Origin of the sequence: Nocardia sp. CA-128927 (assembly GCF_050955855.1) — a bacterium.
Taxonomy (GTDB): domain Bacteria; phylum Actinomycetota; class Actinomycetes; order Mycobacteriales; family Mycobacteriaceae; genus Nocardia.
The window spans coordinates 2,575,406-2,631,064 of the sequence record NZ_CP192087.1 but is presented as its reverse complement, the minus strand read 5'-3'; the positions used below and the strand labels follow the sequence as shown (position 1 = coordinate 2,631,064).

56 protein-coding genes and 1 pseudogene (2 of these 57 only partly in view) are annotated in these 55,659 nt (G+C 66.1%); 30 read left to right on the top strand and 27 right to left on the bottom strand.

What is annotated here, in order from left to right:
* A protein-coding gene (locus tag ACQPW1_RS12490; RefSeq protein WP_433662880.1) for a glycerol-3-phosphate dehydrogenase/oxidase crosses the window boundary here: on the top strand, positions 1–1,167 show its 3' portion. Its footprint begins 384 nt before the window's first position; 1,167 of the gene's 1,551 nt are visible here — the last part of the coding sequence; its start codon lies off the left edge, out of view; its stop codon occupies positions 1,165–1,167.
* Here ACQPW1_RS12490 and ACQPW1_RS12485 read toward each other — a convergent pair.
* Together ACQPW1_RS12485 and ACQPW1_RS12480 are read right to left on the bottom strand one after the other, a co-directional pair.
* Positions 1,164–1,718 carry a GNAT family N-acetyltransferase gene (locus tag ACQPW1_RS12485; RefSeq protein WP_433662879.1) on the bottom strand — a complete coding sequence of 185 codons (555 nt, stop codon included), beginning with the start codon at positions 1,716–1,718 and terminating at the stop codon, positions 1,164–1,166. The two genes, ACQPW1_RS12490 and ACQPW1_RS12485, sit on opposite strands and share 4 nt — an antisense overlap.
* A gap of 8 nt (positions 1,719–1,726) precedes the next feature.
* The gene (locus ACQPW1_RS12480) at positions 1,727–2,398 is read right to left on the bottom strand and encodes a TetR/AcrR family transcriptional regulator (RefSeq protein ID WP_433662878.1); all 672 of its coding nucleotides are present in this window, start codon (positions 2,396–2,398) and stop codon (positions 1,727–1,729) included.
* 133 nt (positions 2,399–2,531) lie between these two features.
* Here ACQPW1_RS12480 and ACQPW1_RS12475 point away from each other — a divergent pair, with 133 nt between their 5' ends.
* Together ACQPW1_RS12475 and ACQPW1_RS12470 are read left to right on the top strand one after the other, a co-directional pair.
* Positions 2,532–3,947, top strand: a complete 1,416-nt coding sequence (locus ACQPW1_RS12475; RefSeq protein ID WP_433662877.1) for a DHA2 family efflux MFS transporter permease subunit — start codon at positions 2,532–2,534, stop codon at positions 3,945–3,947.
* A 59-nt stretch (positions 3,948–4,006) separates the two neighbouring features.
* Positions 4,007–4,843, top strand: a complete 837-nt coding sequence (locus tag ACQPW1_RS12470; RefSeq protein WP_433662876.1) for an NAD(P)H-binding protein — start codon at positions 4,007–4,009, stop codon at positions 4,841–4,843.
* 90 nt (positions 4,844–4,933) lie between these two features.
* On the opposite strand, the gene ACQPW1_RS12465 is transcribed toward ACQPW1_RS12470, so the two are convergent.
* Positions 4,934–5,287, bottom strand: a complete 354-nt coding sequence (locus ACQPW1_RS12465; RefSeq protein ID WP_433662875.1) for a VOC family protein — start codon at positions 5,285–5,287, stop codon at positions 4,934–4,936.
* Positions 5,284–5,604: a hypothetical protein gene (locus tag ACQPW1_RS12460; protein ID WP_433662874.1), complete on the bottom strand. Its 321-nt coding sequence runs from the start codon at positions 5,602–5,604 to the stop codon at positions 5,284–5,286. Before ACQPW1_RS12460 ends, ACQPW1_RS12465 begins: the two co-directional genes overlap by 4 nt.
* 224 nt (positions 5,605–5,828) lie before the next feature.
* On the opposite strand from ACQPW1_RS12460, the gene ACQPW1_RS12455 reads away from it, so the two are divergent.
* Together ACQPW1_RS12455 and ACQPW1_RS12450 are read left to right on the top strand one after the other, a co-directional pair.
* Entirely contained in the window at positions 5,829–6,461 is a 633-nt protein-coding gene (locus ACQPW1_RS12455; protein ID WP_433662873.1) for a winged helix-turn-helix transcriptional regulator, read from the top strand.
* Between the two features lie 262 nt (positions 6,462–6,723).
* Entirely contained in the window at positions 6,724–8,310 is a 1,587-nt protein-coding gene (locus ACQPW1_RS12450) for an FHA domain-containing protein (RefSeq protein WP_433662872.1), read from the top strand.
* A gap of 436 nt (positions 8,311–8,746) precedes the next feature.
* Here the strand turns inward: ACQPW1_RS12450 and ACQPW1_RS12445 are convergent, their stop codons facing one another.
* The 4 genes and pseudogenes from ACQPW1_RS12445 to ACQPW1_RS12430 form a co-directional block, all read right to left on the bottom strand.
* On the bottom strand, positions 8,747–9,547 hold the full coding sequence (locus ACQPW1_RS12445) for a hypothetical protein (protein WP_433665605.1): 801 nt from the start codon (positions 9,545–9,547) through the stop codon (positions 8,747–8,749).
* Positions 9,548–11,041: 1,494 nt separating this feature from the next.
* Positions 11,042–11,551 (bottom strand): annotated as a pseudogene (locus ACQPW1_RS12440) (serine/threonine-protein kinase); the annotation flags it as partial.
* Between the two features lie 80 nt (positions 11,552–11,631).
* Entirely contained in the window at positions 11,632–12,465 is an 834-nt protein-coding gene (locus ACQPW1_RS12435) for a hypothetical protein (RefSeq protein WP_433662871.1), read from the bottom strand.
* Positions 12,462–12,896, bottom strand: a complete 435-nt coding sequence (locus ACQPW1_RS12430) for a hypothetical protein (RefSeq protein WP_433662870.1) — start codon at positions 12,894–12,896, stop codon at positions 12,462–12,464. Before ACQPW1_RS12430 ends, ACQPW1_RS12435 begins: the two co-directional genes overlap by 4 nt.
* 1,054 nt (positions 12,897–13,950) lie before the next feature.
* Here ACQPW1_RS12430 and ACQPW1_RS12425 point away from each other — a divergent pair.
* The 3 genes from ACQPW1_RS12425 (at position 13,951) to ACQPW1_RS12415 (ending at position 17,690) form a co-directional block, all read left to right on the top strand.
* Positions 13,951–16,248 carry an FdhF/YdeP family oxidoreductase gene (locus tag ACQPW1_RS12425; RefSeq protein WP_433662869.1) on the top strand — a complete coding sequence of 766 codons (2,298 nt, stop codon included), beginning with the start codon at positions 13,951–13,953 and terminating at the stop codon, positions 16,246–16,248.
* Positions 16,241–17,080, top strand: a complete 840-nt coding sequence (fdhD, locus tag ACQPW1_RS12420) for a formate dehydrogenase accessory sulfurtransferase FdhD (protein WP_433662868.1) — start codon at positions 16,241–16,243, stop codon at positions 17,078–17,080. The genes ACQPW1_RS12425 and fdhD overlap by 8 nt, the downstream gene beginning before the upstream one ends.
* Before the next feature lie 79 nt (positions 17,081–17,159).
* Entirely contained in the window at positions 17,160–17,690 is a 531-nt protein-coding gene (locus tag ACQPW1_RS12415) for a hypothetical protein (RefSeq protein WP_433662867.1), read from the top strand.
* A 202-nt stretch (positions 17,691–17,892) separates the two neighbouring features.
* On the opposite strand, the gene mihF is transcribed toward ACQPW1_RS12415, so the two are convergent.
* A complete protein-coding gene (gene mihF / locus ACQPW1_RS12410; protein WP_029895202.1) occupies positions 17,893–18,207 on the bottom strand; it encodes an integration host factor, actinobacterial type in 315 nt (104 codons plus the stop codon).
* Between the two features lie 529 nt (positions 18,208–18,736).
* On the opposite strand from mihF, the gene ACQPW1_RS12405 reads away from it, so the two are divergent.
* The 6 genes from ACQPW1_RS12405 (at position 18,737) to ACQPW1_RS12380 (ending at position 23,499) form a co-directional block, all read left to right on the top strand.
* Positions 18,737–19,114, top strand: a complete 378-nt coding sequence (locus tag ACQPW1_RS12405) for a nuclear transport factor 2 family protein (RefSeq protein WP_433662866.1) — start codon at positions 18,737–18,739, stop codon at positions 19,112–19,114.
* Positions 19,115–19,305: 191 nt separating this feature from the next.
* Positions 19,306–20,121 carry a hypothetical protein gene (locus ACQPW1_RS12400; RefSeq protein WP_433662865.1) on the top strand — a complete coding sequence of 272 codons (816 nt, stop codon included), beginning with the start codon at positions 19,306–19,308 and terminating at the stop codon, positions 20,119–20,121.
* 288 nt (positions 20,122–20,409) lie between these two features.
* Positions 20,410–21,018: a DUF3558 domain-containing protein gene (locus ACQPW1_RS12395; protein WP_433662864.1), complete on the top strand. Its 609-nt coding sequence runs from the start codon at positions 20,410–20,412 to the stop codon at positions 21,016–21,018.
* Between the two features lie 2 nt (positions 21,019–21,020).
* Positions 21,021–21,410, top strand: coding sequence for a hypothetical protein (locus ACQPW1_RS12390; RefSeq protein ID WP_433662863.1), 390 nt, complete (start codon positions 21,021–21,023; stop codon positions 21,408–21,410).
* Positions 21,407–22,717, top strand: a complete 1,311-nt coding sequence (locus ACQPW1_RS12385) for a hypothetical protein (RefSeq protein ID WP_433662862.1) — start codon at positions 21,407–21,409, stop codon at positions 22,715–22,717. Before ACQPW1_RS12390 ends, ACQPW1_RS12385 begins: the two co-directional genes overlap by 4 nt.
* A 2-nt stretch (positions 22,718–22,719) precedes the next feature.
* Positions 22,720–23,499 carry an ESX secretion-associated protein EspG gene (locus tag ACQPW1_RS12380; protein WP_433662861.1) on the top strand — a complete coding sequence of 260 codons (780 nt, stop codon included), beginning with the start codon at positions 22,720–22,722 and terminating at the stop codon, positions 23,497–23,499.
* 3 nt (positions 23,500–23,502) lie between these two features.
* Here ACQPW1_RS12380 and ACQPW1_RS12375 read toward each other — a convergent pair whose 3' ends face one another.
* A complete protein-coding gene (locus tag ACQPW1_RS12375) occupies positions 23,503–23,934 on the bottom strand; it encodes a hypothetical protein (RefSeq protein WP_433662860.1) in 432 nt (143 codons plus the stop codon).
* Between the two features lie 74 nt (positions 23,935–24,008).
* Between ACQPW1_RS12375 and ACQPW1_RS12370 the strand changes: the two genes are divergently transcribed.
* The 3 genes from ACQPW1_RS12370 to ACQPW1_RS12360 are packed head-to-tail and all read left to right on the top strand — an operon-like array spanning position 24,009 to position 26,043.
* A complete protein-coding gene (locus ACQPW1_RS12370; protein ID WP_433662859.1) occupies positions 24,009–24,311 on the top strand; it encodes a hypothetical protein in 303 nt (100 codons plus the stop codon).
* Entirely contained in the window at positions 24,308–25,489 is a 1,182-nt protein-coding gene (locus ACQPW1_RS12365) for a WXG100 family type VII secretion target (RefSeq protein WP_433662858.1), read from the top strand. Before ACQPW1_RS12370 ends, ACQPW1_RS12365 begins: the two co-directional genes overlap by 4 nt.
* Before the next feature lie 44 nt (positions 25,490–25,533).
* Positions 25,534–26,043, top strand: a complete 510-nt coding sequence (locus ACQPW1_RS12360) for a hypothetical protein (RefSeq protein ID WP_433662857.1) — start codon at positions 25,534–25,536, stop codon at positions 26,041–26,043.
* A gap of 35 nt (positions 26,044–26,078) precedes the next feature.
* On the opposite strand, the gene ACQPW1_RS12355 is transcribed toward ACQPW1_RS12360, so the two are convergent.
* Together ACQPW1_RS12355 and ACQPW1_RS12350 are read right to left on the bottom strand one after the other, a co-directional pair.
* A complete protein-coding gene (locus ACQPW1_RS12355; RefSeq protein ID WP_433662856.1) occupies positions 26,079–26,525 on the bottom strand; it encodes a DUF4254 domain-containing protein in 447 nt (148 codons plus the stop codon).
* Entirely contained in the window at positions 26,519–26,980 is a 462-nt protein-coding gene (locus ACQPW1_RS12350; RefSeq protein WP_433662855.1) for a DNA-directed RNA polymerase subunit beta, read from the bottom strand. The genes ACQPW1_RS12355 and ACQPW1_RS12350 overlap by 7 nt, the downstream gene beginning before the upstream one ends.
* Before the next feature lie 244 nt (positions 26,981–27,224).
* On the opposite strand from ACQPW1_RS12350, the gene ACQPW1_RS12345 reads away from it, so the two are divergent.
* From ACQPW1_RS12345 to ACQPW1_RS12330, 4 genes are all read left to right on the top strand, one after another.
* On the top strand, positions 27,225–28,109 hold the full coding sequence (locus ACQPW1_RS12345) for a helix-turn-helix domain-containing protein (protein WP_433662854.1): 885 nt from the start codon (positions 27,225–27,227) through the stop codon (positions 28,107–28,109).
* Positions 28,106–28,312, top strand: coding sequence for a DUF397 domain-containing protein (locus ACQPW1_RS12340; RefSeq protein ID WP_433662853.1), 207 nt, complete (start codon positions 28,106–28,108; stop codon positions 28,310–28,312). Before ACQPW1_RS12345 ends, ACQPW1_RS12340 begins: the two co-directional genes overlap by 4 nt.
* A 291-nt stretch (positions 28,313–28,603) precedes the next feature.
* Positions 28,604–30,088, top strand: a complete 1,485-nt coding sequence (locus ACQPW1_RS12335; RefSeq protein WP_433662852.1) for an HNH endonuclease signature motif containing protein — start codon at positions 28,604–28,606, stop codon at positions 30,086–30,088.
* Positions 30,089–30,108: 20 nt separating this feature from the next.
* Positions 30,109–31,002, top strand: coding sequence for an aminoglycoside adenylyltransferase domain-containing protein (locus tag ACQPW1_RS12330; RefSeq protein ID WP_433662851.1), 894 nt, complete (start codon positions 30,109–30,111; stop codon positions 31,000–31,002).
* A gap of 31 nt (positions 31,003–31,033) precedes the next feature.
* On the opposite strand, the gene ACQPW1_RS12325 is transcribed toward ACQPW1_RS12330, so the two are convergent.
* A complete protein-coding gene (locus ACQPW1_RS12325; protein WP_433662850.1) occupies positions 31,034–31,756 on the bottom strand; it encodes a GNAT family N-acetyltransferase in 723 nt (240 codons plus the stop codon).
* Positions 31,757–31,773: 17 nt separating this feature from the next.
* A complete protein-coding gene (locus ACQPW1_RS12320) occupies positions 31,774–31,968 on the bottom strand; it encodes a hypothetical protein (protein ID WP_433662849.1) in 195 nt (64 codons plus the stop codon).
* A 233-nt stretch (positions 31,969–32,201) separates the two neighbouring features.
* On the opposite strand from ACQPW1_RS12320, the gene ACQPW1_RS12315 reads away from it, so the two are divergent.
* Positions 32,202–33,917 (top strand): alpha/beta fold hydrolase, encoded by a 1,716-nt coding sequence (locus tag ACQPW1_RS12315; RefSeq protein ID WP_433662848.1) that lies wholly within the window; start codon positions 32,202–32,204, stop codon positions 33,915–33,917.
* A gap of 262 nt (positions 33,918–34,179) precedes the next feature.
* On the opposite strand, the gene ACQPW1_RS12310 is transcribed toward ACQPW1_RS12315, so the two are convergent.
* Together ACQPW1_RS12310 and ACQPW1_RS12305 are read right to left on the bottom strand one after the other, a co-directional pair.
* Positions 34,180–34,770, bottom strand: coding sequence for a DinB family protein (locus tag ACQPW1_RS12310; RefSeq protein WP_433662847.1), 591 nt, complete (start codon positions 34,768–34,770; stop codon positions 34,180–34,182).
* 50 nt (positions 34,771–34,820) lie between these two features.
* Positions 34,821–35,099, bottom strand: a complete 279-nt coding sequence (locus ACQPW1_RS12305) for a hypothetical protein (RefSeq protein ID WP_433665604.1) — start codon at positions 35,097–35,099, stop codon at positions 34,821–34,823.
* On the opposite strand from ACQPW1_RS12305, the gene ACQPW1_RS12300 reads away from it, so the two are divergent.
* Positions 35,019–35,198 carry an Lrp/AsnC ligand binding domain-containing protein gene (locus tag ACQPW1_RS12300; RefSeq protein ID WP_433665215.1) on the top strand — a complete coding sequence of 60 codons (180 nt, stop codon included), beginning with the start codon at positions 35,019–35,021 and terminating at the stop codon, positions 35,196–35,198. The two genes, ACQPW1_RS12305 and ACQPW1_RS12300, sit on opposite strands and share 81 nt — an antisense overlap.
* A gap of 3 nt (positions 35,199–35,201) precedes the next feature.
* On the opposite strand, the gene ACQPW1_RS12295 is transcribed toward ACQPW1_RS12300, so the two are convergent.
* The 7 genes from ACQPW1_RS12295 to ACQPW1_RS12265 form a co-directional block, all read right to left on the bottom strand.
* Positions 35,202–35,357, bottom strand: coding sequence for a ribosomal protein L7/L12 (locus ACQPW1_RS12295; protein WP_433662846.1), 156 nt, complete (start codon positions 35,355–35,357; stop codon positions 35,202–35,204).
* 60 nt (positions 35,358–35,417) lie between these two features.
* Positions 35,418–35,807, bottom strand: coding sequence for an STAS domain-containing protein (locus tag ACQPW1_RS12290; protein ID WP_433662845.1), 390 nt, complete (start codon positions 35,805–35,807; stop codon positions 35,418–35,420).
* A gap of 306 nt (positions 35,808–36,113) precedes the next feature.
* On the bottom strand, positions 36,114–37,394 hold the full coding sequence (gene clpX / locus ACQPW1_RS12285; RefSeq protein WP_150403131.1) for an ATP-dependent Clp protease ATP-binding subunit ClpX: 1,281 nt from the start codon (positions 37,392–37,394) through the stop codon (positions 36,114–36,116).
* 448 nt (positions 37,395–37,842) lie between these two features.
* Positions 37,843–38,514 carry an ATP-dependent Clp protease proteolytic subunit gene (locus ACQPW1_RS12280; protein ID WP_357383138.1) on the bottom strand — a complete coding sequence of 224 codons (672 nt, stop codon included), beginning with the start codon at positions 38,512–38,514 and terminating at the stop codon, positions 37,843–37,845.
* Positions 38,515–38,581: 67 nt separating this feature from the next.
* Entirely contained in the window at positions 38,582–39,172 is a 591-nt protein-coding gene (locus ACQPW1_RS12275) for an ATP-dependent Clp protease proteolytic subunit (RefSeq protein ID WP_433662844.1), read from the bottom strand.
* 203 nt (positions 39,173–39,375) lie between these two features.
* A complete protein-coding gene (gene tig / locus ACQPW1_RS12270; RefSeq protein ID WP_433662843.1) occupies positions 39,376–40,788 on the bottom strand; it encodes a trigger factor in 1,413 nt (470 codons plus the stop codon).
* A gap of 169 nt (positions 40,789–40,957) precedes the next feature.
* Positions 40,958–41,542, bottom strand: a complete 585-nt coding sequence (locus ACQPW1_RS12265) for an FKBP-type peptidyl-prolyl cis-trans isomerase (RefSeq protein WP_433662842.1) — start codon at positions 41,540–41,542, stop codon at positions 40,958–40,960.
* 111 nt (positions 41,543–41,653) lie between these two features.
* On the opposite strand from ACQPW1_RS12265, the gene ACQPW1_RS12260 reads away from it, so the two are divergent.
* From ACQPW1_RS12260 to ACQPW1_RS12240, 5 genes are all read left to right on the top strand, one after another.
* The gene (locus ACQPW1_RS12260; RefSeq protein ID WP_433662841.1) at positions 41,654–44,119 is read left to right on the top strand and encodes a phosphoketolase family protein; all 2,466 of its coding nucleotides are present in this window, start codon (positions 41,654–41,656) and stop codon (positions 44,117–44,119) included.
* Between the two features lie 161 nt (positions 44,120–44,280).
* Complete coding sequence (locus ACQPW1_RS12255; RefSeq protein WP_433662840.1) at positions 44,281–45,180, top strand: glycosyltransferase; 900 nt, start codon at positions 44,281–44,283, stop codon at positions 45,178–45,180.
* A gap of 92 nt (positions 45,181–45,272) precedes the next feature.
* On the top strand, positions 45,273–46,934 hold the full coding sequence (locus ACQPW1_RS12250; protein ID WP_433662839.1) for a 3' terminal RNA ribose 2'-O-methyltransferase Hen1: 1,662 nt from the start codon (positions 45,273–45,275) through the stop codon (positions 46,932–46,934).
* Positions 46,934–49,528, top strand: coding sequence for a polynucleotide kinase-phosphatase (locus ACQPW1_RS12245; RefSeq protein ID WP_433662838.1), 2,595 nt, complete (start codon positions 46,934–46,936; stop codon positions 49,526–49,528). The genes ACQPW1_RS12250 and ACQPW1_RS12245 overlap by 1 nt, the downstream gene beginning before the upstream one ends.
* Before the next feature lie 195 nt (positions 49,529–49,723).
* A complete protein-coding gene (locus tag ACQPW1_RS12240; protein ID WP_433662837.1) occupies positions 49,724–50,959 on the top strand; it encodes a serine hydrolase domain-containing protein in 1,236 nt (411 codons plus the stop codon).
* A 3-nt stretch (positions 50,960–50,962) separates the two neighbouring features.
* Here ACQPW1_RS12240 and ACQPW1_RS12235 read toward each other — a convergent pair whose 3' ends face one another.
* Complete coding sequence (locus tag ACQPW1_RS12235) at positions 50,963–51,358, bottom strand: DUF1801 domain-containing protein (protein ID WP_433662836.1); 396 nt, start codon at positions 51,356–51,358, stop codon at positions 50,963–50,965.
* A gap of 68 nt (positions 51,359–51,426) precedes the next feature.
* On the opposite strand from ACQPW1_RS12235, the gene ACQPW1_RS12230 reads away from it, so the two are divergent.
* Positions 51,427–52,071, top strand: coding sequence for a TetR/AcrR family transcriptional regulator (locus ACQPW1_RS12230; protein ID WP_433662835.1), 645 nt, complete (start codon positions 51,427–51,429; stop codon positions 52,069–52,071).
* Here ACQPW1_RS12230 and ACQPW1_RS12225 read toward each other — a convergent pair.
* Both ACQPW1_RS12225 and ACQPW1_RS12220 read right to left on the bottom strand, forming a co-directional pair.
* Positions 52,058–53,491, bottom strand: a complete 1,434-nt coding sequence (locus tag ACQPW1_RS12225) for an MFS transporter (RefSeq protein ID WP_433662834.1) — start codon at positions 53,489–53,491, stop codon at positions 52,058–52,060. The two genes, ACQPW1_RS12230 and ACQPW1_RS12225, sit on opposite strands and share 14 nt — an antisense overlap.
* A 63-nt stretch (positions 53,492–53,554) precedes the next feature.
* Positions 53,555–54,325: a trans-aconitate 2-methyltransferase gene (locus ACQPW1_RS12220; RefSeq protein WP_433662833.1), complete on the bottom strand. Its 771-nt coding sequence runs from the start codon at positions 54,323–54,325 to the stop codon at positions 53,555–53,557.
* A 342-nt stretch (positions 54,326–54,667) separates the two neighbouring features.
* Between ACQPW1_RS12220 and hspQ the strand changes: the two genes are divergently transcribed.
* The gene (gene hspQ / locus ACQPW1_RS12215; protein WP_433662832.1) at positions 54,668–54,895 is read left to right on the top strand and encodes a heat shock protein HspQ; all 228 of its coding nucleotides are present in this window, start codon (positions 54,668–54,670) and stop codon (positions 54,893–54,895) included.
* A 150-nt stretch (positions 54,896–55,045) separates the two neighbouring features.
* On the opposite strand, the gene ltrA is transcribed toward hspQ, so the two are convergent.
* Positions 55,046–55,659, bottom strand: the final stretch of a protein-coding gene (gene ltrA / locus ACQPW1_RS12210; protein ID WP_433655162.1) for a group II intron reverse transcriptase/maturase. 664 nt of this gene lie beyond the right edge of the window; the window shows 614 of its 1,278 coding nt (coding positions 665–1,278); its start codon lies beyond the right edge, outside the window — the gene reads right to left on this strand; its stop codon occupies positions 55,046–55,048.

The window sequence follows — 55,659 nt, the reverse complement described above, 5'->3', positions numbered from 1 at the left end:
GCACTGGTGCGGGTGGGATTCCTGGCGGGTGATGCGCTGCGCCGCGGCGCGGGTACCCCGGCCGCCATCCTGCCCCGTTCTCGCCGGGTCGCGGCCGCCGAAGCGCTGCGGCTCGCGCCGACCGTGCGCCGCGACGGGTTGCGTGGCGGGCTTCAGTCGTGGGACGGACAGCTCGTCGACGATGCACGTCTGGTCGTCGCGTTGGCGCGCACCGCCGCCGCACAGAGCGCGACTGTGCTGACCCGCGTGGAAGCCCTTGACGTAACCGGCAATTCGGCCAAACTACGGGACACCCTGACCGGCGAGACCATGACCCTGCACGCCCGCGCCGTAGTCAACGCCACCGGCGTGTGGGCCGACGAGGTCGATCCCAGCATCGAGCTACGCCCGAGTCGCGGCACCCACCTGGTGTTCGACGCCGAGTCATTCGGCGGCCTCACCGCCTCGTTGACCGTCCCAGTGCCCGGCAGCACCAGCCGTTTCGTCTTCGCCTTCCCCGCCGCGCACGGCCGCGTGTACCTCGGCCTGACCGACGAGGACGCCCCCGGACCCGTCCCGGACGAGCCGAAACCCACCGAATCCGAAATCGACTTCCTGCTCGATACCATCAACACCGCGCTACGCGAACCGTTGACCCGCAACGACATTCGCGGCACCTACGCGGGCCTGCGCCCGCTACTGAAGACCGCCGACGACAGCACCGCCGACATCTCCCGCAAACACGCGGTCCTGCACTCCCCCACCGGCGTCATCACCATCGTCGGCGGCAAACTCACCACCTACCGCCAGATGGCCGAGGACGTCATCGACGCCGCCGTCACCCGCGCCGGACTCACCGCGGGCGCGTGCCGCACCAAGCGACTTCCGTTGGTGGGCGCGGTTTCCGGCGCCGCCTGCGATTGCATCGACGCACCGCCGGTCCTGATCGACCGTTACGGCAGCGAAGCGGCCATCGTTCTCGCCGCCGCGCAACACAATCCGGCCCTCGCCCAACCGGTGGCACCCGGAATCGACGTCACCGCAGCGGAATTCCAGTTCGCGGTCACCCACGAGGCCGCCCTCGACGCCGACGATCTCCTCGATCGCCGCACCCGCATCGGCTTGATCGCCGAAGACCGCGCGGCCGCCACTCCGGCCGCGGTGGCCGCATTGGCACCCGCCACTTAGGTTTCCGAGACGGTCCCGTCGAACGACCACGAATCGAGATCGGCGCTCATGGAGGCGCGCGGCCAGTCGTCCAGGCCGTGTGCCGCCTCCGCCGCGCGGATCGCGTGCAGGCCCGGCGTCTGCTCCTCGTCGGTCAGGTAGCGGAAACCGAGGCGCTCGTAGTACGGACCGTTCCAGGCGACATCGATGAACGTGGTGAGGGTAATCGACTGCATCCCATGGTCTTTCGCCCAGAACACGGCATGGTCGATCAGTTGCTTACCGATGCGTTTGCCCCGGTAGCCGGGATGCACCGACACCTGGTCGATGTGGGCGTCGCCGTCGACAACGCCGAGCACCAGGTAGCCGATCGGCTGGTCGCCGTCGTCGGCCCACACCCAGGCACGCCCGGCGCGCTGGAACTCACGTAACGTCTCCAGCGAGGGCGGCTCATCCTCCGCCACGGCGGTCATACCGATATCGGCGAACGGTTTACCCGCCGCGATCTCGATCTCCTGCAGGGCTGGCAAATCGACCTCGGTCGCCGGTCGGATCACGGACACCCTACGCATCTTAGAGTTCAGGTGACCGGCGTGGCGAGAATGCCCTCGATAAGCACGCGTAGCGCCCATTTTCCGCGTGCGTCCCCGTCACCGGTCATGAGAGTTTCCCGCATCGCCACGATCATCGGATAACGATCGGCGGGCAGCTCGGCGAAACGCTGAGCGACCTCGGCGAGGTGCACCTCGGCGCGCATGCCTTTGGTGTTGTAGGCGCTCTGTTCGGCGGCGGCCGCGGTGATGTGCAGGAACAGCAGGTCGACGGCCCACGAGTTGGTGAGCTCGGCCACCCCGCCCTCGGCGAACAAGGCCAGCATCCGATCCATCAGCAAGAGCGTGTTCGGCGCGGTCGGAATCGAACCGAGTGCGACCAACGCCAGCCCCTCGTGCCGACCCATCACCTCGACCGCCGCCTCCACCAGCGTGAACAGTCGCTCCCGCCAGGTGCCGCCGGTCGGTTCGTCGAGCGTGCCGAGCACGTGGTCGAGCATGGCGGCCATCAGGTCGTCGCGGTTGGCGAGGTAGACGTAGAGCGAGGCCGCGCCGGTATCGAGCTCCTGCGCGACGCGGCGCATGGTCAGCGCGGCGAGGCCGTCCTCGTCGAGGATGCGCAGACCGGTTTCGATGATCACGTCTCGACTCAGTGGAGCCTTCGCCGGGCGGGCGCGGCGGCTGACGGGCGCTGTGTTCATGATGTCCAGCATACGCGCTCAACGAACACCGTTTGACACGAACGTCGTTCGTCTCGTATCGTTCCATCAAACGAACAGCGTTCGTAACGATCGAAGTTCGATCGTATCTTCTCCACCTCGAAGGAGGTGCCCCTTGACCACCATCACGCACTCCACCCCGGCGAATCCCCAGATCAACAGCCGGATGTGGGCCGTACTCGCCGTGATCCTCGCGGCCGACATCCTCGACCTGCTCGACTCGACGATCACCAACATCGCCGCCCCGACCATCGCCGCCGATCTGCTCGGCGGCCAGTCGCTGATCCAGTGGCTCGGCGCGAGTTACGCCCTCGCGCTCGGCGTGCTGCTGGTCGTCGGCGGTCGGCTCGGTGACCGCTTCGGCAAGCGTCGCCTCTTTCTGATTGGCCTGGCCGGGTTCACCGTCGCGTCGGTCGCCTGCGGACTGGCCTTCGATCCGACCTCGATCATCGCCGCCCGGCTGGTTCAGGGCGCGTTCGGTGCGCTGCTCATTCCGCAGGGTTTCGGCATCCTCACCGCCGTCTTCCCACGCGAACAGCTCGGCAAGGCGTTCAGCGTGTTCGGTCCCGCGCTCGGCTTGTCCGCGGTCGGCGGCCCGATCCTCGCCGGTTTCCTGATCGACGCCGATCTGTTCGGATTCGGTTGGCGCGCCATGTTTTTGATAAACATCGTGCTCGGTGGTGCCGCGTTCGCCGCCGCCTACCGCTTGCTGCCGTCCGATAGCGGCGACCGCAGCGTCTCCATCGACGGGCTCGGTGCCGCGCTGCTCGGTGCCGCCATGTTCGGTGCGCTGTTCGGCCTCATCGACGGCTCCGCACATGGCTGGACCGTTGTGCCGCTCGGCTATCTCGCCGCCGGTCTGGTCTGCTTCGGCTTGTTCGCCCGGCGCCAGCTGACCGCCGCCGATCCGCTGATCCGGCCGACGCTGTTCAAGAACCGTGGCTTCACCTCGGGATTGCTGCTCGGTCTCGTGTACTTCGCCGCGATCTCCGGCCTGCTGTACGTGTTGTCGCTGTTCCTACAGGCCGGACTCGGCTACACCCCGACCGGTGCCGCGCTCGGTCTCGCTCCCCTCGCCGTCGGCATCGTGATCTCCTCGATCGCGGCCCATCAGTTCATCGCCCGGCTCGGTCGCAACCTGATCCTGATCGGCCTGCTGATCACCCTGGTCGGCACCGGCCTGCTGCTCGTGCTCGCCGTGACCGCCGGAACGTCCGTCGCCCCATGGGCACTGGCCGTGCCGATCCTGATTCTCGGCCTCGGCATGGGCACCTGCTTCGGCACCATCTACCAGGTCACCATCGGCGATATCGAGCAGAACGAAACCGGCAGTGCCAGTGGATCACTCACCGCCGTGCAACAGCTCGCCAACGCTGTCGGCGCGGCTGCCGTCACGACGGTGTACTTCCACTCCGTCGGCTCCGGTCAGGTGCACGCGCTCACCGTCAGCCTGATCCTCGTCGCTGCGATCACCCTCGCGAGTTGCGCCCTGGTCCGCTTGCTGCCACGCAATGCGCCCGCCGAGCACTGACCGGTGCTACTGCCTTCCGTGATCAACTACACCAATTCACCACTCACCAAGGACTTCTCATGATCCTCATCACCGGAGGCCGCGGCGCGGTCGCCATCCAGCTGCTCACCCTGCTACGCGCCGACGGACTCGACGTCCGCGTCGGCTCCGGCCGCCCCGAAGAACTACAGCTTCCCGCCGGTGTCCCGGCCGTCGCCTGCGATCTCAAGGATCCGAGCACCTTCCCCGCCGCCCTCGCCGGTGTCACCTCCGTCTTCTTGTATGCGGAAGCCGCCGCGATCAACGAATTCGTCTCCGCCGCAACCGAAGCCGGTGTCGAGCACATCGTGCTGCTGTCCTCGTCCTCGGTGCTCGATCCCGACGCCGCCGCCAACCCGGTCGCGAAGTCGCACCTCGACGCCGAGCTCGGGCTCGCCGACGCCCCGATGACGGTCAGCGTGCTGCGTCCGGGCGCCTTCGCGGGCAATGCCCGCAGCTGGGCCTGGGCGATCAAGGCGGGCCGCCCGATCAACCTCCCCTACCCGAACGCCTACGCCGACCCGATCCACGAAATCGACGTCGCCGCAGCCGCATTCGCCCTGCTCACCGCGCCGGAACATCGCGGTGAGCAGCACACCCTGACCGGTCCCGAGACCCTCACCTTCACCGAGCAGATCGATCTCGTCGCCGAAATCACCGGCCGCACAATCGCCGTCGACCAGGTCACGCCCGAAGCCTGGAAGCAGCAGATGGCCGACTACATGCCCGCAAACTACGCCGACGGCCTGCTCGACTACTGGCGTCGCTGCGACGGCGTCCCGACCGAGATCACCGACACCATTACCACTCTCACCGGCCGTCCTCCTCGCACTTTCACCAGCTGGCTCGAGGAGAACGCCGCCGAATTCACCAGCTGAACGCAGGTTCGCGAACTGATTCGTTTGCCGGCCGCACCCCTTCCAGGCTGTGCGGCTGGCAAAAACGTTGCGCAGCAGTGGATGCCAGGCTCACGGATGCTGTTTGAACTGGATGATCTGAAGATAGTTTCCGTCGGGGTCGGCGAACGTCGCGAAGCGGCCTGCCGCGCGGTCCTCGGCGGGAGCGATCCACTCCACGCCCGCCGACAGCAGCCGTTCCTCGATCTCGTCGAAGTTGTCGACGTGGAAGTCGAGGATCATCCGGGCCGGCTCGCTGGTTTTCGAGCCGACGTCGTCCCGCTGATCGATGACCAGCAGAAACCCTCCGAGATCAATCGCCCCTTCGCCCTTGTGATCTGGTGCGAGTGCCTTGCGGTACCAGTCGCGCAACACAGCGGGCTGGGTGGTGCCGAGCAGAATGCTGCCGGGTTTCGGGGTGGTCATCGACCGATCTCCTTGTCGTTTGCGGCGGATGCCGACTTGACCTCTACGAGAACCACATTCACTTCGCCCGCCAGCAATTCCCAGGCGTGCTCGAACGCGGTTTCTTGCCAGACGACCGCACCGGGGTTCAGGTCGATGATCTGCGTCGTCCCGTCTCCGAAGGTCACTTTCTGTCGCCCGGAACCGAGGTTGACCACGACCATCGGCTGGTGCGCGTGCATCGCGCTTTTCCAACCGTGCGAGGCGCGGGCCTGGATCACCCGGACGTGTTCGTTCTCGAAGAGGACTTGATGCGCATCGGGATCCACGATCGCCACGTGCTGGGGCTGTTCCGAAAGCGAAGTACTCATTGCAGGTTCCTGTCTACGTGAGCCACCAACCAGGCGACTGCTAAACTCTAACCTCATGGAGTTGTTAAAAACAACTACTATTGGTTTCAGATTCAGACAGCGCGAGCTCTATGTGGCGCAGGGGAGCAACGGGAAGGGGTTGTGAAAAGCAACTACTATGAGTTTCAGCGTGGACGAAGGAGCGAGAAACCATGCCGACCAGCCGTAGTTATCGGGATTCCTGCGGGATCGCCCGCGCGCTCGACGTTGTCGGGGAGCGTTGGGCGCTGCTGGTCGTCCGCGAGCTGCTCTTGGTGCCGCAACGCTTCTCCGAACTGCGGCACGCGCTGCCACACGCCAGCTCGAACCTGCTTGCCGATCGACTTCGCGAACTCGAACAGCACGGGGTGATCAGCCGCCGGAAACTGGCGTCGACGACAGGCCCACAGGTCTACGAGCTGACCGACTGGGGGCGGAAACTGGAACCGATCGTCCGAGCTCTGGGCGATTGGGGGATCGATGCCCCAAGCCCACCGGAGCCAACCGCACTCAGCGCCACCTCGGTGCTGATCCTTCTGCAAGGTGCCGATCGTCCCGACCAGGCGGAGCCGCTCGTTTGTCGCCTCGATCTCAACGGGTCTGTCTGGACCGTCTCCGTAAACGCCGGAAAGCTCGAGGTGCAGAGCGGCGAACCTGCCACGGCCGACATCTCGCTTCGGACGGACCCCAAGACACTCGGCGGCTTGTTGGCCGATCCGGCGTTGCTCGACGCCGCGCTCGCCGACGGGAGCGTGGCTCTTGTGGGCGACCGTCGGGCCCTCAACCGGCTGCTATACGGGAGCTGAGGGCGAGACGGTCGCCACAGTTGCGGACCAGGCCGAATAGCCCGAACGCTACATCTCCACCGCCGATAGCTGACGGATCCTGCATTGGGGGAACGACCAGAATCCTGGCGGCACTTTCGAATTCGGTGGCCAATCGTTTCGGCACCGCCTGCGCAACTGCGTATAGCTGTGGGTCCCGGCTGCCTGACTTGGCACCGATACGCCCGGCGAACACGTTCTATGCTGGCTTCGAATGTCGGTAGCGCCGGAAAGGAGGGCGCAGGTGCGCAGCAAACCATCCACCGTTGGTATCGCGCAGGGTGCAGGCCTTGTCGCGCGCTTCGGTGGCGTCGTCGTCTATCTGGCTGGTGAAACCGCCTCCACGGACCGGATTCTCGGCACCATCGAGACGGTCGCCGAGGCAGAACATCCGGGAGCGGCGCTGGCTCAGCGGCTGGCCGCCGTGGTTTTCGGCAACGCGTCCGAGTTGTCACCGTTCGGTGTGGTGGCACCGACCGACGACGGCACCCTGATCCTGCTGCGCGGGCCGGTATTCGCCGAGATCAACGGCGCGGAGGGAACCCGGCGGCTCGACGGAGCACGCGCGTTCACCTGGGTCGATGAGATCGTGCGCGAACCACTGCGCCGGATCACCGTCGGCACCGATACCGGATCAACGCTGAAGGCATTACCGCGCACTGATCTGCGTGCGGGTGTGGTTCCCGGGGGAGGCTTCGTCCTGCAGGTTGCCGTTCGGCGCGCGGGCAAAGCTGCCAAGAGTTCCACGGCATCCCGAACGTCCGCCTCCGCGCCGAGTTCCACGACGCCGCGCCCGTCCGCTGCCACGTCGAGTTCCGCTACGCCACGCCCGTCCGCTGCCACGTCGAGTTCCGTATCACCCCGTCTGTCCGCCACATCAGCATCCGAACCCGCGCCGACGGTAGCCGCAGGGTTCGCCGCGACCCCCGAACCCACCGGCGCCGATGAGGCCGTCGAAGCCCCGGCCGCCCCCGGGTCCGATACCCGTGACTCCGCGGCGTCAGCGACATCCGGTACCCGGAACTCCGCAGCGTCGGCCACATCCAACACCCGGAACTCCGGGGCGTCGGCCACATCCGGTACCCGGAACTCTCCGGCGTCAGCCACATCCGACACCCCGAATCCCGCGACCGCCGCCACATCCGACTCCCCGACGCCCGCGACCACTGCCTCTACCGATGCCCCCACGTCTGCGGCGTCAGCCACGTCATCAACCGCCCTCGGATCGTCCGCGGCCCGGTCCTCCTCATCTCCCTCCGCACCGTCGGCAACCCGATCCGCCGCAGCCGCATCATCCACCACGATCAAACCGTCGGAATCAGCACGGCCACGAGCACGACCGCGCCCTCCGATCGGCAACCGCCCCGCGGCGGACCGGCAACTCGCCTGGTCCCAAACCCACCAGCCCGAACCCATTGCGCTGCACAAGACCTCGGCCACCCGCACGGTCCGTCCCGCCGCCGAACACGACCAGGCCGCAGGCACCCTCGTCCTCGAAAACGGCACCGCCTACCCCCTCGACCGCCCGTACGTCATCGGCCGCGGCCCCCAAACCGACGACGCCGTGCGCACCGCCACCGCCGCCCCCATCGTCATCCAACGCGACCGCCACGTCTCCCGAGTGCACGCCTACGTCTCAGTCAACCGAGGCAAAGTCTTCGTCCGCGACGCCACCGCCACCTCCGGCACCTTCATAGCCCCACCCGGCACCGACCAATGGACCCGAATCGGCACCTCCCCCACCGAACTCCGCCCCGGTTGGAGCGTCCGAATCAGCGAACGAGTACTCACCTACCGCTGCCAACCCGACCCCGACCACCGCGAGGCCTGACCCGAACCGTAGTCGTCGCGCCACCCAGCACAGGGATCACCGAACGGTCGCCATCCCTTAAAGAGGTTGCCCGAGAATACGATCCGGCGACCATCACGCCAGCACCCCAACCAGACGGCGCATACCCGCCACCATCCACCGAACGGGACACGGTGGCGGCGACACGCTGATTTCCGCGCCACCATGTCCCGGTCGGCGCCCAGGTCCGGTGGCGGGCGCCGTACCGTCGGCTCGGCACCTGGGTCTGACCGTGGCGGGCGTCTTGCCGTCAGCGGGGCGCCGAGGGCTGACAGCAGCAAGCGAGCTAGGTGCCAGCCGATCGCCGTCGACTGCGGCCACCATGCCATCGGCGCGGCACTCAGGTCCAGCGGCGGCGGGCGCAGCCAAGTGCCAGCCGTCGCCATCGACTCCCGCCACCATGCCGTCAGCGGGACGCTCAGGTCTGGCGACGGCGGGTGCGGCGGAGGTAGCGGTGGCGCTTGCCGATTCGGCGGGCGCCGAGCGATGCGGACAGGCCCGCGGCGAAGGCGAGAGCGGCGGAGCCTGCGGTGGTGATCACGGTGGGTGGGTGGCCGAGCAGGATCCAGGCGGCGCCGACCAGAGCTGCGGCGAGGAGGGCTGCGCTCATTGCCAGGCCGATGGTGTTAGCGAATCCGCCTCGCCCCCTGCGTAACCGGCGCATGTTCGACTCTAGGTAGGCCAGGGAGAAGAGAGCGAGGAGGACGACGGCTGCTGTGGTCGCTGTGGTTGTCGGGGGCTGGATGGTGCGGAATTCGACTCGCTCGGTGGCGATTTCGCTGCCGTTTCGGAGCAGTACGAGTTCGCCGGTGAGAGTTCCCGCCATCACGTATCGATTCACCGGTGCGGGGAGAGTGGCGCCTTGATCGCCCGGCACGAATGGAACGGTCTCGCCGCCGAGTGGCACACCGAGGACCGTCACCTTCAGCGAAGCGGCATCCGCATCGATCCCATTGACACGCAACGGAATCGGCTTCGTCAGATCAATCTGCACGGGCGTCGTGGCCGGATCGACACCACCGAGAGTCACCGTCCCGGCTGTCAGATCGCCGTCGATCGATGGCTCGCCCAACCCCAACACGGCAAGCACCACCGCCGCCACCGCGAGGACAGCAGCCACCGCAAACGGCACCCGCGGCGACTCGAAACTGACAACCTCCTGAATCGGCACCAGATCTCGCCGATCGATCTCGACCAGCCGTGCCCCAGCCGCTGGCATCGCCTGCAACGGCCGCACCCGCGTCCCGCGGAAGGGCATCGCGCCGGGCCCGCGGGGTCGCGGCCCAGCTGGAGGTCGCGGCTCAGCCGAGGGTGAAATCCCAGCCGAGGGTGAAGTCCCAGCCGGAGGCGAAATCCCAGCCGGAGGCCGAGTCCCAGCCGGAGGTTGCACACCGCCCCTGGGCCCAGTCCCGACCGGCGCCTGCCGCTCAGCAGGAGGACGAGCCCCACCCGTAGGCGGCGCTCCACCAGAAGGCCGAGCCCCTGACGCTGGACGACCACCATCCGCCGGTCGCAAACCCGCCGGAGGCTGCCGTCCAGCCGGATGCCACGGCACCGTCGGCGGAGCATCCCCCAACGAAGGCGGCGGCCCGGTTGTCGACCACGGCGTGCTCCCGAGCGCAGGCCCGAACGGCGGTGCCGTCTCCTCGCCTTCGCCCGACGCTGCGGCAGATCCAGATCCACCAGCAGGGAACCACGGCGTAGTGGGCGGCGCAGCACTGAGTGGCTGGTCCACCGAAGGTGCCGCCGCCTCCGTTGTTCCACCGGGAGCCGAGTGTCCATGCGGGGATGGCAGTTCCAGCGATCCGCTGCCTTCAACAGGAAGCGACGGCGCATCCTTTTCTGGCGATACGCTCGGACTCCTAGGCGATGTCTCCGACGCAGAGGATAAGGTCTCTTGCTCCGACGATCCGATGTGCCTCGACGAGACCTGTTCCCCCGCAGGCGCGCCGTGCACTGGCGATCGGGGCGGGCTCACCTGCTCCGGCGAACCCTGTGGGCCCACTCGCTCCCAGGACGTGCCCCGCGCCGGACGTAGGCCCTCCTGCTCCGGCGATGCGTCCGGCACCAGCGACCCGGGCGGGCCCGCTCCCTCCGCAGATTTGCTCGACGCTGGCGATCGAGCCCCTGGCTCCGCGGGTGCGCCGGGTGATACGAATCCAGGTGGAAACCTCTGATCTCTCGGACCGCTGGGCGTCACCGGCCGAAACGGTGGCGGGGTTCGGTAAGCGTTCGGTGGAGCACTTCCGCTGGGGGACAACAATGTTCCGGCCGAGGTGTACGGGGGGGCACCCGGGTGTAACCCAGGTGTGACCGGCGCGCTCGGGTGCTGTCCGGGAGTGACCGGCGTTCGAAGGTAGCCGACGGGACCGCGGTTCGACGGACGCCCGCTGCCGGTCGCGGCCGCGACGATGGTGTCCGCGCCAATCACCGGAATTCCAACGGGCGCAAGCCAATCCTCGCCCCAGCAGTAGGCGGCGGGCTGAGCGAGGGCAATGCCGAAGGACTCGGCGGTGTCGAATCGTTGGGCGGGGTCGGTTGCCAGGCCGCGCATCACTACGGCGGCAATCGGTTCGGGTACGCCAGGTGCGACCTCTCCGAGTGGGATCGGCTCGTCGAATGCATGCGCGAAGAGCATTGCCAGCGGGCCGTCACCCGGCGGGAACGGCAACACTCCCGAGAGCAACTGGTAGAGCATCGTTGCCAGTGCGTAGACATCGGTGGCAGGTGAAAGTTGTTGTCCTCGTGCTTGCTCCGGCGCGATGTAGGACGGCGTCCCGATGATGTCGCCCGCCTTGGTCACCAATGTCTCGTCCCCGCCGACGATCTTGGCGATGCCGAAGTCGGTGAGCTTGATCGCCCCGCCCGCCGCGAACATCAGGTTCGCCGGTTTCACGTCGCGGTGTAGCACCCGATGTCGGTGCGCGGCTTCCAATCCGGCCGCGCAGGACAGTGCGATCGCGACGGCGGTGGCGAAATCGTATCCCTCCGTGGCGAATCGCTGGCCCACCGTGCCGCCGGGCAGGTACTCCATCACCAGCAGGCAGAGCTCGCCGTGCTCCAGGTAGTCGAAAACCCGCACCACATGCGGGTGATCGATGGCCGCGAGCACCCGCGCCTCCGCGACGAACCGGCGGCGAATCTGATCGTCGTGCACGAACTGCGGCGGTATCTGCTTGATCGCCACCGGTCGGCCCAGCCTGCGGTGCGTGGCCGCGAGCACAACACCGCATCCGCCCCGACCGAGTTCGGGGCCGATGTCGTAGGCGGGCAAGGCAGCTCGGACCAGCTCGCCCTGCTCGGTCACGGGGTCGGCCCTTCGGCCGGGAAGCGATAGGTGTCGGCCTCGGCGATATCGTCCGAGTCGTCGTCAAGCTCCTCGTCCTCATCCGGCTCCGGCGTCGGCGACGCATAACCGAGCAGAAAGGCGACGGACGCAGTAACTCCCGCGAACGCCAGCCACAAACTGGTGTCCGGCACCCACCACCGCGCCACCGATGCCGTGAACGCGAACACCAGCCCGATCCCGAGCCCCGGCGCGAGCAAGCGCAACCCGCGCTGCCACCGATTGGCCGAAAGCCGATGCCGCGCAATGGCCAACGCGGCGTCCGCGATGCCGAGCGCGGTGAGCACGGCGATCGCGATCCCGAACAGTCCGTACACCGACCACAGCGACCCGCGCACATCGGTGGTCACCGGTATCGCGGCCACCGCGTCGCCGCTCTCGCCATAGACCGCGAGCTCGCCGCCGATCAACCCGGTCGCCTGCCCCGCCAGCCCACGCAGTTCCAGCCGATACCGCAGCGACTCGGATTTGCCTGGCGCAACTGTCAATTCGACGGCGGTGGAGTAGGAGAAGAAACTCAGACCGAGCACGTGCCCCGCGAGATCGACATGCCGGATCTCCACCGGGTCGCTCGTCTTGTTGGTCAACTCGATCGCGATCCGAATCGTGCTGTCCGGCTCGAGCCGCAACGGCTTACCCCCCGACGTCCCCGCGATATCGTGCCCATCGATGTTCGCGGACATGTCGACCCCGTCGGGTCGCGCCCCCGCCTGCGCCGCCGTCCACCCCAGCACGATCAGCAGCAGCACCGGCCAGACAGCACGCCGAATGCCTTGGGAACTACCGCTCATTCGCCCCTCCGCGCAGGTAAGTGCGAAATGAGGCGATGGCCGTAGTACCACCCACCGAGTAAGAGGAAGAACAGAATCACGGTCATCGTGGACGTACCCGCCCCGATACTGCCGACCAGCACCACATCCAACGGCGCGACCAACGTGCGCCCGCATTTCGCCGTCACCTGATGCCTGCCGACATCCACCGCCCCGGTGATGAGCGGCACCTCGAACGCCCCATCCACGCCCGCAACCGTCTTACCGACGGCGACATCCCCGATCGAGACATCGACCGGCGCCAGCGGATCACACCCGTGACCACTGGCGGTAAATCCAGCGCCGGGACCCACCGCTGACGGCGTGAGATCCAATGCGGCGGGCGCCAATCGAGGCGGTGCAGGCGGCGGCAGCGGTGCCGGAGCAGGCGGCGCAACCGCAGGCGTCTGCACCGGATTCCTAGGTGGCACAACAACTTCCGGCGGCCAGACCGGCGGAGGCGGCGGAATCACCTCTTCCAGCGGCGGCGGCACCTCATCGGGCGGAGTCGTCGACGTGTCGGGTGGCGTTGTGGTCGTCGTAGGTGGACTCGTACTAGGTGGGGTCGTGACAGGGGGCGTAGTGGTAGGCGGAGTCGTAACATCCGGCGTCTTCGGATCACTTGACGGCGGGTCCCGCGGACAAGTCGGCTCGTCCGACCCACCACAAGGCTGACGTGGCCGAACAGGCCCATCATGTGTCCCGGTGTCGTCCTGCGGTGGCGGAGGAGGCGGCGGTTGCTGCACCGGAACGGGCGAAACCGGCCCATCATGCGTCCCACCACCATCCTGCGGCGGCAGTGTCGGACTGCCCGGCTGCCGCACCGGAACTACACGCCCATCAGGCGTCTCGCTTCCGTCCGGCGTTCCGCCATCAGGTGGTTGTGAAGCAGCCCAGGGCCGCGCGCGTATCGACCCATCATGAGTGTCGGCGCCTCCCAGCCCACCACCCTGCTGCGGCTCCACAATCGCAGTAGCCGGTCCCACCGCCCCCGGATCCCCACCCGCAGGCACCCCCGGAAACCCAACCAGCACAACCCCACACAGAATCCCCACACCCCCGACGAGCACCCGACTCGCGCACCTCTGCCCCACCTGCCGACGCCCTGCGCCGGCACGCGCAGCAACTGGTGCCAGCGTCCCCATCGGCCATGCTCTCGCTAGGCGTACCGCCGCCGTCGCTCCGACCCTGCGCGGTTCGATGACGGACTCCGTACGACCGCGCCTATCGTGCGTGCGATCCCTAGCATCGTAATGCCTTGTGCGCCAACGCGGAGCCAACTCCGGCGAGCCCACCTGCGGGGTTATCCCCCCAGCTAGCGGCCATGGGTGATCTGGGGACGCGCGCCGATGCCGTACGCCCATTAAGGTCAGCGCGTGTTCCACACCCGTACCGTCCTGAGTGCATACCATCGAAGTAGCTGGTCCCCTGCCCGACTCAGACAGCGCGAAGAGGACAATACGAACTATGCACCGTAATGGGCCGACCGAGGATATCGACGAGTCCGCGCTAAGCGTGACCGCGCCGAAAGAGCAGGCCGCGGGTGTCACCGCGGTCGCGGTGTCACTGAAGCGCGCGGTCGACGAGATGGGCGTGATCCGCACCGCCCGCACCCTCGCTCGGGTCAATCAGGTGCACGGCTTCGACTGTCCCGGTTGTGCCTGGCCGGAACCGACCGGTCATCGCCGACCGGCCGAGTTCTGCGAGAACGGCGCGAAAGCGGTCGCCGAGGAGGCGACGCTGCGCACGGTCACGCCGGAGTTCTTCGCTGCCCATTCGATCGACGAGCTCGCGGACAAGTCGGGCTACTGGCTCGGCCAGCAGGGCAGGCTGACGCACCCGATGGTGCTGCGCCCCGGCGACACCCACTACTCCCCCATCGCCTGGGACGACGCCTACCGTTTGGTCGCAGATCACTTGGGCGCCTTGACATCTCCCGACGAGGCCGTCTTCTACACCTCCGGCCGCACCAGCAACGAGACCGCGTTCCTCTACCAGCTGCTGGTCCGCAGTTACGGCACGAACAACCTGCCGGACTGCTCCAACATGTGCCACGAGTCCTCGGGCGCCGCGCTGACCAGCTCGATCGGCATCGGCAAGGGTTCGGTCTCGATCGACGACTTCGCCGCCGCCGACCTGATCATCGTCGCTGGTCAGAACCCGGGCACCAACCATCCGCGGATGCTGAGCGCGCTGGCCGACGCCAAGACCAAGGGCGCGAAGATCATCGCGATCAACCCGCTGCCCGAGACCGGCCTGCTCGGCTTCCGCGATCCGCAGACCGTCAAGGGTTTCACCACCGGCGTCTCCATCGCAGACGAGTTCCTGCAGATCCGCCTCGGCGGCGACATGGCGTTGTTCCAGGCCCTCGGCAGGCTGCTGTTCGAGGCCGAGGATCGCGCACCAGGCACCGTGGTGGACCAGGACTTCGTCGACGCGCACTGCGCCGGTTTCGCCGAGTACGAAAAGCAGGTCCGCGCGGTCGATTTCGAGACCGTACTGGAAGCGACGGGCCTGACACAGCTCGAACTCGACCGCACCGCAAAGCAATTGGCCGAATCGAAGAACATCATCATCTGCTGGGCCATGGGCCTCACCCAGCAGGCGCACGGCGTCGCCACCATCGAGGAGGCGACGAACCTGCTGCTGCTGCGCGGCATGATCGGCAAGCCGGGCGCTGGCGTCTGCCCGGTGCGCGGCCATTCGAACGTGCAGGGCGACCGCACCATGGGCATCTGGGAGAAGATGCCCGACGCGTTCCTCGATGCACTGGACCAGGAATTCGGCATCCAGAGCCCGCGCAAGCACGGCTACGACACGGTCGACGCCATCCGCGCCATGCGGGACGGCCGCGCGGCGGTGTTCTTCGGCATGGGCGGCAACTTCGTCTCGGCCACCCCGGACACCGCGGTAACCGAGGCCGCACTGCGCAATTGCGCACTGACCGTGCAGGTTTCCACCAAACTCAACCGCAGCCACGTCGTGCACGGCAAGACCGCGCTGATCCTGCCCACCCTCGGCCGCACCGATCAGGATCTGCGCGACGGCCTGAAACAGCAGGTGTCGGTGGAGGATTCGATGTCGATGGTGCACCTGTCCACCGGCAGGCTGAAGCCGGTGAGCAAGCACCTGCACAGCGAGGTCGCCATCGTCTGCGATCTCGCGCTGACTCTGTTCGGCGCGGATCACCCCGTCCCGTGGGCGCGCTTCCGGCGCGACTACGACACCATCCGCGACGCGATCTCCCGAGTAGTGCCCGGCTGCACCGACTACAACAAACGAGTCCGCGCCCGCAACGGCTTCGTCCTACCGCACCCACCCCGGGACAGCCGCGAATTCCGCACCAGCACAGGCAAAGCCAACTTCGCGGTGAACGAGCTCACCTGGACCCAGGTCCCCGAGGGCAGGCTGATTCTGCAGACGCTACGCAGCCACGACCAGTACAACACCACCATCTACGGCCTCGACGACCGTTACCGCGGCGTGCACGGCGGCCGCAAAGTGGTGCTGGTGCACCCCGACGACATCACCGCGCTCGGCTTCGCGGAAGACGATCTCGTCGACGTGATCTCGGAATGGACCGACGGAACCGAGCGCAGCGTCAAGGGTTTCCGGCTCATCGCCTACCCGACCCCGCGCGGCAACGCGGCGGCCTACTACCCCGAGACGAATCCGCTTGTCCCACTGGACCATGTCGCGGCCCGGTCGAATACACCCGTGTCCAAGTCGGTGACCATCAGACTCGAGCGGGCCAACCATGAGTAGAGTCACCGCCCGCCGCAGAATGCGCCGGATCTCGCCGACGGGTGAGATCCAGCGCCCCGACACCCTGGCCGTCGAAGAGCCACTGGAGATCCGGATCGGCGGCGAATCACTCACCGTCACCATGCGCACCCCGGGCAACGATGTTGACCTGGTGCACGGATTCCTGTTGAGCGAGGGCATGATCGGCGTCGCCGAGGAGATCATGGCGGCCCGCTACTGCGCGGGCACCGACGAGGACGGCAGGCAAACCTACAACGTCCTCGACCTCACGCTGCGCAACCCGGTCCAGACGCGGCCCCGCAACTTCCTCACCACCGGGGCCTGCGGGTTATGCGGCAAGACCGCCCTCGACGAGGTCCGCACTCTCTCGAAGTACCCGATCACCGAGGCCGGGCCGGTGGTGGACACGCAGGTGCTGTCGGGCATGCCGGATACCTTGCGCAGCAAGCAAATCCTCTTCGAAGCAACCGGCGGCCTGCACGCGGCTGGCCTGTTCACCGCCGACGGCACGGCGCTCGCGGTGCGCGAGGACATCGGCCGACACAACGCCGTGGACAAGGTGATCGGCTGGGCGCTGCGGGAAAACCTGGTTCCGGCAAGCGATCTGGTGCTCATCGTCAGCGGCCGCGCCTCGTTCGAGCTGGTGCAGAAGGCGGCGATGGCGGGCATCGCGATGCTCGGCGCTGTCTCGGCACCCAGTTCGCTCGCGGTCGACCTCGCGGCCGAGACCGGTCTCACCCTCGCCGCTTTCCTGCGCGGCGACACGATGAACGTCTACACCCATCCGGATCGGATCGTCGCCACGCCGAACGCGACTTCGATGCTGGCCTGATCACCTCTTGCCCGGACCGGATGTCCGATTTACCGTGACAGCACGTAATCGGAGCAGTTCGGCGGGAACGGAGAGACCGATGCGGTTTTCGGTGGAGGGCACGCAAGAGGGGTTACGCGTGCGGATGCGGTTCGAACAGCACCGTCGCCGCCTGCTGATCACCCGAATCGCCTTGGCGGTCTTGGCCGTTCAGGGCGCGATCGTCGGACTGTGGGCGACCATCGCGCCGCACTCCTGGTACACCAGCTTTCCCGGCTTCGGCATGCACTGGATCGCCGTCGACGGCCCCTACAACCACCACCTCGCGGGCGACGTCGGCGCGTTCTTCCTGGCGCTCACCGCGGTGACCATCGCAGCCCTCGTCCTCAACAGCACCGCCGCGGCGCGCATCGCGGGCATCGGCTGGCTGGTCTTCAGCCTGCCGCACTTCGTCTACCACGCCTTCCACCAGCCCATGGAGATGAGCGGCATCAGTTTCGCCTTCAGTCTGATCGCCGCCGCCCTGCTGATCGCCCTCGGTCTCGCCTGCGTCCTGCTGCCCCCACGCGGCGACATCCCCATGTCGGACCCGGCGCCGTTCAACGTCAAGTTCCCGCGTCGCCGACGCTGAGCAACCCTTTGCCATTAGCCCGTACCCCACCGACGCCAACGCCCCACAGCCCGTCTAGGCGCTGTGGGGCGTTTGCACTGTCTGTGCGGCTGGGGGCTGAGCTACGTGGTCAGGACCGCGAGCAGGCGGTCCTTCGCGAGGCAAAGCCGCGCCACCGACGTGAGGTTTCGTTCCCCGGTTAGATCAACCGCGAACTAGCTGGTCAGTCCTTCAGGGCGTCGAGCAGCGCCGCACGCTGACGTGCGCCGAGCCCGCCGATCCGACGATCCTCCGGGATCTCCGCCTGATCCATCAACTTGGCGGCCTTCACCGGTCCGACACCTGGCAGAGCCTTGATCACCGCGGCGACCTTGGTCTTCTTGACCAGCTCATCAGAGTCGGCCTTCTTCAGCAGGTCGGCGACCGAAACCTTGCCCGCCTTCACCTTGCCGATCAGTTCGGAGCGCGCCTTGCGGACCGCTGCCGCTTTGGCCAACGCTTCAGTGCGCTGCTCCGCGGTCATGGTAGGCAGTGCCATGTCTCCTCCGCTTCCACTCGTCACTCGAACATCTGGTTGACCGGACCGAGTAAACAGCACTCCACCGGCAGCGCAAGGCCGACACACCGGGACCGGTACGGCGGAGTTAGCGATGAGTTTCCTGGCTCGTGGCCGACGAAAGCAGTAATCAGCCGGCAAAACGGACGAAAACAGCCGCCGTTCCGCAGGACGGACCGCCGGTAACACCTCGCCCGGTAGAAGCGACAGAATCTACGAAAGCATCAGCGCGGGATAAAGGTTCAACGGCGAACCACGGGGGATCAATGACGATCCCCGGTACCGGGCGCGATCGGGATTGCCGGTCGTCACCGTGTCCCATCACGCGGGTGCCGACAACAGCACAGCGACTGCGGGGGCAAACCAACTTTCGGGGGGATTCCCAACGACCCGAGCCCTATCGAAGGCCGTGGACAGCGCAACGACAGCGCGGAACCGATCCTTGACCGCCCCCGCCGCTGTGCTGCTACGCTGCCGAACTAGAACACGTTCCAATTCGGCAGGAGTTCCGATGGCCAAGCAGATCCGCGATGTGGTCGAGCAGTACGTCAAGCTGGTCGGCTCCGGCCCGACCGAGGCCATCGTCGAGCTCTACGCACCCGACGCGACCGTCGAAGATCCGATCGGCACGCCGGCCCGCAACGGGCACGCCGCCATCCGGGAGTTCTACGACGTGATCGCCGCACTCGACCGGACCACCGAACTGCGACCGGAGACCGTGCGCGTCGGCGGCAACGAGGCGGCCTTCATGTTCACCATCGTCACCCGCGTCGCCGGACAACGCTTCACCCTATCGCCCATCGATGTGATGGAATTCGACGACGAAGGCAAGATCACGCGCATGCGCGCCTACTGGAGCCAGGAAGACATGGCCATCGAGCCCGAGTGACTCGCCGGGGTTTTCGGCGCAGATAACGCTCGAGCGTGTCCTCGGCGCGCGGAATCGACTATGAAGAGTAGGTGTCGATGCCACCTGTCCGCTACCCTCGCAGCGAGCTACTACCCAGCTCCCGGTGATCGGGCAGCCCGGCATCTCCCGATTTGTCGAGTTCCGTTCAGCCCATCCACTTTTGGAGCAGCATGCCCGAGGAACACCCCTTCGACGAAGTCGCGCAGTTGGCAAGGCGGGTCGAGCGGGCCCGCGGTCGACTGGCCTACCAGTTCGATCCCGCGCTGACCGAGGCATTGGCCGAGGACGAGCTGGAAGCCGAACGTGAACTGGCCGAGCGCATCCGCACCCAGGACCGCGGGCAGCGCTGGAAGTACGCCGAGGCCGTCTCCAACGCCGCCGACCGCGCCAGGCAGACCAAAGAGGCCATCGAGAAGGCCGACATCCGCGACCTGCTGATGGCGCGCAAAGCCATTGCCGCACAGCGCCGCGAGTCCAGCCCACACGCTCAGCTCGCCTCGCTCTACCGGCATCGCGCCTGGTCGTTGCGCGCGCTGGCGGGCGTGGTGATCGCAGGCATGCTGTGGTCGGCGGTCAACGTGCAGCACAACATCGCACCGGACGGCATCACCGATCCGCTGTACTGGTTCAGCTACCTCGTCGAGGCGATGATCAGTGTCTGTCTGGTGATCATCATGATCGGCACCACCAAGCTTGCCGAGTGGGGTGTGCTGAACAGCCGGACCCAGGTCGTCGCCGCCGAGGTCGTATTGCTCGCGCTGACCATCGGGTTGAACACCTACCCGCATGTGCGGGACGCGCGGTGGTTCGACGCGGGTGTGCACGCGGTGGCGCCGATGATGATCGGTGTTGCGCTGCTGACGCACAATGCGGCGAGTGCGCGGTACAGCCAGGCGATTACCCGGGCCACCGAGCACATTCGGGAGAACCCCGATCGGCAGCGGCCGACGTTCGACAGCACGTTGCTCGGGGCGCAGCGCGGGTGATCTTCGGGAGTTGACGAACTCCTGCCGGGACGTGTGCGGGAGCTCGATTCGCTGTGCCGGTGCGACGTCCGGTGAGGCTTAATCTCGTGAGTGCCCGCTGAGGCCGATCTGGCCGGCACTCGCGGGTCGCAACGTGAACCGCCGAGCGGCCAAGAAAAGCGCACGCGTTGTTCACGTGTTGTTGCGGGCCAGGAGTGGTCGGCGGTACGGTTTGCCCGGGTAACGGGGGTGGGCACCGGGACGCATTCACCTCTGATGGATTTCGGACACCGGCGGTTAGGGGAACGGATGACCAGCAGGGGTGGCAAGCTGCGCGGTATCGCCCTGGTAGTGGGTGTTGTGTTGGTGTTCGCGGGGTGTGGGAAGACGACGGATGGGGCGCCTACGACGACTGGGGGGCCGAGTGCGACTGGGGCGACGAGTGCGAAGCCGTCGGGGTCGAAGGATCCTGATGCGGCCATCTGGGACCCGTGTACCGCGTTGCCGGATGATGCGTTGCGATCCGACGGGCTCAACCCCGAGACGAAGAACAAAGACGTTGCAGGAGTCGACCCCACTGGTTGGAAGGTCTGTGGCTGGCGCTCCTCCGCGCGTTGGTACGACCTGTCAGTGATGTCGTCGATCGTTCCGCTGCAGCAGTTCCAGCAACGGAGCGACTTCGAGGGGTTCACGCAGCTGACCGTCGCAGGCCATCCAGCGTTGCGCTACACAAACGTTGGTGATGACAAGCATCTCGACTGCGGTGTCGCCGTGGACGTGCAGCAGGGGGCAGCTCACGGTTCGGTTCTCTTCGCTGTCACAACGCGACTATCGGTTGGCCGGCTCGGCGAGCCCTGCGATGAGGCGCTTCGCCACGCCACCGATCTAGCCAAGTTTCTGCCCAAGGGAGGGAGCTGACCGTGGCTGCTGGAGGTACAGAGGAATGGCAGAGGCTGCTGGACTCGGCGAATGCTGGCGAGTTGCAGCTGAGTCCTGATATCGGTAAAGACCTGGACGCCAAGTGCCAGACCTATCTGGACGACCTGGATGACATTCGCACTTCGACTTACCGGGTCCGGACGGTCGCCGGCTTCGGAACCATGCCATCCGGTCCAATCCTGGAACACAAGTTCCAACAGAAGGCGAACGGTGGGGACAGCTCGATCGACGCATCGATCCAAACCCACATCGAAGAAGTCCAATTGATGCGCCAAGTCTTCGCCAAGGCCATCGCGAACTACCAAGCGGTCGACGAATCCAACAGTCAGAAGATCGCGGCCATCGACGTCCCTGGGGAGGGTGGCTCATGAGCCAGGACGACTATCAAGCCCGGATCATCGCCGCTCAGCAGCAGTGGAACGACGATCGCACCGCCATCTACTCGCACCTCAGCAAGCTGACTCAGAACTTGGAGCAGGGCTACGACCCGCCGTCGATCACCAACCCCGGCGAGGATCTTTTCGTAATCGAGACCGGCACGCTGCAGGATCTGACCAGCAAGGTCGAAGCGATGAAACCGGGCCAAGCGTGGGACGCCTCGCAGATGTGGCAGAACGTCAGTGCCACATTCAGGGAGAAGTCGCACACGTTCGGCGACGCGATCAAAGCGACAGTCGCCAGCGGCTGGAAGGGCCAGGCCGCGAATCAGGCGGTCCAGTCGGTCGGACGCTACGTCGATCAATCGCAACAGCTGACACTCGCCACCGAGCTCATCTCGGTGAAGCTCAACGAGCTCTACACAGGCCTGCATCAAACGCAGGCCCTCATGCCGCGCGCCAGCGACAGCAGCCCTGATCTCCGCGGAAAGACGCTGCCCAGCGAGGGTGTACTTAAGGTCGACGACCACAACCAAACTGAGGCAACGGCAGAGGCTCGGCGAGTGCTCCGCACCGTGTACTGGCAGGTCGCGAACCAGACCGACAACGGTGTCCCGGTTGTGCCGAATAGCCCGACCCTGGTGAGCAATCCGGATCAACCGGCAACTCCCCCATCACCTTCATCGGTTCCCCCGACTTCCTCCGGCGCAGGCGATCAACCGAAGCAGGACAACCCGACGTCAACCGACGAGAAGACCGGTGACAAGTCCGGCGATCCGAAGAACGACCAGAACTCGACCACCCAACCGGCCAGCGACAAACCGCAGACCACCCCCTCCAGCACGACACCCCAATCCACCACTCAGGCAACCAATCCCACGTCGACACCGAGCACCACCGCAGCCAACACGACGAACCAGAGCACCCCTGTCACCACAACACCGGTGACTCCGGTACCCAGCCGCAGCACCACCCCGGGCAGCCCGACGACAACTCGCTCACCTGGCACCCCCGGAAGTCCCGGCACCCCAAGCACTCCCGGCACTCCTGCCCCCGGCCGCAGCATCCCCGGCGGCCCGCAACAGCCGGGAACCGCCACCCCGCTGGCCGCCCGCACGGGCACGAGCTCCGGAACTACTGGTCGCCCCGGAATGAGTGGCATGCCGATGGGTGGTGGCGCAGGTAAGAAGGACGACGAGGAAAACACCCACCAGACCAAGGATTACCTGATCCGCGACTGGTCCGAGGAACTCCTAGGCACCCCGAAGAAAGCCGTACCCCCGGTGATCGGGGAAGACTGAGCGTGCGCAGTTGGAGATTCACCGGCCAGGAGTTCGACATCCTCTGGTCGGCGTACGGTCGTGACCGCCTGCCCTACCCACTCGCATTCCGACCGACGACAGCGGTCGATTGGGATGACCTTGTGCGGCAACGAGAGTCAGCGGTTCAGGGACTACTCGGCCAGTATTCGGAGAACCTGGAACTCGCCTTGACGACGCTGCTGGAGCCCGAAACACGCGTCGAGTCCAAGGGTTTCGGCGGCTCGGGTCTCGCCGCGGTGTTCCGATTCCACGGTGCGGTCCGAAATGGCTCCGGCGCCACCCTAATCCAGTTGCCCGGCACCACCGAAGACACCGGTGGCGACGTGATCATGGGCTTGTGCGCGCCGAGCGAGGTGGCTGCCGCGGCGGTGGCCGCGCTGCCGAAAGCGCAGGCAGGCACCCACCCTGCGGTCAGCTTCCGCCGGGACGAGATCGCCGCCGACCGTCAGCGCTACAGCCGCCGCGCGGACGAGCTCAGCATCAACGATCAACTCAACCGCATGTTCAAGCGCGACCGCACCGCTGTCGGAGAAATCACCGTATTCCCCGGCCCCGCAATAGATTCCAGGCCGACCACAGACGGCCGCGGCTTCCTATGGACTGATTACGCCAACGACGGCCGCTACTACATCAAATCCGGCGACCCCATCGTCGCCACTCCTATGAGCCCCACCTCGATGACCAACGAAATAGCCCGCCTCCTCGACCTCACCCGCCGCTACTACCGCATGGAAACCGAGCAAACCAAAGCCACGTGGTGAATGTCAGCGGAAGAACGATTGGTTGCGACGCTCGTTCAACTCGATCAGTTCCTCTTCGGTCAGCTCGGGCTCAACTCGCGCCGCCGGTTGCGGATCGGCTTTCGGCGCCGTCGGATATGGCCGCTCGGAAGCGATCTCGATGGTCTCTATCGCCGCGGCGATCCGCGGATCCGCGTTGAGGTCGGCGATGCGCTCACGCACATTGTCGCGCGCTTGTACGAGCGCCTCCCGGACCAACTGTGTGATCAGGTTGCCGAGTTCGGCTCCATACGGCGTGACGCTGTCATCGATCCGCACCGCCTCCACGGACCCATCCGCAAGCACCTCAACGGCGACGCCGTAGCGCCCGACGGTGGCTCGATCGGTCATCAACGCCCGACGCACGGCATCCAGCTGACCCGTAATCGGGTCGACCCCACCGAAACTCGGCTTCATCTCGAGTTCACTCCCCCTTGGTCCAGCACGACCGTGCTAGCGTATCAACGCATTTCTGGGGGAGAGGAATCCGAATGACCGAACTGTTTGTCGAGCAAGCTGCGGTCGAGGGCATGATCGGGGTGCTGAACCAGTCGCAACAAGCACTCGCGGCAATACCGACCAGCAGCTTCATCGCGGCCATCGAGTCGGCGCTGCCAGGCTCCGGGCTGGGCAATACCTACATGAAGGCCGGCTGGCGCGCCGGGGCAAGTATGCGCGGCGTCAACGGGCAGTTGAAGGAAATCGCCGACAAGGCGGGCGTCAGCATCGTCGAGTACAACAATCGCGATCAGCAGCGCGCCGACAACCTCAAACAACTCGACGGCCCGCGATGAGTTCGCTACCACCGACGAAGACGCAGATCCGCAGTTGGAACACCGCACCGCTGCAAGACCAGGCCCTGGAATGGGGCCGGGGCGTCCCGACCATCACCGAACAGCATTCCGCCATTTCCCGGCAGCTCGCCGATTCCCCCGCCTTCTGGCGCGGCGACGCCGGAGACGCCATGCGCGTCAAAGGCGACGAAGCCAAAACGTCGCTGTCCAAGGTCTCGGAGGCATTCGAGAAGGCGGGGACGGCCACCGCCCAGATCGCGCAGACGCTCGGTTTCGCGAAATCGACCGCGGTGAACGCAATAGCCAAGGCCGAAGACGAGAAGTTCATCGTCGGCGAGGACGGCACCGTCGGCTACTCCGCAGATTTCCTGAACTGGGTGGCGGCCGAGAACCACCTCACGTGGATGGCCGCGCAATCCGTGCTGTACAAAGTGGCGAAACAGCATGAGACAGACATCAAGAAGGCATTGCGGGAGGCCGGTGACGCCGCCGAATCCGCCCGTCAGGCGATGGACAAGGTCTTCGCCGATGTACCGATCCCACCCGATGCCGAACTCGACCGCATTCTGAATACGTATCAGGCCGAGGCGGATCCGGGCGGCATGGTGATGTGGCCCGATGGTGCGCTCAAGGCGGCCATGGAGGTCAAGACGCTCGGCGATTTCGAACCGCAATCGATCACCGTTGCCGAGGCCAAGATGCTCGATCAGCTCAGCCTTGCCGAGAAGATCCAGTTCTACAACATCAAGAACGACGCCGAGGCCACGGCAAAAGAGGTCTTTCCCGGCGAACAGGACGACCACGCCGATGCCTTCCGGCACACCTACTGGAACGCGCGGATGACCCAAGAGTTCGGCGAGGATTGGACTAAGGAATACACCTCGAAACACGAAGGCAGACCGGACAATGCGGCGGTGCGTGAGGCCATGGACTTGTATAACAACGAAGTCGGCCGCAACATCGGCCTCGCCAATCCGAATGCCAGCGAAGCGGAGTTGCGCGGACTGGTTCAGGACGCTGTCAAAGACGGCAAGACCGTGGTGATCGACCAGGACGAGCACCTGAACTGGACTAACAAGGTCCAGCCGGGAAACACCGTGAACTCCGGATCGTTCGACGAGCATCCGTTCTTCCTGCCGGGGACCCCGGTGCCGGACAATCGCCCACAGCCGAAGTAATACCCGCGCCCATCTGTCGACGACATCGGAGAAACGTACTGATCATGAACAGCACTGTTGCTCGGCGGGCGCTCGCCGCGTTCGGTCTCGCCACCCTCGTCGCCCTTACCAGTGGTTGCGACAATCTGCCGTTCATCGGCGACAAGGTCGCCGTGGAGGACGAAAATCCGGCCCTGGCAGCGGAATTCCATCGCATAATCGAATCGAAAGGTACCGCGCGGCTCGGTGACGTCATCGCAAAGGGCGGCATTCCGGAAGGTTCGTGGGACCGCATGTACTCCTTCGATTCGCCGAACAACGAAAAGGAGCTCAACCGCGCGCTCGGGACCTCAGGTCTCGACTGGGCTCGGCTTCCGGAAGACTCCGAGCAGACAACGCAGGTCTTCGTCCGCAACGGAAAGGTCGTGCGCGCCTTCAACGACCAGAGGCCGCGGTACGGCGTCCGCAACGGAAAGTACGCGACGCCCGATTCCACCGTGCGTGTGGTCGAAAAGCAGCGAGGGTACCCCGCCAACGACGTCGTCTCGGTGTTGGAGATAGACGAATTCTCATAGCCTCATGTCATGAACGCCGAGGACATGGCGCTGCACTATGGTCCGCCGGGCAGTCTCCTGCGCCCGGCGCATACTTCGGTGGCCAAATCGTCGTAACCAACGGCTAATTCGGCGAGTTGCTCCCAGGCGTCACCTAGTTCCCACTGGGATGCGCTGGCCAAGGCCGCGAATGCGCAGGCGGTGAATTGGCCGAGGCGGTCGATCACGGCGCCGATAGTCTCGGTGTGGATGTGGGCAGCACCGTGTGAGGGTGGCAGTTGCAGGGTGATCCAGCGGTCTATGTCGCGCACCAAACCTGCACGCCGCGAGTCGATGTCATCGATATACCGGCGGTCGTCGATGGTGTCCCTGGCCGCGCACAACCGTTGCTCGTGCAGGTCGGTCAGCTCGCGCGCGAGCCGCAGGAGTAGGTGGTCTGCCGCCAGTTCTCCCCGACATGCTTGCAGCAGTTCATGTTTCGGGGGAAACGGATCAGTCAGCACTGCGGTCCTCGCGCGGTGCAGGAGCGCAGTGCGGTGAGGACGATCAGGCCGGAGGGGCGAAAGGTGTCGCGCGGGGCAACTATCCAGTGCCGGTGACCGGTCCGGGTGTCGCTGGGTGCGGGCAATGCGATCTCGGCTCCGTGCGGGACGAGGGTGACGTTGAGGCGGAACAGTTCCGCGAACAGGGTCATGTCGTTCGGCAGGTCGGGACGGCAGAGGAAGGTCCAGCGGCTGGACCTGAGGTGAGAAATGATGGGACCGAGGGTGATTCGGTTGTGCAGCATGTCGTCACGAACGCGCTGACCGAGCGGCGCGGGCATGGTGATCGCGCCGACAATGCCTGCTCGCACGACGATTCGGCCGACCTCCGGGTGAATGCCCGCGGGTAGGCCGCAGGTGCGCCGGTAGTAGGCGCAGCGCTCGGTGGGTGTGTCCGCGAACGTCAGGTTGTCCATGAGAAGCCTCGACTCGATCGCCGGTTCTAGGGTGCGCCCGGCTGACATCGAAGCTGCTAGGTTTGCGGTGGACTCCCTGCCGCTTCACCGGGCGCACGTCAACAAAACACCTGTCAGGGTGGTGATGTGTGCGGCTTCGGGCGGCCCGAATCAAGTCCCCCGAATCCCCAGCAAACCTCCCGTGGCAGTTGCCATGATCTACCCGATGCGGGTCGAACGGCCCGCCCGAAGTGGGGAGGACTTCATGCCGGACACCGGATCTACCCTGCCGCGAAGGCAACTCGGCCGGTATCTGACGGAATGGCGCAGTCGCGCGGGGATGAGTCAGCAGAAAGCCGCCGAGCTGCTGGAGATGGGTTCGAGCAGTTTGCAACGCCTGGAGCGTGGGCAGAACAGCCGCATCAAGGTGCGCGATATCCAGGCCGCGTGTGATCTGTACGGGGTGCCGAGCGAGTTGGTGGATGCGCTGGTCGGGCTGGCCCGGCAGGCAAGCGTCAAGAGTTGGTGGCACGAGTACGGCGACCTCATACCGAAAGACTTCGATGTCTTCGTGGGCCTCGAATCGGCCGCGGTCGAGTTGCGCTCGTACCATCCCGAACTGGTACCCGGACAGTTCCAGACCCCGGATTACCTGCGCGCCCTTGCAGAACTTCGATTCCCTGAAGCCGCTGCGGCGGAGCATGACCGGTGGATCCAACTGAAGATGCAGCGGCAAAACATCGTGACGCGCAAGGCCAACCCCACCGCTGTCCAGGCAGTGATCGGCGAGGCAGCACTGCACCGTATCTCCGGCAGCCCGAGAACCATGGCCGCGCAGCTCAAATGGCTGGCCGACGTCAGCACCCGGCCGAATGTCACAATCCAGGTACTGCCCTTCGGCGCTGGGTTCCCTGTCGGGGCATACATCGGCCCGTTCGTCATCTTGAACTTCGGGATGACAGCGGCAAACGAGCCCGTGGAGCCGACGGTGATCTTCATCGAAGGTAGCTCGATCGGCAACCTCTACCTCGAAAAACCGGACGACGTCAAACGCTACGATGAGTTGTACGAGGGCATCCGTCAGGCCGCGTTGGATGCCACAGCCAGCAGGAATCTGTTCCGGCAGGTAGCAAGGGAGTATCTAGCGTGACCGTCGACCTAACCGGCGCTGAATGGTTCAAGAGCAGCCGCAGCAATCCCGACGGCGATTGCGTAGAGGTCGCGTTCCTCGCCGACGGCATGGTCGGAGTCCGAGACTCCAAGAACCCCAACGGTTCCGCACTGGCCTTCACCCCAAGCGAGTGGGACGCCTTCACCACCGGAGTGGTCGACGGAAAGTTCAACCGCCCGTAGTCCTGAACCATCACTCCGGTGAACAGCCCTCGGATCGCTTCGTGAGATATCCGAGGGCTCTTGGCTGTTCGTGGCCCGCTGCCAGGTCGATTTCCGGCGCGTCGATCGATGTCGCGAGGCGTCCGCACATACCTTGATCGACGTTGCTCAGCGCCTGACCCCAGAGTCGACTGCACTGCCTGCACCGAAGTTGCCCAGAGTGCAGATGACTTCACAGACCTTTTGATAGCAAACTTCAATAGAACCTGAAAACTACTGGCCACGGCTGCTTTTCGCGGATACAATTCGAACATGCCTTCGAGTAGCTCGACCGTCGCCGATCCATCGGTAGAGGCCGCGCTTTGCACACTCGAGGCTGGACTCCGCCAACTCGCAAAGGTCCGCACCGACGCCCTGTCGAACCGGGATCGACTGAGGATGATGCAGCGGTTGGAGATCGTTGTACGTGCGGTCCCGGGGCTGAGTTTGGAACTCGTCGCACAGCTGCGCGAACAGTGGTCGGCCAACGACTTCGCTACCGGTAGCCTGATCGACACCCTCGCCGACGGGCTGCGGGTCAGTCCCGCCGAAGCCAGGGCCCGCTGGCGCGCCGCCGACGACCTCGCGCACCGCACCGGATTGGATGGCGAAGTACTCGACCCGATGATGCCCGCCACCGCTGCCGCCCAGCGCGATGGCGTGATCGGCGGAGCACACGTGAAGGTGCTGCGCGACTTCATCGGGCATCTGCCGTCCTGCTTGGACACCGTCACCCGCGATCAGGCTGAGGCCGAATTGGCCGGGCACGCAAGGGTACTGCGACCCGACCAGTTGAAGAAGGTCGCCGACCGGTTGGATGCGATCCTGAATCCTGACGGAGTATTCAGCCCCAGCGACCGTGCACGGCGCCGCAACTTCACCATGGGCCGCCAAGGCCCAGACCTGATGAGCAAGTGCACTCTCGTCGCCGACCCGGAATTGCGTACGTACTTGGAGGCGGTGTTCGCCAAGTACGCCAAGCCCGGCGTCTGCAACCCCGAAGACTCGACGCCTCATGTCGACGACGAGCCCAATGCCGAAGCGGTAGAACATGATTTCCGCACCACCGGTCAGCGCCAGCACGACGCGGTCAAGGCGGTGTTCCGGGCGATGCTGGCTTCCGGCGAGCTCGGCCAACACCGCGGATTGCCCGTATCGGTCATCGTGTCCATGACATTGAACGAGCTCGAAGACGCCGTCGTCGACGTGCAGCAGACCCCGCGACACCGCGAGCTGTGCGCATACGGACCACCCGTCGTCACCGGCGGCGGCAGCCTCCTGCCAATCCACGACGCGATCCGCATGGCCGCCCACGCCCACCACTACCTGGCCCTGTTCGACCACCGCAGCGGCCGCCCCCTGTACCTCGGCCGCAGTAAGCGAATCGCCTCAGCAGACCAGCGAATCATCCTGCATGCCAAAGACATCGGCTGCACCTATCCCGGCTGCGCCAAACCCGGCTACCTCTGCCAAACCCACCACCGCACCGAATGGTCCGGCGGCGGCACCACCGACGCCGACCAACTGACCTTCGTGTGCGAACCCCACCACCGCTTAGCAGGAACCACCTCCAATGCCTGGACCACCGCCCCCACCTCACCAAAACACTCCAGCCCTGGCCGCACCCAATGGATCCCGCCTGCCCACATCGACCCCCACCGAACACCCCGGCTGAACCACTACCACCACCCGGGCGAATACCTCATGCCCCGAGGCGAACACGCCATCAGATCCGCCGGACCAACCGTCGATGTATGACTCCCATGCGCGGAAGACGCATGGATAACGTCAGCTTCAGCCGGTACGGTTCGGAACGATTCCGGCAGACTTGGCTCCATGTCGCTTCCCTCGTCGTCGAAGACACGGTCGAGTCCTATCTGGCCTCGGTCGATGCCGAGGCTCCCGGCTTGATCGAAGGTCTGCTGTATCTGGAAGGATCGTTGGCACTCAACGACTTCCGCCCTCGCGCCAGTGACATCGACTTCGTCGCGATCACCGCCGCACCACCCGACACCACGGAGCTGAGCGCGCTCGAACGAGTACATACTCGACTCCGCGAACGGCAACGCCGCCCATTCTTCGACGGGATTTACCTGACCTGGAACGATCTCGCGGCAGGCCCGCAAGCTACGTCCGGACGGCCAACCAGCCACGAGGGGAAACTAGTGAACCCCGATGGCGGCCAGCACAATCCGGTCACCTGGCATACTCTTGCCCACCACGGCGTCACCTTGCGCGGACCGGCCGCCGCCGACCTCGACATCTGGACCGACCCCACCGCACTGGCCGCTTGGCAGAACACCAACCTCGATGAGTACTGGGCACGCGGACTGACAGATGCTGCCCGCCTGTTCAGCAAATTCGGGCTCGTCCTGCTCACCGATTACGGCACCGTCTGGACCGTCACGGGCGTCGCACGACTCCACTACACCATCGCCACCGGCGACATCACCTCGAAAGACGGCGCAGGCCGCCACGCCCTACAGTCCTTCCCCGACCGCTGGCACCGCATCATCAACGAAGCACTACGGCTGCGCCGCAACGACTCTCGCCGCTCCCTCTACCGCAATCCACTCACCCGCCGCCGCGACATCCTCGCCTTCGGCCACATGGTGATCGCCGACGCCCACCGCATCTTCGAAACCCAACCCAAGCCGCCACTCACCGAGTGACGAACGCCTTCAAGACCTTTCAGCCGAACCTTCAGCTCAACCTGATACTGAGCTGGGTGCCCAGTTCACGGAAGCCCAGCGCGCGGGCGACTCGTCTGGACTGCGGCGAACGGGCGCGCCACTGGGCAAGCAGTCCGGCCTCGAGTGCGTGGGCCACCGCCGCGGACGCTGCTATCCGGGCCAACCCCTGACCACGCCGGTCCGGTGCGGTCAGCACGGAGAGGTGGGCGGTTCGACTCGGCCAGGTCCGGTATCCGGCGGCCGCGATCACCTGTCCATCGTCCCGGATGGCAAATGCCGGGGAAGTGATTTCGTCCAGGCCGCTCTCCTCCGCGTCCTGATCGCCGGACAGTGTCGCGAGATCGCGCAGATCCGGATGCTCGACCGGCAGGGCCTCCAGTGAGAGCGAACTCAGCGAAACCGGCCGGAAGCTGTACTCGTCCACGTAGGCCAACGCAGCAGGACCCAGCACCTCCGCCAGCGGTAACACCTTGCCGAGCAAGTCGGGGTCGACCAGCTCATCCACCGACAGCTTCGCGACCGCGGCGCTAATTGCCTCTGCAGCAACAGAACTGGGAGCCGTGACGATTGCTTGACCTTGTAACGCAATGACGCCCGCCCATCCTTGCGGACAGATCATCGCATTCGGCGAGACCACCACGCTGGCGGCGGCTGCCGATGAGAACGACACCGGCACCACGGCCAAGCCTTCCCACAGCGCTCGAGCTCTGGTCAGCACCTGGTCCGTCGACATGGCCCCATTCTGCCCAGCTACGCCGACGGGCTGGCGAGCAAGCACCACAGAGCGAGCAGATCGTTGCTGTTGCAAAGGCCCCCGGCGACGGACTCGGTGGGCGGAGGGGTGAACGATTCGAGCGGAATGGTGTCGGCCATGGCGGCCCCGCCGCCGACCACGGTCGCAACGCCGATCAGGGCGGCGACGAACATTCCACGCAGTGCGAACATGCGAAACGCCTCATATGTTGGGGTGGCAGAGTCATGAAAGTAGTCTGCGGCGACCCGCATCGCACGACCCGAATTGTGTTGTCCCCTAACCGAGTCGGCCGATTCGACAACATTGATGCGGGGTCGTCGCGGCGTTTGCGAGCAGCTCGGCGGGCACTCTACGGACTGGGTTACGATCCGGGCTCCGCCCTGGTTACACTGGCGCAAGGCCCATTTGGGTGGAGGGGGATTCCATGCGCCGACCACGGCGACCTGTCATCGTGCTGCCGGTATTGGCGGTTGTCTTGTCACTCGCGGCTGGGAACGCCTCGGCAGACGACTCGTACAATCTCGAATTCCAGCCGTCACCTGCACATTTCATCGAATACCCCGACAGCGCGCCACAAGTCCCCGCCGAGATCGCTGCCCAGAGCTTGGTCTGGAAGCCGTGCACCGAGGCGGGACTGGTCGCTGCCGCGAGCGGCAATCCGGAAGCCGCTGTTCGCGCACCCGTGCTCGACGGGTTGAATTGCGCGACGGTACGCACACCGCTGGATTGGACGCAGCCCGCCGCCGGGCCCGTCGCAACTTTCGAGATCTCGCGGCTGCCCGCGCTGAAGACAACAGACCGACCGCGGCAGTTGTTGACCAGCCCAGGCGGACCCGGAGCGGGATACCTGCTCAATCCGCTCGAGTGGGCGACTGCATTCCCCGAGCTCCGCGAAACCTACGATCTGGTGGGCTTCGATCCGCGCGGCACCGGCCTCTCCAGCACCGATCAGGACTGCGACGCAACCATTTCCGGCGATCCCCTGCTCCTCGGCACCGGACGCAACGACCGCACCGACGTACTGGACTTCGCGGCCGAATCGGTGCGCATCCAGCTGGGTCAGGCACGCGACTGGGTCCGATCGTGCATCGACCGCACGTCACGCACTCCGGCCGGCGCTGCCCCGGCCGGGACTATCACGTACTGGCAGACCGTCCGCGATCTGGACCTGGTGCGCGCGCTGTTAGGTGCGCCGACCTGGAGTTATCTGGGAGTCTCGCAGGGCACACTGCTCGGACTCGACCTGGCGCGCACCTTCCCCGACCGGGTCGATCGTATGGTGCTCGATTCTGTGGTCGACCCGGCGGTGTCCACCACGGCAGGCTATGCCGAACGAGTCCTCCGCCAGCAGAACGTGATCGAGCAACAGTTCGCACCGTGGCTCGCCACCCGCGGCACGACGTTCGGCGACAACCCCGACGCGGTGCTCGCGGCGCTGACCACACTGCGCGCCGACCTCACCGCCCACCCGATCCCGCTGCCGTTCGACCGCACCTTCAGCGGCAACGATCTCAACATGCTGTTCTTCGGCGTCAACAACAGCCCCTATGAAGCGTTGGAACGCAAACTACTGACCTTGCGTACGGCGTTGGACACCCCCTCGACCGCGGCACAATTCAACGCCGCCATGGCCTTTCGGCTGCCGCAGCTACTGGAAGAACTCGCCCAGGTCGTCCTCGTCGCCGGCGCACGCGTCGGCTGGTGGACCGCCCGTAACTGCAATATCGGCTCGTGGACCCACAACCTCGACGAGATCGTAGACACCGCAAAGCAACTCGCCGCCCGAGCACCGCTGACCTACCTGGGCATGAACTTTGCCGCAGCCTGCGCGTTCTGGCCCGAATCCCACACGCGCACAAGCACAACGGGCTACGACAAGATCCGATCCGCGCTGCTCATCGCCAACGAGGGAGACCCGGTAACACCGATCTCAGGAGCCCGCTCAGTCCGCTCGACGATCCCGACCGCCCGACTGATCACGGTAATCGGCAAACCCGGCCACCTCGTCCTCCCCCAAACCAGACCCAAAGGCATCCCAGGTTCCATCCCCGGCACCAGCTCCTGCGCCCGAGCCATCGCGGTCGACTACCTCGTCAACGGACGCATCCCCGAACTGGACACCCCTTGCCAGCCGAACTGAAACCAGCGGATTTCGAAGCCCCCGGACATGCGACTGCCCCAAGGTTGGGTTCGAGTCAACCTTGGGGCAGTTGGAATGCACGGGCCGCGGATGCCTGCAGGTGTTCACCCGCGACTCGGGTCTAGCTACCTACCGGAGGAACCTAAGGCGCCCGCTACTCCACCCATGAAGTCGGTGACAGCAATGTATGCAGCAGCGATGGCGACCAAAAGGAACTCCATGACAGGTACATCGCCGGGCCGTAGCGATTCGTTACCAAGAACTATCGGTGACTTTCCGCCGCCTCCCGGACGCGCGCCAGGTGCCGCGCCCACCACGCGGGATCACCGGCGGCGTCATGGTCGGCGCCGCCGCGTCCGTCGATCATTTCGCGCAGGATATCGGCGTGACCTGCGTGTTGCGCGGTTTCGGCGACCACGCGGACCAGCAGGGATCCCAGCGTGGTGTGCCGTTTCTCCTCGGGCCACCACGGCACCTCGCCCGGCGTGCTGAGGTCGAGCTGAGCGATCGACTGATCGGAGTGCCGCCAGGCGGTCCGGTACAGCGCGACCAACTCGTCCTTCGTTTCCTCGGCCGTGGCCCACATGTCGGCACCGTCCCAGATCGACTCGTCCTCGACCCACGCCAGTCGGACGGGCGCGGGCCTGCCGACGCAGTTACCCAGGTAGTCGAACTCGACCCCGGCAACGTGCTTGATCAGACCGAGCAGATTGGTGGCGCTGGGCGTCATCGGCCGCCGGATGTCGTACTCCGACAAGCCGTCCAGCGACGAAAGCAGCCGGTCCCGCGACTGCTGGAAGTATCGGTGCAGGTCGGCGGTGATGTCGGTCCCGGCTGGGGCTTGCCTGTCCATATAGGCAGGCTAACTCCAGCGCCCCGCGCTGGTTCGGCCGAACAGCCAACTCACAGTAGACGTTCAACTAAGAGCAGGACGCCGATGATGATCATGACGACACCGGAGACGCGAGTGACGATGCGGGCGGCGGTAGGCCGGGCGCGCAGGACAGTGCGCGCCAAGACGCCGACGCACAGATAGATCGCCGCGCAGCTGAGTGTGTGGATCAGGCCGAGCGTGCCGAATCTGGGCGGCGATGGCAGCGGGTGTTGCAGGCGCAGCTCCTGTTCGGCGATCCGGATTTCCTGCTGCGCATCGTCGCGGCGGATCCGCCTGCGTTCCAACAACTTTACGACGAGAAGCTGGCCACGCTACCCGGCGTTCGGCACTTGACCTCGACGCTGGTGATGAAGCACGTGGTGCTCGAACATCCTGTGCCGCTGTAGATCTCAGTACGGGTAGCGACTCTCGACGGCGTCCTTGGCCTCCTCGAGTCCACTGCCGGTCAGCTCCCGGTACCGCTTGATGGCCTGAATCTTCTTGCCGTCGGCCAGGAGTGCGTCGATCTCTATCCAACTGAAAGCGGACCGTGCGGTAGTCGGCACGGTCCGAATCGGTTCGGCGGGGATGGCGGGCAGCTCTGACCGCCACCGCCTCCGGCGAAGTTACGCGGCGTCGAGTACCGCGTCGGCGAGGTTGGCGGCGGTGTCGAAGGTGGCGGCGTCACCCGCGACCTCCAGCAGCCGGTCGACACAGCGCGGGCCGGTGACCAGGCGGATCCGGCGTTCGGTATGCCCGGCCCAGGCGCGCGCCTCGATCAGCACGTGCAGACCAGCGACGCCGAAGAACGTCACCTGGGAAAGGTCGATGACCACCAGCGGACCGGCGGTGCTCAGTGAACCGATCAGCTGGGACCTGAACTGGTCGGCGGTGTAGTAGTCCACCTCACCCGCGAGGGCACAGAGGGTGACCTTCTCGCTGGGGGCGGTGAGCGAGATGCTCAGTCGGGCTTCCGTCTCGGGTCGACTCGGCAACGTCGCTCGACTCGGTGCCACACCTCGGCTCGGCATCGGTCTAGACGGTGTGCTCACGGGGAATGCGGAGAAAGCAAGGGGAGTCGACATGAGGATCCCAGTCCTGTCGCGCACGGCAATTGACGTCCTGTTGCCGGCAATGCGTTGCGCCCTGGAACGACGAGCGAGCTCCAGAACTAGGCTGTCTGCTCAACCCGGAATACCGGGTACCCAGAGAGTCGGTCCTCTACACCCCTTCTGGTCAACTTCTTTCCCACTGGTAACCAAGTAGAGAGCCACCGCGGCCGCGGTGGCTCTCTACTTGGTACGTAAGGCTGATCCGGTGGGTTACGCCGACTTCTCCCGGCGTTCCGTCCGCTGCGCCTTGCGGGGCACGATGGTCGGCAGCACGTTCTCGGTGACGGTGTCGGAGTCGACGACCACCTTGGCGACGTCGTCGCGGCTGGGGATGTCGTACATCACCGGCAGCAGGACTTCCTCCATGATGGCGCGCAGGCCACGAGCACCGGTGCCGCGCAGGATCGCCTGATCGGCGATCGCTTCGAGCGCGTCGGTGGTGAACTCGAGGTCGACCCCGTCCATCTCGAACAGTCGAACGTACTGCTTGACCAGCGCGTTCTTCGGTTCGGAGAGGATCTTGACCAACGATTCCTTGTCCAGGTTGGTCACCGAGGCGACGACCGGCAGGCGGCCGATGAACTCGGGGATCAGGCCGAACTTGATCAGGTCTTCCGGCATCACCTCGGCGAAGTGATCGGCAGTGTCGATCTCCGACTTGGACCGCACCTCGGAGCCGAAGCCGATGCCGCGGTGGCCGGTGCGCTCGGAGACGATGCGCTCCAGGCCCGCGAACGCGCCCGCGACGATGAACAGCACGTTGGTGGTGTCGATCTGGATGAACTCCTGGTGCGGGTGCTTGCGTCCGCCCTGCGGCGGCACACTCGCCTGGGTGCCCTCCAGGATCTTCAGCAGCGCCTGCTGCACGCCCTCGCCGGAGACGTCGCGAGTGATCGACGGGTTCTCGCTCTTGCGGGCGATCTTGTCGACCTCGTCGATGTAGATGATGCCGGTCTCGGCGCGCTTCACGTCGTAATCCGCGGCCTGGATCAGCTTCAGCAGGATGTTCTCGACGTCCTCACCGACATACCCAGCCTCGGTCAGCGCTGTCGCGTCGGCGATGGCGAACGGGACGTTGAGCATCTTGGCCAGCGTCTGCGCCAGGTAGGTCTTGCCACAGCCGGTGGGGCCGAGCATGAGAATGTTCGACTTGGTCAGCTCGACGACCTCGCCGCGGCTGTCGCGGCCCTTGTCGCCGGCCTGAATACGCTTGTAATGGTTGTAAACGGCCACCGCGAGGGTGCGCTTGGCGGTGTCCTGCCCGATCACGTAGTTCTCCAGGAAGTCCCGGATTTCCGCGGGCTTGGGCAGCTCATCGAGCTTGACCTCGCTGGACTCGGCGAGCTCCTCCTCGATGATCTCGTTGCATAGATCGATGCACTCGTCGCAGATGTACACCCCTGGTCCCGCAATGAGCTTCTTGACCTGCTTCTGGCTCTTTCCGCAGAACGAGCACTTGAGCAGATCGCCGCCATCTCCGATGCGCGCCATCTCGTGGGTCCCTACTTCCTTGTCCGCGTGCAACCGTCCGTCCAGGTTGCCAGCTATCTGCCGCGTTCGGTGTCCGCGCCACCGGGTGTGGTCGCAAACGCATCGACCGGTTCCGGCGGGTGGGGCAGTGCTGTCAACCGGGAGCAAAGGTCCCTAGGTTGACCGTACCTGTTGTGTGCGATGGAGGTCGACAACTCGAGCATGTTTCTCCGCCGGGTTGTGCGAGTTCTCACGACACCGGAGCGCATTGTGTCCGTTCAACAGCCTTTTCGCGCTCCGGCCGCTTGTTTCATCGGGGCTGGTGACCGAAGCGTTTCCGGGCCAGCCGTGGCACTGAAGCAGTCCGGCCGGGCAGCACGCCACAAGGCGCACTTCCCGGCCGGAACTCCCTGGGGTGTAGCAACTTACGAGCGAATCGCCGCCGGGATCGGCGATTCGCCCCGTTCGATCACTTCTTCTGCGCGCTGAGCTTGCGGTAGTCGAACACCTGGTCGATGATCCCGTATTCCTTGGCCTCCGCGGCGGTCAGGATCTTGTCGCGGTCGGTGTCCTTGCGGATCTGGTCCGCGTCCTTGCCGGTGTGGAAGGCCAGCGTGGTCTCCATCAGGCGACGCATCCGCTCGATCTCGGCGGCCTGGATCTCCAGGTCCGACACCTGACCCTGGATGCCACCCTCCAGCGACGGCTGGTGGATCAGCACGCGGGCGTTGGGCAGGCAGGCGCGCTTGCCGGGGGTACCGGCGGCCAGCAGCACGGCCGCGGCCGAGGCGGCCTGGCCGAGGCAGACGGTCGCGACGTCGGCACGCACGTACTGCATGGTGTCGTAGATGGCCATCAGTGACGTAAACGAGCCACCTGGCGAGTTGATGTACATGGTGATGTCGCGGTCGGGGTCGAGCGACTCCAGCACCAGCAGCTGCGCCATGACGTCGTTCGCCGACGCGTCGTCCACCTGCACGCCGAGGAAGATGATGCGCTCCTCGAAGAGCTTGTTGTACGGGTTGGACTCCTTGACGCCGAAGCTCGAGTGCTCGATGAACGACGGCAGGATATAGCGCGACTCGGCGCCCTGCGGTGCCATACCGCCGAGCGCTGCGCGTGGGTCAAACTGGTTGGCCATCTTCGTCTCCAAAGTCTGTGTGTGTAAGCCGCTGATGCGCTGAACGGACAGAGAGTCCGGATGGCGCCTAGTTGTTGCCTACGCCGTTGGTCTGATTCGCGTGGCTGATCACGCGATCGATGAAGCCGTATTCCAGCGCCTGCTTAGCGGTGAACCAGCGGTCGCGGTCGGCGTCGATCGCGACCTGCTCCACGGACTTGCCGGTGTGCAGCGCCTGCAGCTCGTTGAGCTCACGCTTGGTGTGCGCGAACTGCTCGGCCATGATCGCGATGTCGGCCGCGGAACCACCGATGCCCGCCGACGGCTGGTGCATCATGATCCGTGCGTGCGGCAGGGCGAACCGCTTGCCCTTGGTGCCCGCGGTGAGCAGGAACTGCCCCATCGACGCGGCCAGGCCCATGCCGAAGGTCGCGATGTCGCACTCGGCGAACTGCATGGTGTCGTAGATGGCCATACCGGCGGTCACCGAGCCACCGGGCGAGTTGATGTAGAGCGCGATGTCCTTGTTCGGATCCTCCGCCGTGAGCAGCAGGATCTGCGCGCAGAGCTTGTTCGCGATGTCGTCGTCGACCTGGGTGCCGAGGAAGATGATGCGATTGGTAAGCAGTCGCTCGTACACCGAATCGCTGAGGTTGAGACCAGCAGTCGCGGATGTCATGACGACCCCTGCCTGATTGACTGTCACGGATACCTGCCTTTTCTAACCGGCTCGTTGGCCGACGGCCATCTCTGGTTCGTTGTCACAAACATTAACGAAGCAGGGCGGCACCGAACTCCCGGTACCGCCCTTCTTCGCTCACAGCGCAATCAGCGCAATCAGCGCAGCTCGTCGCCGCTTGTCACGCTGGCATTTCATAGAACTCATTCAGCCTTCGCCGCGGCGGCCTCGGTCGACTCGTCGTCAGCGGCGGCGTCGGTGATCACCTCGACGTCGTCGGCGGCAGCGGAATCCTCCGGGGCACCGAACATTTCGGCGGTGTCCACCACGTTGCCCTCGGAGTCTGTCACCTTCACCTTGCCGACAACGCCCGCGAGGGCCTTGCCACGCCGGACGTCGGCGAAGATCGCGCCGAGCTGGCCCGCCTGCTGCACCTGCTGGATGAACTGCTCCGGGGCCAGGCCGTAGCGCTGCGACTGGAACAGGATCCGCTCGGTGAGCTCTTCCTGGCCCACCTGGGTGTTCTCCGCCTCGGCGATGGCGTCCAGCAGCAGCTGGGTGCGCACCGACTTCTCGGCGGACTCCTTGGCGTCCTTGTCGAACTCTTCGCGGCTGGAGCCCTGGGCCTCCAGCGCCTCGGCGAGCTTGGCCTCGTCGTGGTCGAAGCCGTGCACGGCGTCGTGGGTGACGGCGTCGATCTCGGCCTGCACGACCGCCTCCGGCAGCGGCACCTCGACCTGCTCGAGCAGGGTCTCCAGCACCTTGTCGCGGATCTGGCCGGCCTGCTCCACCTTCTTGCTGCGCTCGACCCGGCTGCGCAGGTCGGTCTTCAGCTCTTCGAGAGTGTCGAATTCGCTTGCCAGCTGGGCGAAGTCGTCGTCGGCCTCGGGCAGCTCGCGCTCCTTGACGGACTGCACGGTGACCTTGATGACGGCTTCCTTGCCCGCGTGCTCACCGGCGACCAGGGTCGAGGTGAACTCCTTGGACTCGCCGGCGGCCAGGCCGATCAGCGCCTCGTCGAGGCCCTCGATGAGCTGGCCGGAGCCGACCTCGTGGGACAGGCCGGTGGTGGCCGCCTCGGGGACGTCCTCACCGTCGACGGTCGCGGACAGATCGATGGAGACGAAGTCGCCGTCCTGCACCGCGCGCTCGACACCGGTGAGGGTGCCGAAGCGCTGGCGCAGCGACTGCAGCTGCTCGTCGATGTCCTCGTCGCCGATGGTGAAGGTGTCGACGGTGACCGCGAGGGTCTCGTAATCCGGCAGCGTGAGCTCGGGGCGCACGTCGACCTCGGCGGTGAACGCGAGCTCTTCGCCGTCCTCGATCTTGGTGATCTCGATCTCCGGCTGGCCGATGACCTTCACGTCGGACGCGGTGACGGCCTCGCTGTAGCGGCCGGGCAGCACGTCGTTGACGACCTGCTCCAGCACCGCGCCGCGGCCGAGACGGGCCTCGAGCAGCTTGGCCGGGGCCTTGCCGGGACGGAAGCCGGGGATCTTGACCTGCTTGGCCAGTGCCTTGTACGCGCGATCGAAGTCCGGCTTCAGTTCCTCGAAGGGCACCTCGACATTGATCCGGACCCGGGTCGGGCTCAGCTGCTCGACGGTGCTCTTCACGGACATGCTCCTTGTTCGTCGTCTGTTCTGGTTGAGACGCGATCCCCCGTCGTCCCGGGCTTCCACCGGGACCCCGGCACCCGCCGGGCTGGCGAGGGACGCGGCGTACGCATCCCGACCAGGTTAGTTGACCGGCCGGGGCGGGCTGCACTCGGCCGCTTTTCGGGCCCTACTTGCCGACCGACACCGCGTCGGTGACGAAGACCAGCGTCTCGTTCGGCGCGATGCCGCTGCGACCGCTGGCGCCGTAGCCGAGGTCCGGCGGCACGATCAGCAGTCGGCGCGAACCCTGCTGCACACCGATGAGTCCCTGGTCCCAGCCGGGAATGACCTGTCCGCCACCGAGGGTGAGCTGGAACGGGGTGCCGCGATCGAAGGAGCTGTCCTTCTTCTGTCCGTTGGACCAGGTGACCAACGCGTAGTTCATGGTCAGCTGCTGACCCGCGGCGGCGCCGGGTCCGGTGCCCTGGATGAGGTCCTTGGTGATGAGCTTCTTTGGCGGGTCGCAGTTGTCGGGGAGGGTGATCTTCGGGGCGGTGCCGAAGTCGCCACTCACGCCGATGTCCTCCGCGGTGCATTCCCGGCCCTTGCTCACGCTGGGCGAGCCCTGCGCCGGTGCGACCTTCGCGGCCGAGGAAGGCGCGGAGGAAGAGGAGGGAGTGGACGCCGCCTTGTCGTCCGAGCCACAGGCGACCAGAGTGACCGCTGCCGCGGCCATGGTGCCGATCCCGATGATCCTGCCGAGTGTCTGCATGCGGCGGACCCTAGACCATCGCGGCGGTGAACGTCCTAGTCGCCCTTCGCGCGTCGAACTGCCATTAGGCTGGCACTGGAATTCTCCCCCGAGGACGAGGAGAGTCTGCGCATGACCGACACGAGTGCGGATATGGACACCTCGGCCGACAACGTCGGCGGCACGGGTGGCGAAACCGTCGCCCCGCAGCCATATCGGCTGACGGATCTCGCCGGACCGCTGGACCGCGACGAACTGACCTCGATCGACGCTTGGTGGCGGGCCGCGAACTACCTGGCCGTCGGGCAGATCTATCTGATGGCGAATCCGCTGCTACGCGAGCCACTTCAGGCCGAACACATCAAGCCGCGGCTGCTCGGTCACTTCGGCACCGTGCCCGGATTGAATCTGGTGTGGGTGCATGCCAATCGGGCGATCCGTCAGCGCGGGCTGAGTGCCGTCTTCGTGGCGGGACCGGGGCACGGCGGGCCGGGGCCGAACGCGTGCGGTTGGTTGGAGGGCACGTACTCCGAGCTGTACAGCCACATTCCGCAGGACGGCGCGGGGATGGGCACGTTCTTCGCGCAGTTCTCCTTTCCCGGTGGTGTGCCGAGCCATTGCGCTCCGGAGACGCCCGGGTCGTTTCACGAGGGTGGCGAGCTCGGCTATTCCCTCATGCATGCCTTCGGCGCGGCGTTGGACCACCCGGACCTGACGGTGTTCTGCGTGATCGGTGACGGCGAGGCGGAGACCGGTCCGCTGGCCACCAGCTGGCACGCCAACAAGTTTCTCAATCCGGCGCGCGACGGCGCTGTGCTGCCGATCCTCGCGCTGAACCAGTACAAGATCGCCAATCCGACCATCCTCGCGCGCATTCCGGAGCAGGAGCTGGTTTCGCTGATGCGGGGGTACGGCTATGAGCCGATCATCGTGTCGGGCAGCGATCCGACCGAGGTACACCAGGCGATGGCCGTCGCGGTGGATACCTGCATGGAACGCATCGCGCAGATTCAGCGGGCCGCGCGCGGTGGCACCGACGCGGTGCGCCCGATCTGGCCGATGATCGTGTTGCGTACACCGAAGGGCTGGACCTGTCCGCCGATAGTGGACGGCGAGCAGGTCGAGGGCACGTTCCGAGCGCATCAGGTGCCGCTGCCCGCCGCGCGCACCGACGCGAGCCATCGTGCGGTGCTGGAACAGTGGCTGCGGTCGTATCGACCGGAGGAGTTGTTCGACGAGTTGGGCAGGCCGGTGTCGGAACTGCTCGATCAGGTGCCCGAGGGCGATCAGCGGATGAGTGCGAACCCGGTTGCCAACGGCGGCAAGCTCGTTCGGGATCTGAATCTGCCGGACTGGCGGGACTTCGGGGTCGAGGTCGCCACGCCCGGTGGGTCGGAGCATGAGGCGACCAGGGTGCTCGGCGGCTGGTTGCGTGAGGTAACTCGGAACAACCCGGACAACTTCATCACCTTCGCGCCCGACGAGCTGGCCAGTAACCGGCTGCAAGACATCCTCGAGGTGACCGGCCGCAACTGGCAGGCCGAAATCGGTGAGTACGACGAGCATCTCGACCGCACGGGGCGGGTGATCGAGGTGCTGTCCGAGCACATGTGCCAAGGATTGCTGGAGGGTTATCTGCTCACCGGCAGGCACGGAGTGTTCACCTGTTACGAGGCGTTCATCCACATCGTCGATGCGATGTTCAACCAGCATGCCAAGTGGCTCGACGCCAGTGCGGCGGTGCCGTGGCGGCGGCCGATCGCGAGCCTCAATTACCTGCTGTCGTCGCATGTTTGGCGGCAGGACCACAACGGGTTCACGCATCAGGACCCCGGCTTTCTCGACGTGGTGCTCAACAAGAAGGCCTCGATCGTGCGGGTCTATCTGCCGCCGGACGCCAACACCCTGTTGTCCACCTATGACCACTGCCTGCGTTCGCGGCACTACGTCAACGTGGTGGTGGCGGGCAAACAGCCGCAGGCGGACTGGCTTTCGGTGAACGACGCGGCCGAGCACTGTGCGCGTGGCATCGGGATCTGGGATTGGGCGGGGCACAACGATGAGCTCGGCACCATTCCGGATGTCGTACTGGCCTGCGCCGGTGATGTGCCGACGCTGGAAACCCTTGCTGCGGCGGCGATTCTGCGCGATCGGCTGCCCGGATTGCGGGTTCGGGTGGTCAATGTGGTCGATCTGACGCGGCTGCAGCCGCAGGACGATCACCCACATGGGTTGCCCGACAGCGAGTTCGACACGTTGTTCACCCACGACCGGCCGGTGATCTTCGCGTTTCACGGGTATCCATGGCTGGTGCACCGGCTCACCTATCGGCGGGCCAACCATGATGGGCTGCACGTGCGCGGGTACCAGGAGCGCGGCACCACCACCACCCCGTTCGACATGGTGATGCTCAACGATCTGGATCGGTATCACCTGGTGATGGATGTCATCGATCGGGTGCCGAGCCTGGGTGAGCGGGCCGCCGGGCTGCGCCAGGAGATGGTGGACGCGCGGTGGGAGGCGCGGGCGTGGACCCGGGAGCACGGCGAGGACATCCCCGAGGTCGCGGACTGGACCTGGCCGTATCCGACGGCTTGAACGGTCCTGCGTCAACTAGCTCCAGTGGCCGATGAAACATTCGAAAAGCCCAGCGGGACACGGAGTTTGCGAGTAGGTTCCACGATGCCGTCAAGGGGGACGGAACCGAATCGCTTGTCGAACTGGATCGCGACTTTGTCGCGGCCCTAGGGGGAGTACCGATGTCTGCGTCCGCCGCATCCGCGCGTACACCTGAGCTCGTCTCGGTCATCATTCCGGTGTTCAACGGACTACCAGATTTGGACGAACAGCTCGCCGGCCTGGCCGAGCAGGACTATCCGGGCTCCTATGAAGTACTGGTCAGCGATAACGGCTCCGGCGACGGCTTGGCCGAGCACGTCGACGGACACCCGCTGACCGCGACATTGGGGCTGCGCTACGTGGACAGCTCCGCCATCCGCGGTCCGTCGTACGCGCGCAACAACGGGGCGGCAGTCGCCGACGGCGACTTCCTCGCCTTCGTCGATCAGGACGACCGGGTGCATCCCGGCTGGCTCAGTGCGCTGGTCCGGACCGCCGCCGACTACGACGCGGTGAGCGGTGCCGTCGAGGTGGCGACGCTCAACAGCCCCCAAGTTGCCGCCTGGCGACCGATGCCCGCGCCGGAGGACGGCTTCCCCACCCATTACCTGCCTTACGCGCACGGCAACAATGCGGGCTACTGGCGCACCGCCTTCGACAAGGTCGGCGGATACGACGAGAGCCTGTTCGGCGGCGACGACGTGGACATCAGCTGGCGCATGCAGCAGGCTGGGTTGCGCTTCGGCCACGCCGCGGGCGCCCTCGTCGCGTACCGACTGCGCACGACCTATCGCGACACCTGGCGGCAAGCGCTCGGCTACGGGCGCGGTGCCGTCGACGTGTACGCCAAGCATCGCCCCCTCGGCTGTCCGCGGTTGCCGTTCCACGCGACATGGTTCTCGATCGTGCTTGTGGTGCTGCACAATCCGTTCATCCGGCTCACCAGGAATCGCATCTCGCGCGGTTTGTGGACCCTGCATGCGGGCGTGCTCGTCGGGCGGATCCAGGGCAGTCTGCGCCACCGCGTCTACTACGGGTGACCGGATCCGCGGGTGGACGTCCTCGCTAAGGTTGCCGGGGTCTGCGTGAAACTTCCTTGCGCAGGTTACGGGGGCTAAGCGACGATCGCTAGATGCTACTGACGATCACTTGCACACCACCGGACGGCGCGGCTTGGCCGGCGACCGATCTGGGGTTCTTGCTGCACAAGAATCCCGACCGGGTGCAGGCGTTCGAGCAGTCGTACGGCACGGCGCATGTGGTGTATCCGGAGGCGACTTCCGCTCGGTGTACGGCGGCGCTGGTGCTGGAGATCGATCCGATCCGGTTGGTGCGTGGACGTTCGCGTGGGACACCGGATTTCAGTCTCGGGCAGTACGTCAACGATCGGCCGTATGCGGCGTCGTCGCTGCTGTCGGTGGCGATCGGTGCGGTGTTCCGGACCGCGTTGCACGGGCGGTGCACGCTGCGGCCGGAGTTGGTGGAGACGGCGCTGCCGTTGCGGATCGAGCTGCCCGCGGTGCCTTGCCGGGGTGGGGCCGAGGTGGCGGAGCGGATGTTCGGGCCGCTCGGATGGGTGGTGACCGCCACTCCCCTGCCGTTGGATCCGGCGTTCCCCGATTGGGGTGATTCGCATTACCTGCGGGTCGAGTTGTCCGGGACCGTGCGGTTGGCCGATGCGCTCTCGCACCTGTACGTGTTGCTGCCGGTGTTGGACGGGGCCAAGCACTACTGGCTGGCCGCTGACGAGGTGGACAAGCTGATCCGGGCTGGTGGCGGGTGGTTGGCCGAGCATCCGGAGCGGGAGTGGATCACGCGGCGGTATCTGGCGCGGCGGCATTCGCTGGTGCGTACGGCGTTGGCTCGGTTGGCCGAGTTGGAAGAGGTGGAGCCGGAGCTGTTGGATGCGGTGGAGGAGGTGGACGATGGGGCTGACTCGAGTGAGGTCGCTTCGGCTGCAGGGTCCGCCGAAACATCCTCTACGACAAGGCAAGTGGCCGACTCCGAGAGCGACTTGGACCCGACCGTGGCCGACGGCGGCAGCACCGCCATGAGCGAGAGTGTCAGCGCGGAGGCAACCGGCGGCCTCGGCGCTACGCCGTCCGATGAGCACGGTGACACCGAAACCACTCGGAGCGCACCGTCTTTGGCGGTAACTCGGCGTGCGGCGGTGCGCGCTGCGCTGCACGAGGTCGGGGCGCGGCGGGTGCTCGATCTCGGTTGCGGTGAGGGCACGTTGCTGCGGGAGTTGCTGGCGGACAAGGTGTTTACCGAGATCGTCGGTGTGGACGTGTCGATGCGGGCGTTGCATATCGCCGAACGCAAGTTGCGGCTCGAGCGGATGCCTGAGCGGGTGGCGCAGCGGCTGACCTTGCGGCAGGGCGCGCTCACCTACACCGATGCCCGGTTGCGTGGTTATGACGCCGCGGTGCTGATGGAGGTGATCGAGCACGTGGATCTGCCGCGGCTCGGGGCGCTGGAGCATGCGGTGTTCGGGGCGGCCGCGCCGGGAGCGGTGCTCGTCACCACGCCGAACGCGGAGTTCAATGTGACCTTCGAGACGTTGGCGGCAGGCTCGTTTCGGCACGCCGATCACCGATTCGAGTGGACCAGAGCGGAATTCGCGGCGTGGGCCGACGGAGTCGCCGCGCGGCACGGCTATACGGTGCGGTTCGTGCCGATCGGCGTGCCGGATGCGGAGCTCGGGGCGCCGACGCAGATGGCTGTGTTCACGAAGAGAGAGTTCAACAACACCGAGATCACGGTGGAATCGACAAGGGAAGGGGCGGCATGATGACGGAGCTTTCGGTACCTGAGCTGTCCCTCGTCGTGTTGATCGGCAGCACCGGGTCGGGCAAGTCGACGTTCGCGCGCAAGCACTTTCGGTCGACCGCGATCGTGTCGTCGGATGCCTGCCGCGGCATCGTCAGCGACGACGAGAACGACCAGTCGGCCACCGCCGAGGCGTTCGCCCTGCTGCACCACATCGCGGGCGTTCGGCTGCGGCGTGGGCTGCGCACGGTTGTCGATGCGACCAACGTGCAGGCCAAGTCGCGGCAGGAGATGATCGCGGTGGCGCGGGCACACGATGTGCTGCCGGTGGCGATCGTGCTGGACGTGCCGGATTCGGTGTGCCTGGAACGTAATTCGGCCCGTCCCGACCGGTCCGCGCTCGGCGCGCACGTGGTGGTCCGGCAGCAGCGCGAGCTGAGGCGCAGCCTGCGCGGGCTCGAACGCGAGGGCTTCCGCAAGGTGTACGTGCTGCGCGGCGTGGCCGAGATCGAGGCGGCGACCATCGTCGACGAGAAGGCGTGGAACGACAAGCGCGAGCTCACCGGGCCGTTCGATGTGATCGGTGACGTGCACGGCTGCCGGAGCGAATTGGAAACGCTGCTCGGCGAACTCGGCTATGTCATCGAGCGCGATGACGCGGGCCGTGCGGTCGGCGCGCGCCATCCGGAGGGTCGTACCGCGGTGTTCGTCGGCGACCTGGTCGATCGCGGGCCGGATACGCCGGGCGTGCTGCGGCTGGTGATGGGCATGGTCGCGGCGGGAACCGGCCTGTGCGTCACCGGCAATCACGAGAACAAGCTCGTACGCGCTCTCGACGGCAAGCAGGTGCGAGTGGCGCACGGCCTGGCCGAGTCGCTGGCGCAGCTCGAGGCCGAGGACGAGGTCTTCCGCAAGGCGGCGCACGATTTCTGCCGTGGGCTGGTCAGCCACTATGTGCTCGACGGCGGCAAGCTCGTCGTCGCACACGCGGGGCTGAAGGAAGAGTTCCACGGGCGGGCGTCGGGTCGGGTGCGATCGTTCGCGATGTACGGCGAAACCACCGGGGAGACAGACGAATACGGCTTGCCGGTGCGCTACCCGTGGGCCAACGACTACCGCGGCCGCGCCACCGTGCTGTACGGGCACACGCCGGTGCTCGATCTGCAGTGGGTGAACAACACACTGTGCCTGGACACCGGTGTGGTGTTCGGCGGCAGGCTCTCGGCGCTGCGTTATCCGGAGCGTGAGCCGGTTTCGGTTGCGGCGGAGTCGGTTTGGTATGAGCCGGTGCGGCCGCTGGAGGCCACCACGATCAGCACGGCCGAGGGCGTGGTGCACCGCGATCCCGGCGTGCTCGACCTCGACGACGTGGTCGGGCGCCGTGTGGTGGAAACCCGGTATCACGGACGGGTCGGCGTGCAGGAGGAGAACGCCTGCGCCGCACTGGAAGTGATGAGCCGGTTCGCCATCGACCCGCGCTGGCTGGTGTACCTGCCGCCGACGATGTCGCCGTGCGCGACCTCGGAACTGGCGGGATACCTGGAGCATCCGGCGGAGGCGTTCGCGTACTACCGCGGCGAGGGGATCGACGAGCTGGTGTGCGAGGAGAAGCACATGGGGTCGCGGGCCGTGGTTCTGGTTGCCAGGTCCGCGCAGGCCGCGCGGGACCGGTTCGGCGTCGATGACGGCGGCACCGGTGTGATCTACACGCGCACCGGCCGTCCGTTCTTCGACGATCCCGTGCACACCGAGGCCCTGCTCGCTCGCGTGCGCGCGGCGGCCGAGACCGCGGGGCTGTTCGATGAGCTGCGCAGCGAATGGCTGCTGCTCGATACCGAGCTGATGCCGTGGTCGGCGAAGGCGATCGGCCTGCTGCGCAACCAGTACGCGGCCGTCGGCGCGGCGGCACGGGCGGCGCTGGGTGCCACCACCGAGGTACTCGCCGCAGTGGCCGAACGCGGCATGGACGTCGCCGACCTCGCGGACCGCACCGGGGCGCGCAAGGACGACGCCGCGGCGTTCACCGACGCGTACGGCCGCTACTGCTGGCCGGTCGAGGGCATGGCCGGGCTTCGGCTCGCGCCGTTCCAGATCCTCGCCGGCGAGGGTGCGAACCATGCGGTGCGCGAACATGATTGGCACCTCGCGCTGATCGACCGGCTGGTCGCGGCAGACACCGACCTGTTCGCGCCGACGGGACGGATGTTCGTCGACCTGACCGACCCGGACAGTGCGGCGGCCGCCACCACCTGGTGGACTGAGCTCACCGCGGCGGGTGGCGAGGGCATGGTGGTCAAGCCGCGGCAGGCGCTGGTTCGTGGGCGGAAGAAGTCCGAAGGGGCGACGGGAGACGGCAGGCTGGTGCAGCCCGGCGTGAAATGCCGTGGCCCCGAATACCTCCGGATCATCTACGGCCCGGAATACCTGCGCGAGGCCAACCTGGATCGGCTGCGCTCGCGTGGACTCGGCCGTAAGCGCTCAATGGCCTTGCGCGAGTACGCCCTCGGCCTCGAGGCACTGGACCGGCTGGCCGCAGGCGAACCGCTGTGGCGGGTACACGAGGCCGTCTTCGCGGTGCTCGCACTCGAGTCCGAACCGGTCGATCCGCGGCTTTGACAGCATGCGCATCGCACGGCAGCCGCTGCCGTGCGATGCGTCCCGACCCCGGCCGTCTCGGCGCCCGGACTGCACACCAACTGTCTCAGACCCATTGCACCCGACAACTGATACGCGTTACCGTGGGTGTTAGCAAGCTGCTTGCAAGTGTTACTGCGGCGGCTTGTCCGGCGTTCTGGGCAAAGGAGTCTGACCATGCCGTTAGCGAGCTCGGACAGCGCGCCCAGTGCCGGGAACATGCTCATCGATGACCGCTTCACCGTTGTGGCCGCGAAGTTCTTCGCGATGTTCCGGCGCAAGCGGCAGGGCGGTGGTGCCCTCGCGGTCTACCTGAACGGCGCGCCCGTGCTGGATATCTGGGCCGGGTGGGCAGACGGCGATCGACGGTGGCACGCGGACACGATGGCGCTGTCGTATTCGACCGGCAAGGGTGTCGCGGCCACGGTCGTGCACCGGCTGGCCGAACGCGGCGTGCTCGACTACGACGCACCGGTCGCGACCTACTGGCCGGAGTTCGCGGTGAACGGCAAGGAAGCCATCACCGTGCGCGACGTACTGAGCCATCGCGCCGGATTGCAGCGCACCCGTGGACTGGTCGAGGACCCGGCGGACCTGCTCGACCACGACGCCATGGCCGCCGCCATCGCCGCCTCCGCGCCGGACCCGTTGCGGCTGCGCGCGTCCGGGTATCACGGACTCACCTTCGGCACCATCGTCGCGGAAATCGCACAACGGGCCACCGGGCGCGGATTCACCGAGCTGGTCCGCGCCGAACTGGGCGAACCATTGGGCGACAACGACTTCTACTTCGGCGTCCCGCAGCACCAGCGGCATCGGCTGGCCAAACTGTCGCCGCGGCTCGGCGTCGCGCGGGTGCCGTTCGATCGGATGATCGCCCCGTTCGCCGCGATGAAGGCGGTGCACTCGGCGCGCAGCGCGGTGTACGACGGCTGGGCGGACATGACGCTCGGCGAGCAGCCCTACGACACGATGATGCCCGGCTGGAACGGGGTTTTCACGGCCCGTTCGCTGGCCAAGATGTACGGCGCGATCGCCAACGACGGCATGATCGGCCGGCGCCGACTGCTGCGGCCGGAGACCACCCACCTGATCGCGCAGATGCCGCCGAACGGGCGGTTCGACTATGTGCTCGGCGCCCCACCGCATTTCGCCCTCGGCTATCACCGCGGGATCGTCGGCACCAAGCTGACGCGGCAGGCGTTGGGGCACTTCGGGATCGGCGGATCGGGTGGTATTGCGATACCGAGGCTTGGTCTGTCGGTCGCGTTCGTCACCAATCACCTTGGTAACCATGCGATGTCACTGGGCGACGCTCGGCTGCCGGTGCTCGCCGCACTCTCGCAGCGTGCGGCGAGAGGTCTGGAAGACCTTGGCGAACTGCCGGATTCGCTCGACGCCGCGGTCGGCTGAGCGTCAGCTCTCGCGTTTTAGTTTGCGCGAGCCACCGGCGCGATTGTTCGCGATGATCTGCTCGAACATCGCGAGAAGCGGTGTGGCAGGGACTTTTTCGCCTTCGCGAACGGCGACGGTTCGTGCGGTCTTGTTGTCGTGCCCGGCGGTGATGATGCCGTCCGGGTCCGGCACGATGGCTCCGTCGTAGAGGAAGACATTGACGTGCGTCTTCGCCGCGAGCAGGGCACAGATGTTGCCGTCGAGCACGAAGTACGGCTGCACAGTGCGCTTGATGGTCTCGACGACCTCAGGATCAGCCGCGTGCACCAGCTCGCGCACCTCCCGGCAGATCGCTTGCTGCCAGGCGGACAGCGCGTCGATATAGGTGTCTACGCGCGGGTCGACCTCGTAGGACATGGGGCGATCCAAGCACAAAACCGGCCGTCCGGTGACCATTTCTCGCCAGCCTGAGTACGATCGACCGTATGGAAAGTGGCCCCGACTCCGCGGTGCTCGCCCGGCGCGAGCCCGCCGAGATCACCGACAAGCGCCTGCTCCGCGGTGCGAAGACGCGGCAGACCGTGCTGCGGCACGCGGTCGACATCGGCTCGCTGGACGGGTTGGAGGGGTTGAGCTTCGGCAGGCTGGCCACCGACGCGGGGCTGAGCAAAGCGGGCATCCAGACGCTGTTCAAGTCCAAGGAAGCCTTGCAGCTGGCCGCCATCGACTACGCGCGAGACCTGTTCGTCGACACGGTGGTCGAACCGGCCCGGCCCGTGCCGCGCGGTGTCGCCCGGCTCCGGGCGCTGATCGAGAACTGGCTGGCCTATGCGCAGGGTCCTCTGTTCGCCGGTGGCTGCTTCTGGGTCGCGAACATGGCCGAGCAGGACAGCAGGCCGGGACCGGTGCGCGATGCGCTGGTCGGCGACCGTCAGGCCTGGGTGCGAATCCTCGAGCGCGAACTGCGGCACGCGGTGACCGCGGGTGAAATCGCCGAGCTCGACGCCGAGCTCGCCGCATTTCAGATCGACGCCGTGCTCTGCGCGACCAACACGGCGCTGCGCCTCGACGACGAAAGCGCCATGCCTCGGGCATGGCGCATCGTCGACAGTTTCCTTACTTCGCCCTGACCGCGGCCGGCAGCAGGAACACCAGCACCGACGCGACGATCGCGAGCACGAACGTCGCGAGCGATGCCATCGCGAACGCATGTCCCGCCGCCGCTGCGCTACCGTCCGCGTCGGGGTGGAACGAGGCGAAGAAGACCGCCCCGATCACCGCGACACCGAGCGCACCGCCGACCTGCTGGGCGGTCGACAGCGCCCCCGATGCCGTGCCGACGGAGTCCGGACTGATCCTGGACAGCACCGTGCTGAGCATCGGCGTGATGAGCAGTCCCCCGCCGAGGCTCTGCAGCATCAGCAGCGGAATCACCAGTGCCGGAGTGATTTCGGGGCCGTACAGCAGCACGACGACAGTTGTCAGATAGCCGGTCGCCACCACGATCGCGCCGACTTCCAGTACGCGCCGACCGTATTTCGGCATCAGCCGACTGGCGACCATGCTGAAGACGAAGAAGGTTGTCGCGGCGGGCGCGTACACCAGCCCCGCGCCGAGTGCCGACAGGCCGAGTCCCTCCTGCATCGAAATCGACAGTGCCAGATAGTAAGACGTCAGGAACGCGTACACGCACAGGACTAGGACGATGCCCACCGCGAACGAGCGCTGCGCGAAAAGCGCCAGTTGTACGAGTGGGTCGCCGCCCGCGCGATCGACCCCTCGTTCGATCGCGACGAACAGCCGGAACGCGACCGCGCTCGCCGCGAAGCAGACCCACGTCCACCACGGCCAGCCCGCCTCGCGGCCCTGAATGAGCGGGAAGGTGAGCAGGATCAGTGCGGCACTCAATGCGAGTACGCCGGGAACGTCCAGCTTGCGCGCCCCCGCGGCGCGCGACTCCGGCACGTACTTCGCGGCCAGCAGGATCGTCACCAGGCCGATCGGCACGTTCACCCAGAACACTCCGCGCCACTGCGAACCGAACAGGTCGGCGCCGATCAGCAAACCGCCGATGAGCTGACCGCCGATGGTCGCCAGGCCGATCACCACGCCGAGCACGCCGAATACGCGGTGCCTGCCCTGCTCCGGCACCAGCACGGCGATCATCGCGAAGACCTGCGGAACCATCAGCGCGGCACCGAGTCCCTGGACGACCCGGGCCGCGATCAGCGTGCCCGGGGTCTGCGCGGCGGCGCACACGATCGAGGACAGCGTGAACACGGCCGCGCCGAGGATGAAGATTCGTTTGCGGCCGTACATGTCGGCGAAGCGGCCGCCGGTGATCATCAGCACCGCGTAGCTCAGTTGGTATCCGGCGAGGATCCACTGGAGTTGCCCCTCGGAGGCGCCTAGATCCGCGCGGATCGCCGGGCCCGCCACCACCACGATGTACGAGTCGAGGATCGCCATGAACATGCCGATCATGACGACCGACACCGCGGTCCACGGCACGACCGACGTCGTGTCGGCAGGTTGTCTCACATCCACCATGATGGAGACAATACGGTCGTACGTATGCTTATAGCAACCGGTATCGCTGGTCGCGAATTCGCCTCAGACCGAAGGCTTGTGTGCCACCGCGAAGATGCGGCGGAACGGGAACCAGGTGGTGCCGTCCGATCTGGCCGGGTACGCCATCTGGAGGCGCGGTGCCAGCTCGGTGCGGAACTCGCGCCAGTCTTCGTCGTCCAGCGCGGCGCGGATCGGGCGCAGCGCGGTGCCGGATACCCACTCCAGCACGGGATCCGGGCCCGAGAGACGCTGCAGGCAGGTGGTCTCCCAGACATCGACCTCGACGTCGTCGACCGCGAGGACCGCGGCATATTCGGCTGGGCTGGATACGGCGTCGGCGCTGCGCAGCGCGATCTCGGCCAGCTCGGCCTGCCAGCGCGCCTCGGTGGCCAGTGCGCGGATCTCCCGATGCGACACCGCGTCGAAGTTGCCGGGCACTTGCATAGCGAACCAGGCGCCGGGCGGCAGCGCGGGGAGCCATTCCGCGAGCAGCGTCAGATGGTTCGGAACCCATTGCAGGACAGCGTTACTGACGACGACATCGGTCTCGGCGTCCGGCTCCCAGTCGTTGACGTCGAGCACGCGAGCTTTGATCCCCCGCTCCTGCGCCTCCTGAACCATCTCCGGCGAGGAGTCGAACGCGTCCAGGTGCGCGTCCGGCCATCGCTCGGCGAGCACGCCGGTGAGATTGCCCGGTCCGCAACCCAAATCCACTACGCGGCGCGGTTTTTCGGCATCGATCCGGCCGATCAGCTCGAAGAACGGGCGTGCCCGGTGATCGGCGAAGTCGAGATACTTCTTCGGATCCCACATACGAAACCCTTCTCGTAAACAGTACGAGCGTACTTAGTACGATTGTACTGTATGGCGCTGTCGCATCGGTGATGCCACGCGTACAGGCCGAAGAAACCGAAACGCCTGTAAGAAACCGACCAGTTTGCCATGCTGCGTGAAAGGGTAGTCAGTCAAAACCGGCACCTGCGGCAGGTGCGGCCCCGATCCTCGTTGCCGCGCAGGAAACGGATGGTTGCCGACCGGATCGACGGCCGGCCGCATGCCGCAACCAGCGACCGCCGAGTCGGTCCGCTCCCTGTTCATCAATGTTGTTGCACGCAAGCCAGATACAGTGACCTGTATCGGAAAGGTGCGTGAAACATGACGGAACCCAAATTCGCGATCGGCGATCGAGTCCGCCACGTGTCCATGGGACACCACGGTGTCATAGTCGCGGTCGACCGGGAACACTCCGCAGCCCACGACACCAACGACCTCAGCCTCAACCCCGCCATCCGCGCCAACCCTTGGTACAAGGTGACGCTGGAAGACGAGCGCGGCCAGCCAGTTGACACCTACCTGTCCGAGTCCCAACTCGACTCGGAATAGGTGGCGACGGTCGGTCAACTCAGTTCGGTCGCAACACCTTTGCCATCCTGCTTTGCCGCCGTCCAGCGGCTTCGAGGACACCCCGGGGTCGGGTGGCCCGAGGGGATTGCACCCTCGGGCTCCCGCAGATCCCGGCGTGAAGGTCTCCCTTCACCGGGCTCCTGTCGTCTTGATCATCAGCGGATAGGCCACCCAACGCCAGTGGGCGAAGGCACGCGGGTACTCGGTGGTGGTGCGTTCCCAGTACTCCCTGGCCTTGCGGCGCGGCCGTAACCGTTTGAACTTCTTGCGGATCCACCGCACCAGGTAGGTGTTGATGCGGGCCAGAAGGTTATGTATCGCCGAAGGGTAGAACGCCCCGTAATAGTTCATCCAACCCCGGACGACCGGATTGATCATCGCGGCGAGTTCAGCCCAACCGAGATCGGTGCGGCGATGTAACCGCCACCCCCGTACCGTACGACCGAGCCTGGTCAAAGCGTCCTTACTGATCGCGGGCAGAAACGAGGTGAACACCCTGCCCTGCTTGTCGCGAGCACTGCGAGCGCGGAATGTGTAACCGAGGAACGTGAACGACGTATGCTCAGCCGAGCCCCGCCGTTTGCCGCCCTTGCAGTACACGATCCGGGTCTTGTCCGGATGCAACCGCAACCCGACCTCGCTCATCCTGTTCTCGATCGCGGCCAGCACCAGGCGAGCCTGGCGTTCGCTGACGCAGTGCACGATCGCATCGTCGGCATAACGTTCGAACACGACATCGGGGA

Bases quoted from the DNA above. Each gene is read 5' to 3' on its own strand.
- ACQPW1_RS12405 (WP_433662866.1), top strand. From the start codon at position 18,737: ATGGCCAAGCAGATCCGCGATGTGGTCGAGCAGTACGTCAAGCTGGTC.
- ACQPW1_RS12235 (WP_433662836.1), bottom strand. From the start codon at position 51,358: ATGTCCTACGAGGTCGACCCGCGCGTAGACACCTATATCGACGCGCTG.
- mihF (WP_029895202.1), bottom strand. From the start codon at position 18,207: ATGGCACTGCCTACCATGACCGCGGAGCAGCGCACTGAAGCGTTGGCC.
- ACQPW1_RS12245 (WP_433662838.1), top strand. From the start codon at position 46,934: ATGACGGAGCTTTCGGTACCTGAGCTGTCCCTCGTCGTGTTGATCGGC.
- clpX (WP_150403131.1), bottom strand. From the start codon at position 37,394: ATGGCGCGCATCGGAGATGGCGGCGATCTGCTCAAGTGCTCGTTCTGC.
- ACQPW1_RS12335 (WP_433662852.1), top strand. From the start codon at position 28,604: ATGCCTTCGAGTAGCTCGACCGTCGCCGATCCATCGGTAGAGGCCGCG.
- hspQ (WP_433662832.1), top strand. From the start codon at position 54,668: ATGACGGAACCCAAATTCGCGATCGGCGATCGAGTCCGCCACGTGTCC.
- ACQPW1_RS12485 (WP_433662879.1), bottom strand. From the start codon at position 1,718: ATGCGTAGGGTGTCCGTGATCCGACCGGCGACCGAGGTCGATTTGCCA.
- ACQPW1_RS12345 (WP_433662854.1), top strand. From the start codon at position 27,225: ATGCCGGACACCGGATCTACCCTGCCGCGAAGGCAACTCGGCCGGTAT.
- ACQPW1_RS12225 (WP_433662834.1), bottom strand. From the start codon at position 53,491: ATGGTGGATGTGAGACAACCTGCCGACACGACGTCGGTCGTGCCGTGG.
- ACQPW1_RS12465 (WP_433662875.1), bottom strand. From the start codon at position 5,287: ATGACCACCCCGAAACCCGGCAGCATTCTGCTCGGCACCACCCAGCCC.
- ACQPW1_RS12360 (WP_433662857.1), top strand. From the start codon at position 25,534: ATGAACAGCACTGTTGCTCGGCGGGCGCTCGCCGCGTTCGGTCTCGCC.
- ACQPW1_RS12435 (WP_433662871.1), bottom strand. From the start codon at position 12,465: ATGAGCGGTAGTTCCCAAGGCATTCGGCGTGCTGTCTGGCCGGTGCTG.
- ACQPW1_RS12480 (WP_433662878.1), bottom strand. From the start codon at position 2,398: ATGAACACAGCGCCCGTCAGCCGCCGCGCCCGCCCGGCGAAGGCTCCA.
- ACQPW1_RS12280 (WP_357383138.1), bottom strand. From the start codon at position 38,514: ATGGCCAACCAGTTTGACCCACGCGCAGCGCTCGGCGGTATGGCACCG.
- ACQPW1_RS12365 (WP_433662858.1), top strand. From the start codon at position 24,308: ATGAGTTCGCTACCACCGACGAAGACGCAGATCCGCAGTTGGAACACC.
- ACQPW1_RS12275 (WP_433662844.1), bottom strand. From the start codon at position 39,172: ATGACATCCGCGACTGCTGGTCTCAACCTCAGCGATTCGGTGTACGAG.
- ACQPW1_RS12220 (WP_433662833.1), bottom strand. From the start codon at position 54,325: ATGTGGGATCCGAAGAAGTATCTCGACTTCGCCGATCACCGGGCACGC.
- ACQPW1_RS12350 (WP_433662855.1), bottom strand. From the start codon at position 26,980: ATGGACAACCTGACGTTCGCGGACACACCCACCGAGCGCTGCGCCTAC.
- ACQPW1_RS12325 (WP_433662850.1), bottom strand. From the start codon at position 31,756: ATGTCGACGGACCAGGTGCTGACCAGAGCTCGAGCGCTGTGGGAAGGC.
- ACQPW1_RS12470 (WP_433662876.1), top strand. From the start codon at position 4,007: ATGATCCTCATCACCGGAGGCCGCGGCGCGGTCGCCATCCAGCTGCTC.
- ACQPW1_RS12370 (WP_433662859.1), top strand. From the start codon at position 24,009: ATGACCGAACTGTTTGTCGAGCAAGCTGCGGTCGAGGGCATGATCGGG.
- ACQPW1_RS12375 (WP_433662860.1), bottom strand. From the start codon at position 23,934: ATGAAGCCGAGTTTCGGTGGGGTCGACCCGATTACGGGTCAGCTGGAT.
- ACQPW1_RS12310 (WP_433662847.1), bottom strand. From the start codon at position 34,770: ATGGACAGGCAAGCCCCAGCCGGGACCGACATCACCGCCGACCTGCAC.
- ACQPW1_RS12455 (WP_433662873.1), top strand. From the start codon at position 5,829: ATGCCGACCAGCCGTAGTTATCGGGATTCCTGCGGGATCGCCCGCGCG.
- ACQPW1_RS12315 (WP_433662848.1), top strand. From the start codon at position 32,202: ATGCGCCGACCACGGCGACCTGTCATCGTGCTGCCGGTATTGGCGGTT.
- ACQPW1_RS12395 (WP_433662864.1), top strand. From the start codon at position 20,410: ATGACCAGCAGGGGTGGCAAGCTGCGCGGTATCGCCCTGGTAGTGGGT.
- ACQPW1_RS12240 (WP_433662837.1), top strand. From the start codon at position 49,724: ATGCCGTTAGCGAGCTCGGACAGCGCGCCCAGTGCCGGGAACATGCTC.
- ACQPW1_RS12400 (WP_433662865.1), top strand. From the start codon at position 19,306: ATGCCCGAGGAACACCCCTTCGACGAAGTCGCGCAGTTGGCAAGGCGG.
- ACQPW1_RS12415 (WP_433662867.1), top strand. From the start codon at position 17,160: ATGCGGTTTTCGGTGGAGGGCACGCAAGAGGGGTTACGCGTGCGGATG.
- ACQPW1_RS12230 (WP_433662835.1), top strand. From the start codon at position 51,427: ATGGAAAGTGGCCCCGACTCCGCGGTGCTCGCCCGGCGCGAGCCCGCC.
- ACQPW1_RS12445 (WP_433665605.1), bottom strand. From the start codon at position 9,547: ATGCCAGCGGCTGGGGCACGGCTGGTCGAGATCGATCGGCGAGATCTG.
- fdhD (WP_433662868.1), top strand. From the start codon at position 16,241: ATGAGTAGAGTCACCGCCCGCCGCAGAATGCGCCGGATCTCGCCGACG.
- ACQPW1_RS12255 (WP_433662840.1), top strand. From the start codon at position 44,281: ATGTCTGCGTCCGCCGCATCCGCGCGTACACCTGAGCTCGTCTCGGTC.
- ACQPW1_RS12330 (WP_433662851.1), top strand. From the start codon at position 30,109: ATGGATAACGTCAGCTTCAGCCGGTACGGTTCGGAACGATTCCGGCAG.
- ACQPW1_RS12385 (WP_433662862.1), top strand. From the start codon at position 21,407: ATGAGCCAGGACGACTATCAAGCCCGGATCATCGCCGCTCAGCAGCAG.
- ACQPW1_RS12250 (WP_433662839.1), top strand. From the start codon at position 45,273: ATGCTACTGACGATCACTTGCACACCACCGGACGGCGCGGCTTGGCCG.
- ACQPW1_RS12425 (WP_433662869.1), top strand. From the start codon at position 13,951: ATGCACCGTAATGGGCCGACCGAGGATATCGACGAGTCCGCGCTAAGC.
- ACQPW1_RS12260 (WP_433662841.1), top strand. From the start codon at position 41,654: ATGACCGACACGAGTGCGGATATGGACACCTCGGCCGACAACGTCGGC.
- ACQPW1_RS12320 (WP_433662849.1), bottom strand. From the start codon at position 31,968: ATGTTCGCACTGCGTGGAATGTTCGTCGCCGCCCTGATCGGCGTTGCG.
- ACQPW1_RS12265 (WP_433662842.1), bottom strand. From the start codon at position 41,542: ATGCAGACACTCGGCAGGATCATCGGGATCGGCACCATGGCCGCGGCA.